Below are 47,597 nucleotides of genomic sequence, written 5' to 3' on the forward strand. Positions count from 1 at the left end.
ACCAAAATTAGCGTTTGTTGTAATTTGAATTTCAATATCAGTGGAGATGAATGAAACCTTTTCTCCAACCTTTTTAAATAAGAGATTTGCCAAAATTGGCAGTGTGTGTCTGCGTTCAACAATTCCACTAACAACCTGAAGTGGTTTTAGTAGGCTATCGCGAGAAGTGTTAACGAGTTGCATTGCTTTTAAATCCTTGTATATATCTTAGTAGTAATAGTAATAAGGGTTCGAAATTCCGTGGATAAGTCAAAAACCTCTTAAAAAACAACAAATTGAAGACTAAAAAACCTGTGGAAAACTCTTGTATAAGCACTGCATAAAAAGGGGATAACTTTTTATCAATACCCTATTTTTGCATGAAGCTGAACCTTTCCACAATTTATCCACATCTAATCCCCAAACTTATTACTAGGGTTGTCCACAACCTTATCCACAAGCAAAAAACTACGCCTTTAAGGTTTGCTCAATAACATGAATCTCATGGTTTAACTGGCCATCATGGGCTCGCTCATCTGCAATCTTGCGAACGGCGTGAAGGACGGTTGTGTGGTCCCTACCGCCAAATAATTCACCAATCTCCGGCAAACTTTTTTGTGTCAATTCTTTAGCCATAAACATTGCAATTTGACGGGGGCGAGCAATATTAGCTGGACGCCTTTTGGAATACATGTCTGCAACCTTGATGCTATAGAAATCAGCAACCGCCTTTTGAATGTTTTCAACAGAAACTTGACGATTTTGGATGGAAAGCAGGTCTTTTAGTGCTGTTCTAGCAACCTCAATCGTGACCTCGCGACCGTGGAAGCGAACAAACGCCAAAATCTTTCTCAAAGCCCCCTCTAGCTCACGAACGTTTGAGCGTAGGTGTTTTGCCACAAAGAATGCAACATCCTCACTCATGGGGATGCCTTCACTAATGGCCTTTTTCATTAAAATAGCGACACGCATTTCTAGTTCCGGCGGCTCAATGGCAACCGTTAGCCCGGAATCAAAACGGGAAATAAGGCGATCATCAATACCCGCCATTTCCTTGGGGTAGGTATCACTAGTAATAATGACTTGGGCTTTGTTGCTTAATAAGGCCTCAAAAGCGTAGAAAAACTCTTCCTGAGTCCTGGATTTGCCGCTAAAAAACTGAATGTCATCAATAAGTAAGAGATCTAAGGAGTGGTAGTAGCGCTTAAAGCGGTCAAACGCCTTTTGTTGGTATGCGCGGACCACATCTGAAACATACTGTTCGGCGTGGATATAGCGAATACGGGCGCTTGGCTTCTCTTTTAAAAGGTGATTACCAATCGCGTGAATTAAATGGGTCTTACCCAGGCCTACTCCACCATATAAGAACATGGGGTTGTAAGAGGTTCCAGGGTTGTGCGCCACCTGAATAGACGCAGCCCTAGCAAGTTGATTGGCTTTACCAGTAACAAACGTTTCAAAAGTAAGATTTGGATTGAGTTTCGAATGATCTTCAATCTCAAAAGCACTCTCTTCTACCGATATGCTTGGTTCCGGGATCTCCACAAAAACATTTTTTTCTGTGGGCTCTTCTATCGATACTGGGGGTGCGGTATTGGTTGCGCCACCCTCGACAGAAAGCGTAAAACTGACATTAATGGGGCGCCCAAAATACTGGGAGGCCAACTCTTGGAATCGGTCGGCAAACGTTTTTTTGGTCCAGTCCAACTTAAATCGGTTGGGAGCTCCAATTGTTAGTGAGTCATCACTTTCAACAAAAGACAATAAGGTAAGAGGCTGAATCCACGTTTTAAACTGTTGGGGCGACAGTTCGCGAGATAAAATGCCGATAGCATCATCCCAGAACCCCAGTGGGCTAATTGAATTCAAGGCGGGGGGATTGTGTAGGTTGCTCATATTTTTGGAGGATCCATTGTAGCGATGCTCCAAAGTTATCCACAAGCAACAAAAACGTGGAAAAGCTGTGGATAACTTGTGAACAATATAAAAATCTCTATTTAAATTAATGATTTAAGAGAAATTTGACTAAAAATAGAGAAAAACACCTACATATTCATTAAGATTGATTGACCTTTTGCTCTGCAACAAGGAAAATACTTGGTTTTCCAGGGATCGAACATGAAAAGAACTTACCAACCCTCAGTAACTCGTCGCAAGCGTACACACGGCTTCCGTATTCGCATGAAAACCAAAAGCGGACGCGCAGTTTTAAATGCTCGTCGTGCAAAAGGCCGCAAGCGTTTGGCTGTGTAACTTAGCCATTGAATAGCGCAAGGATTTCTGAATTACTTAAAGCACGCCCCAAGACAAGTTTGTACTGGGGTATGTATATTGCATCCACTCAAGAGGGCCTCAAGCCTGACTTGGGGGTTGCGGTAGCAAAGAAGTTGGCCAAAAGAGCGGTTGATCGAAACCGCCTAAAGCGGATGATTCGCGAATTGGTTTGGACGGCTCAAGCCAACACATTAAACAAAGATGTTGTGGTCAAGCTCAAAAAACCAATCGGTCGCGAAACCCGGGGCAGACTCAGAAAAAAAGAAAAAGAAATTTTGCGCTCTCAAATTTCGGGGCTGCTTTAGGTGCGCGCCTTAAATAATGCGGCAATTAAGTTGGTAAAAATATATCAATTCGCCTTAAGTCCATATTTAGGTATGCACTGCAAGTATGTACCCAGCTGTTCGCAATATGCATGTGACTGCTTTAGTCATTACGGATTTATTAAAAGCTTTGGCCTAACGGCGTGGCGTCTTTTGCGCTGCAACCCGTTGTCACACGGCGGTTATGATCCTGCTGTAAAAGATACAAAACACCAACTTAAGTGAATGTAAATGGACTTTAAAAAAACAATTCTTTGGGCAGTATTCTCGATGTCGGGTCTCATGCTCTACAACAATTGGCAGGTTCATGAAGGTAAGCCATCCTTGTTTGGTGGCGCCCCAGCGAGCTCCCCGGTTGCGGCTGACAAGACCACAATAGGAGGCAAGGTTGATGTCCCCATGCAAGCTGCAGGCGCGCCGGCTGTTGCCGTAACGCCAGTGCTTAGTGGCGGCACCATAGAAGGCGCAGAAAAGTTCACACTCCAAAATGATGTGCTGGCATTGGAAATTAGTGCCAGCGGAGCGAATGTAATTGATGCTAAGTTATTAAAAGAATTAACTGCTGAGAAAAATCCAGTAGAGCTTTTTCAATACACACCAACACACAAATACTTTGCACGATCTGGTTTAATTTCTTTAAACAACAACGACCTTCCAAATCACACGAGCACCTTTAAATTAGTACAGTCAGGAAAAGATGGTTCAGGCAGGCCGTTTGCAGTGTTAGCCAGCGAACGCAACGGCGTCAAGCTTGAAAAAACATTCATCCTAAATCCTGGTAGCTATGTAGTAGATGTTGGCCATCGCGTCACACAAACAACAAGCAACCCAAACCCTATTGTTTTGTACACAGAAATTGTGCGCGACGCTTCACAAGAGCAAAAAATCGGCCCATTTGGCGGCGCCTTCTCAGCCAGCACATTTACTGGGCCGGCCGCGTACACAGACAAAGAAAAGTTTAATAAGCTGGAGTTCTCGGCAATTGATAAAAACAAAATTACCATTCCAACGCAAGTTGCTGCTGGTGAGCCAGCTTGGATCGCCATGGTTCAGCATTACTTTGCGAGCGCCTGGATTCCAGGCGACAAAGATGCGCGGGATATTTATGTTGGAAGAATAGATAACGGCCTGTACCGAATTGGTATGCAAACACCCCTCGGTGTTGTTGCCCCAGGAACAACCGTAGTAGAAAAAGCCAGATTATTTGTGGGACCTCAAGAAGAAAAGGTTCTGGAGACGATTGCTCCAGGCTTTGAGTTGCTTAAGGACTACGGTTATCTGACCATCATCGCTAAGCCTATTTTCTGGCTGTTAGAAAAAATTCATGGTTATGTTGGTAACTGGGGTTGGTCAATCATTCTGTTGACCATCTTAATTAAGTTGGTGTTCTTCCCCCTGTCTGCTGCAAGTTACAAATCGATGGCTCGCATGAAAGAAGTGCAACCACGCCTGGTAGCGATGAAGGAGCAGTACAAGGGCGAACCACAGAAGCTCAACCAAGCCATGATGGAGATGTATCGCAAGGAAAAGATTAATCCGTTGGGTGGATGTTTGCCGGTTGTCATTCAGATTCCCGTGTTCATTTCTTTGTATTGGGTACTATTGTCATCGGTTGAGATGCGTGGCGCACCATGGGTTTTGTGGATTCATGACCTCTCAGTCCCTGACCCGTACTACATTTTGCCAATCATCATGGCCATCTCGATGTTTGTGCAAACCAAACTGAACCCAACGCCTCCAGATCCAATTCAGGCGAAGGTGATGATGTACATGCCGATCGTCTTTTCAATCATGTTCTTTTTCTTCCCTGCGGGCTTGGTTTTATATTGGGTTACTAATAACCTTCTATCGATTGCTCAACAGTGGCAGATTAACCAGATGTTTGGAAAAAAGCCCGCTAAGTAATTTGAGCGCGGCATAACTCGCTTGCAATAAATAGACAGCAATGATGACGAGAAAAGTGCCCATCATTGCTGTTGCAACAGCGCCGGGCAAGGCGGGTGTCGGGGTTATTCGCATCAGCGGAAAAAATTTGAGCGCTATGTCGAGCGCACTGTTTCAAAAAACCCTTTCTCCAAGACAAGCAAATCTATTAACACTCTGCGATGAGAGTGGCCAAGCCATTGATCAGCTTATTGCAATTCATTTCGTTGGACCAGCTTCTTTTACGGGCGAAGATGTTTTAGAGCTTCAGTGCCATGGTGGCCCACAACTTCTTGAGTTGGTGATGAAACGCTGTTTAGAGTTGGGCAAAGCCGAGGGACTTGTCATTGCAGAGCCGGGCGAATTTACCCTGCGTGCCTATCTCAACAACAAAATTGATTTAACCCAGGCTGAGGCTATTGCAGATTTAATTGACGCGCAAAGCGAGGCTGCTGTTCGCGGCGCAGCTCGTTCTTTGCAGGGTGCTTTTTCTGACGACATCAATAATCTCATTGAAGAAATTACTCAACTCAGGATTTTAGTTGAGTCGACTTTAGATTTCCCAGAGGAAGAAATTGAGTTTCTAGAAAATGCTCAGGCGCGCCAGCGCTTAACCGCCGTTAAAGAAAAGTTAAAAGCTTTACGTGCTGGCGCTAAACAGGGAAAAATCTTGCGTGACGGGATTCAGCTGGTTTTGGCTGGAGCGCCCAATGTGGGGAAAAGCTCTTTGCTTAATCGCTTGGCCGGCGAAGAGGTAGCCATTGTTACCCCCATTGCCGGGACAACCAGAGACCGGGTTAAAGAAAGCATCACCATTGACGGTGTGCCTATGCATATTATTGATACAGCTGGTCTGCGCGAAACAACCGATGTTGTAGAGGCAAAAGGCATTGAAAGATCCTGGGATGCCATTCGTTTGGCAGACATAGTCATTTTTTTGACTGATGCTCAGTCGGGCGCCCAACAGGACGACCTAAAAGCCCAGATTTTGAGGGAATTACCACCTAAATGCGCTGTGCTTGAGTTTGTCAATAAGGCTGATTTGCTCCAAGAATCATCAAAAACTGCGCCCAGTGAAGCTTTGCTGATTTCCGCCAAAACTGGAGAGGGAATTGAGGCGCTAAAACAGAGGATTTTGGAGCTTGTGGGCTGGGCTGGACCCCAGGAGGGTGCCATTTTGGCACGCAGAAGGCATTTAGACTGTATAGAGCGCGCTGCCGAACATATTGAAAAATCAGAAGAATTCGCTGTAAATGGCAATAATTCTCTCGAATTATTTGCAGAAGAGCTCTCTTTGGCCCAAAGACACTTGGGTGAAATTACCGGAAAACTTCTTCCAGACGACCTTTTGGGAAAAATCTTCAGCCAATTCTGTATTGGCAAGTAAAGGGTTTGTGCTGTGTCTAGCCCACAGAGCAAATGTGACCGAAATGTTAAAATCGTCGGATTAAAAAATTTAATTTTCATAGGGAAACATATGACTTCAACTACTAGCGGCCAGATTAATGTGAATGCGCCGGCTTACGTAAAAAACAAGCGTCTAATTGAGTGGGTTGGCGAAGTGGCAGCTCTTACCAAGCCTGACGCCATTCGTTGGTGTGATGGCTCACAAGCTGAATACGACGAATTGTGCGAGTTATTGGTGAGTGCTGGTGTATTTAAGCGCCTTAACCCTGCTAAGCGTAAAAACTCATTTTTAGCTTTGTCTGATCCTGAGGATGTGGCGCGTGTCGAAGATCGCACCTTTATCTGCTCAGCAAAGAAAGAAGATGCTGGTCCAACCAACAATTGGGTAGAGCCAAGCGAAATGCGTGCAACATTGAATCCATTGTTTGATGGTTGTATGCGCGGTAGAACCATGTATGTAGTGCCCTTCTCTATGGGACCAATTGGTTCACCAATCGCACACATTGGTGTCGAGTTATCTGATAGCCCTTATGTTGCGATCAACATGAAGTTGATGACTCGCATGGGTAAAGCGGTAATCGATCAGCTTGGTGCTGACGGCGAGTTTGTTCCTTGTATTCACACTGTGGGCAAGCCTTTGGCTGCTGGTGAAAAAGACGTTGCATGGCCAAACAACAAAAACAAATACATTGTTCATTACCCAGAAACACGTGAGATTTGGTCTTTCGGTTCAGGCTACGGCGGTAATGCATTGTTAGGTAAAAAATGTTTTGCATTGCGCATCGCCTCCAATATGGGTCGCGATCAAGGTTGGTTGGCCGAGCACATGTTGATCTTGGGCGTAACTTCACCTGAGGGTAAGAAATATCACATTGCAGCTGCATTCCCTTCTGCATGTGGCAAAACCAACTTCTCCATGATGATTCCTCCAAAAGGATTTGAGGGTTGGAAAGTAACCACTATTGGTGATGACATTGCTTGGATCAAGCCACGCAAAGATGCTGTTACTGGCAAAACCCGTTTGTTTGCGATTAACCCAGAGTCTGGCTACTTTGGCGTTGCTCCTGGAACAAATCGCCAAACAAACCAAAACTGTATCGACTCCCTCAATCAAGATGTGATCTTCACAAACGTTGGTTTGACTGATGACGGTGATGTTTGGTGGGAAGGTTTGACAGAAACTCCACCAGCACACTTGATCGACTGGCAAGGTAAGGATTGGACCCCGGCTGACGGCGCTGCTGGCCGTAAAGCCGCGCACCCAAACTCACGCTTTACTGTTGCAGCAACTAACAACCCAGCGGTTGATCCAAACTGGGATGATCCTGCAGGCGTTCCTATTGATGCATTCTTGTTTGGCGGCCGCCGTTCAAATACCGTGCCTTTGGTTAGCGAGGCGCGCGATTGGGTTGAAGGCGTTTACATGGCTGCAACATTGGGCTCTGAAACTACCGCAGCAATTACGGGTCAAATCGGCGTTGTACGTCGTGACCCATTCGCAATGATTGCATTTGCCGGTTACAACATGAGCGACTATTTCCAACATTGGCTCAATATTGGCAAAAAGCTTGAAGCCGAAGGCGCAGTATTGCCTAAGATCTACTGCGTGAATTGGTTTCGCAAAGACGAGAATGGCAAGTTTGTATGGCCAGGCTTCGGTGAAAACATGCGCGTTCTTTCTTGGATTTTGGGCCGCGCAGAAGGTAAGGCAAGCGGCAAAGAAACTCCGTTTGGTATTACCCCAGAGTACAGCGATATGCATTGGGGTGGCCTCGACTATTCCGCAGAAAAGTTCACTAAAGCGATCACCGTTGGAATTGATGATTGGAAGAATGAGCTTAAGCTGCACACAGAATTGTTCGAGCATCTTGGCGATCGCTTGCCAAAAGAGATGAAAGAAACTCGCTCCAAGATCGAACAACGCCTGAATGCTTAAGCTTCATAAGCCTTTAGCAATATCAAGCGTTTTATCAAGACTTAATCAATGACCAAACCCCAACACCATGAAATAGTGGTGATTGGGGCAGGCATTTGTGGGGCAACCATTGCAAATGAGTTGCTTGAGCGCGGCCAAGCAGTTTGTATTATTGACGCCGCACCATCCCCAGCCACTGCTTGTTCAAGCCATGCTTACGCCATCGCACATCCGCATATTGGCAAAGGGTCTCCCCGTTTATTGCGTTTAACGCGCCTTGCATTTCTACTAGCAGAAGCGCGCTGGAAAAATGTGTGGCGGCAACACGGGATATTTCAGCCGACCAAAAAAGATAAAACTTTTGATCGAGCTGCAACAGAAGAGCATCTCCATTCATTGAATCTTGATGAAGACATGGCCATTGCAATGGATGCTCAAGAGGCTAAACAGTTTTGTGGAGTTGAACAAAGCGGTATTTGGTTGCCGCGTGGCGCCGGTTTAAATTTGCATGAAACAAGCAAGGAGTTGTTACACGAACAACGGCGATTAACTTGTGTGTGGAACACGCGCATCGCGCGCTTAGAAGAGCTCAGGAATCAGTGGCATTTATTTGATGCCTCAAACAATCTGATTGTGACAGCAAATCAAGTTGTAGTGGCCTGCGCCATGGAAGCAAAAGATCTTATGAATAGTATCGGTATTCGTTTGCCCTTAAGGCCTGTGCGCGGCCAGTTGAGCATTTTCACGGTTCGGAAAGATGACCCTTGGATCAAAAAATTACCTCAGGTTGGCATCTCTGGAGATGGATATTGTTTGCCAGCCAAGCGACTTGATGATGGCAGTTATCAATGGATTGTTGGATCTAGTTTCGATGAGGGAGAGGATGAACTCTCACCAAGAGAAAGCAGTGATGACTTCAATCGTGAGCAGGCTAAGCGCTTAGTGGATTACGAAGAAGGTAATCTTTCTTCGTTAATGAAGTCTGGAGAGTTTGTGGGCATTCGTTGTGTCGCCGGCGATCGTTTACCAATCATCGGCGCACTTCCTCAGCGCCCAGGAATATTTTTAGCTACTGCCTTGGGCTCGAGAGGAATTTTGTGGTCCGCTCTAGCGGCTAAGCTGATTACAGCTCAACTGCTAGAGGATGACTTTGCTTTGCTTGCGCGCTTAGGTTTTGCTGCAGACTTAGTCGCTGCACTTGCGCCCGCTCGTTTCTTTGCGGGAGCGGCGCCTTCAGCCTTAGGCGCTTTAGCCTCAAATTCAAAACCAATTTTGCCGGCAGAATCTAGCGCTAAATAGGCCTTAAAGCCACGGCCAGTGCGGTTTGACTTAAAGTTAGTTAGAAGATCTGTTTTGCCCTCTTTCAGTAACTTCTGAACCTGTTCTGGCGAGACCTCTTGTTGTAGAACTACTTTTCCGGTTTTGAAATCACATGATTTATTGGGGCCAGTATTGTTTTCACAAACGTAACGCATGCCATCTTCATATACTGCGCCCGAACACTTTGGACAAACGCCTAGCGCTAGACGGCCCGTGAAATCGACGGCTTCAGTCTCATCATCTTGCGTGTTGCCAAAATCAAACTCAAGTTTGAAACCCGCATTTGGATAATCTTTGTCATCCTCTGGAATTTCGCTTAATTTAATAATTGCGGCAAATGGACGCCCCATTTTGCTGCGGAAACCTTGCAGAGGTCCGATGATTTTTTCACGCAACAACTCTTCAACTTCAGGATATTCAAATGCGCGCCCACCAGGTGTTTTGCTAATCGTAAAGCCGCACTTTTCACAGGCAAAACGTCGATAGTTTTCCTTTACCGGACCCTTACAGTGTGGGCATGGCGTGGTCATGGTAGCGTAGTCGCCTGGAATGGTATCGCTATCGTATTCTTTAGCACGCTTGACGATGCGCTGAGTCATTTGCGCGATCTCTTGCATGAAAGTATCGCGATTCATCTTGCCCTGCTCGATGAGAGAAAGTTTGTTCTCCCAGCTACCAGTGAGATCAGGGCGAGTTAACTCTTCAACATCTAAGCCGCGCAACAAAGTCATTAGTTGGAAGGCTTTTGCAGTTGGAATCATCTCACGAGCTTCGCGCACCATGTATTTTTCAGCCAGCAGGCCTTCGATGATGGCAGCTCTAGTTGCTGGTGTACCCAATCCCTTTTCAGCCATCGCTTCGCGCATGTCATCATCATCAACCCACTTACCCGCACTTTCCATTGCAGAGAGTAAGGTTGCTTCTGTATAGCGTGCTGGCGGCTTGGTTTTCAATGGCACAGCTGCAATAGACTCAGTTTGTACGGCCTCACCCTCTTGGACGGGAACGAGTTCATCGTCTGCTTGATTAGATTTGCCGTAAACCGTTAGCCAACCAGGGTTTACAAGCACACGACCTTCGGTTTTAAAGTGGTGTCCGGACGCCTCGGAAATGCGTGTGGTCACTCGGAACTCTGCGGCAGGATAAAACACGGCCAAGAAACGACGCACAACCAAGTCGTAGAGCTTGGCTTCGGGCTCGCTTAAAGTTTTAGGCGTTTCTAATGTTGGGATGATCGCAAAGTGATCAGAAATTTTAGAGTTATCAAAAATTCGTTTGTTTGGCTTTACCCAACCATAGCCGGCCTTGGCCTTGGGATCCTTTGGGTCACCCTTCAAAATTTGTTTAGCAAAAGCACGATATTCTTGCGAATGCTCAGCAAGGTTCTCCATGGTTTGTTTAACGGTATCGAGGTAGTCTTCAGGAAGCGCTTTTGCGTCGGTGCGTGGATAGGTTAATACTTTGTGGCGCTCATATAAAGCCTGTGCAAGACCTAATGTATTTTTTGCAGAGAATCCAAAACGCGCGTTTGCTTCACGTTGCAAGCTAGTTAAATCAAATAGCTGAGGAGCAAGCTGTGAAGCAGGCTTGGCTTCTTCAGTCACGCTTGCTTTTTTGCCGCGGCATGCAGCCACAATACTTTGAGCTGCAGCCTCACTCCATAGGCGGTTCTCACGTGCGTCGGGCTCGGCAGCATCCTTTTTGAATTTAGGGTCAAACCAGCGGCCTTCATACACGCCAGCAGCAGCGATAAATTCAGCCTTCACTTCCCAGTAATCTTTAGAGATGAACTTGCGAATGAGCTCTTCGCGCTCCACCACAATAGAAAGCGTTGGAGTTTGCACACGACCTACAGTCGTTAAGAAGAAGCCGCCGCTCTTGCTATTAAAGGCAGTCATTGCGCGCGTGCCATTAATGCCAACCAACCAGTCTGCCTCTGAGCGACAACGAGCCGCATCAGCAAGAGGCTTCATATCTTCATCGCTGCGTAAGTTGGTAAAGCCTTCGCGAATGGCGGCTGGAGTCATCGATTGCAACCATAAGCGCTGAATAGATTGCGATGCCTTTGCGTGTTGCGCAATTAGGCGGAAAATTAACTCGCCCTCGCGTCCCGCGTCACAAGCATTAATGAGGGCAGTAACGTCTTTGCGCTTAATGAGCTTTTGTAAAACCTTGAGGCGTGACTCAGTTTTTGCAATCGGACGTAAATCAAAATATGGCGGCACCACCGGCAAGTTGGCAAATGACCATTTGCCGCGTTTTACGTCAAATTCTTCGGGGGCAGCAATTTCTAATAAATGCCCAACCGCGGAAGAGATTAGGAATTCATCGCTCTCAAAATAATCTTCATACTTTGTAAAGCCGCCCAAGGCCTTAGCAATGTCATTGGCAACAGAAGGCTTCTCTGCAATGATGAGCGCCTTAGGGTGATCCCCGGCGGTAGTCTTTGGGCTGCTTTTTTTGGTAGTTGCTTTAGTTGCCACGCGTTATGCCTAAATTTGAGCTAGAAATGATGTTTTTGGGGTAAAACGGATGGCCAATTTATACCAAAATCGGACTTAGCCAATTGCACACCCCTTTTTTATTATTAACCGATAAATTGGGAAAAGTCCAAAACCCGCTATTTTTGGCCAGTTTTGGGAGGGTCGATACCCCCGGTTTTAAGATAAAAACCCCTTTTTAGGCTGTTTAAATGATATTTTGCTTAAAAACAAAGCTCTTCCAGAACATCATCCGGTCTAAAGGCTAGTTTTGCGCCTTGCTGAATAAGCAAATGACAGCCGGCAGAATTTGTGCTTTGGATGGGCCCAGGGAGGGCAAAAACCTCTCTTCCAAGGTCTGCGGCCAGGCGTGCAGTGATGAGGGAGCCTGACTTTTCCGCCGCCTCTATTACAACGACACCAAGCGCTAAAGCGGCAATAATGCGATTTCTTCTAGGAAAGTGCCATGCTTTCGGTCCCGACCCCAGAGGGAGCTCAGACACCAATACTCCCTGCTGGCTAATGGCTTGAGATAGTCCAATATTTTGCCGGGGGTAGACGACATCTATGCCGGTTCCTAATATTGCCGCAGTGTAATGATTGGGTCCAAGCTCAATGGCGGCTCGGTGGGCGGCACTGTCGACCCCCCTTGCTAGGCCAGAAACGATCAAGGCGCCCGCTTTCGATAATGCTTGAGCAAACAGACATGCATTTTTTAAACCTTCAGGGCTGGCGTTTCTTGAGCCTACGATCGCAATCATGGGTCTTTTCAGAAGATGAATGTTTCCATATATATAAAGACACCCTGGGGGATCATATAAATCACGGAGGCGACTTGGGTAATGATGGCTTTGACGATCGATTTGGAGAACGGCATTAGGTACTGGTGATGTTTGCATAAATCAATTTTGTTCTTTGGGGGAATTGCGGCAATCAGGACAGACTGATAGCTCTGTTGGATAATTCCTATATGGCTTTGTTATCCGTTCTTTGTTACCCAGACCCACGCTTGCACAAGGTTGCTAAACCGGTGGAGCAAGTGGACGCTCGCATTAAAAAAATTGTCGCCGATATGGCAGATACTATGTATGAAGCTCCCGGCGTTGGCTTAGCTGCGACGCAGGTAGATATTCATGAGCGCATCGTGGTGATTGACGTGTCTGATGGACAAAACGAATTAATGGTTTTTATCAACCCAGAAATTGTTTGGGCAAGCTCTGAAACAAAATCTTGGCGTGAGGGTTGTTTATCTGTTCCCGAGTTTTATGACGAAGTTGAAAGACCATCCGAGATTCGAGTGAAGGCTTTAGATGTTGACGGTAAAGAATTCGAACTAGAGGCTGATGGTTTATTGGCAGTTTGTTTGCAGCATGAGTTAGACCATTTGCAAGGCAAGGTGTTTGTTGAGTATTTATCCATACTTAAAAGAACTCGTATCTCACAAAAAATGAAGAAGCGCGCAAAAGAATTAGTAGGTCAGCGCTAAGCGCCCGAATGAAAATCGTCTTTGCTGGAACTCCTGAGTTTGCTGCGCAAGCGATGCGCGCAATTTACGATGCTGGTCATGAAATTGTTTTGGCTTTAACGCAGCCCGATCGCCGTGCCGGCAGGGGCATGCACCTTCAGGCAAGCCCAGTTAAAGAGTTTGCTTTGCAAAAAAATATTCCCGTGCTCCAACCAGAGACGTTGCGGCTCACTAGTGCAGATCCGCAAAAGCGAGCTCAAGCTGCAGCTGCTAATGAGCGCTTATCCTCCATTGATTTTGATGCCATGGTGGTGGTGGCCTATGGCTTGATCTTGCCCCAAGAGATTTTAGATATAAGCGAGAGAGCAGGAAGACACGGCAGCTTTAATATTCATGCCTCTCTGTTACCGCGCTGGCGTGGTGCAGCACCAATTCAGCGAGCAATTGAAGCAGGCGATGCCAAAACGGGCGTTTGCATTATGCAAATGGATGTCGGCTTGGATACCGGAGATACTGTTTTGGTTACTGATCTTGAAATTGCTCGTGATGAAACGAGCGCAAGCTTACATGATCGCTTAGCAGATCTTGGCGCAAAATTGATAGTGGATGTTTTAAATACTTTAGAGCAAGGCAAAGATTTATCTCGAGTACCTCAAGAAAAAGATGGCATTACCTATGCTGAAAAAATACTGAAGAGTGAGGCGGAGATCGATTGGACTCTCACTGCCAAAGAAATTGATCTGCGCATTAGGGCCCTTAATCCCTTCCCAGGGGCAAGTAGCAATCTCAATGGACTGGCTGTGAAGTTTTGGAATTCAAGACTTGCAGACCCAAAATCTGTAAGCGCCATCGGTAGAGCGGGCGAGGTGCTTGGTTTTAGTAATAAGGGCGCATATATACAGTGTGGTGAAGAGGTGCTTGAGGTCTTAGAGATGCAAAAATCGGGCGGTAAAAAAATAGATGCCAAAACGTGCTTGCAGCCGATTGTTGTTGGTGAAAAATTGTTGTGCTTTCAAACAAAGGAGTAGAAATGTTTAATTTTGCAAAGACTGCTGTTTTGATGGCAGCAATTACGGCACTCTTTATTGTGGTTGGCGGTATGTTGGGCGGCGAACAGGGCATGTTGATGGCTTTGGTGCTGGCTGTTGGAATGAATTTTTTCAGCTATTGGTTTTCCGACACCATGGTTCTGAAGATGACTAATGCTCAACAGATTGATGAAAGATCTGCCCCCCAGTTTTACGGACTCGTTAAAGAGTTGTCGGAGAAGGCTGGCTTGCCGATGCCTAAAGTATTTTTAATTAATGAAGATGCTCCTAATGCTTTCGCAACAGGGCGCAATCCAGACCATGCTTCGGTTGCCGCAACAACAGGCATTCTGAAAATTCTCTCAAATCGTGAACTACGGGGTGTGATGGCGCATGAGCTTGCCCACGTTCGCCATCGTGATATTTTGATTTCGACTATTGCCGCCACTATGGCGGGAGCCATTTCTGCATTGGCTAACTTTGCCATGTTCTTTGGTGGGCGCGATTCTGAGGGTAGACCCAATAATCCAATAGCCAGCTTGATGGTGGCAATTTTGGCCCCGATCGCAGCAAGCTTGATTCAAATGAGTATTTCTCGCGCAAGAGAATACGAAGCTGATCGCGGTGGCGCCGAAATAAGTGCTGATCCTGAGGCACTAGCGCAGGCACTAGAAAAAATTCATAACTACGCGCAAGGCATTCCGTTTCAAGCGGTTGAACAGCATCCTGAAACAGCGCAGATGATGATTCTTAACCCCTTGAGTGCTGGCGGTCTTGCGCAACTATTTTCAACCCACCCACCAACTGAAGAGCGGGTGGCACGTTTAATGAGTATGGCTAAAAACGGGGTATATCCCGGAGCAAATTAATTTGACTGATCAAAAAACACCACGCAGTCTCCCGCTCTCTGAAGCAATCACGATTGCTGCACAAGCGGTAAGCGAGGTCATGAGCGGAAGATCGCTTACAGAAGTTCTGGATCAGCTGGAAGCATATGAACGCCCAATCGTTCAGAGTCTGAGCTTTGATGCGCTCCGCAAATGGGTGCGCTCTCATGAATTCATTAAGCAATTTATTCCAAAGACTCCGCCTCCTGAAGTGGATCATTTGCTCAGCGTTGCGATTGCCTTATTTTTACAAGATCCAACGGAGAGCAAGGGCTATCCAGCCCACACGATTGTGGATCAGGCAGTGAAAGCCTCTGGCGAATATGATGAAACCATGTATGCCAAAGGTTTGGTGAATGCGGTATTGCGCAAGGTAAGTCTTGTAGTGCATCCGCCAGAGGGTGAGAAGCATTTTCCGCCTGATCCAATTCCAATGTATGTACCTGCTTGGTGGCGAGCAAACCTCAAGCGCAATTACTCCAAAGCATGGCAATCCATTTTGTTTCAACAGGCCAAGCGCGCACCATTAATTTTGCGTGTAAATCAAAGGCAATATACGCGTGAGCAATATCAATCCTTATTATCTGAGGCCGGAATTTTATCAATACCAATAGATGAATTGGTTGGTGTTAAGTTGCCTTCCGCTCTCTTGTTGCCTGAAGCGGTTCCCGTGTCAGACTTGCCAGGTTTTTATACTGGTGCTGTGTCTGTGCAAGATGCAGGCGCACAACTGGCCGTGATCTTATTAAACCCCCAGGATAGAGAGTTGGTATTAGATGCCTGTGCTGCTCCCGGTGGGAAAACTGCGCATCTATTGGAGCTTGCAGATTGTGAAATGCGCGCCCTAGAGTTAGACGGCGAGCGCATTGGAAAAATTGGCGGCAACCTAGACCGCCTTCGTTTGCAATCTGACAAAGTCTGCGTGTTACGCGGCGATGCTTCCAAGGCGGCTTGGTGGGATGGCGTTCGTTTTGACAAGATTCTGCTTGATGCCCCCTGCTCAGCTTCTGGAATAGTGTCGCGACATCCTGATATTCCATTTTTAAGGCGCGAAGCAGATATCCGGGCGCTGCAAGAAAGACAGCGAGCCATTTTGAATCAAGCGTGGAAGATGCTCCAAGTGGAGGGCATCCTTTTGTACGTCACTTGCTCGATATTTCCTGAGGAGGGCGAGGAGCAGGCTGTTTGGTTTGCTGAGCAGCACTCCAATGCGGTACGATTAGCCGCTCCAGGCCAGATTTTGCCAGGTGAGCTAAACGACGGTTTTTACTATGCTTTGTTTAAGAAAAATGGGCCATGAGCCGAAGAATTAAACAATTACTCTTTTTGTTATTGATGGTGTTGGGTATTTTTTCAACAACCGTTAGCGCCGAAGGAATCAAAATTAAATCCTTTGAGTTGGAGAAGGCGGATAACGACTGGCTTCTCAATGCCACTTTTCAGATTGAGCTATCTCCCGGACTAGAAGACGCAGTGCAAAAAGGCGTTGTTCTCTATTTCCAAACGGAGTTTGATTTAATGCGATCGCGTTGGTATTGGTTTGATGAAAAATCTGTGCTTGTGCAAAGGCAGACCCGTCTTTCTTATCAGCCATTGACGCAGCAGTACCGAATTGCTTCAGAGGGCTTTACCTTTTCTGCCAAAACTATGCCAGAGGCATTGCAGGCAGTGGGGAGTATTGGTGGGTGGCGAGTCATTGAAGGCGCTCAACTAGATACCAGTAAATCTTATACAGCCAGCATGCGAATGAGCTTGGATCTTAGTAAACTACCAAAACCATTTCAAGTAAACGCACTCAATAACCGCGACTGGAATGTGTCAAGCGATTGGTATAGATTCCCATTTTCTCCTAATGGCCCTAATTTAATTAAGCGATGAGATCGATAGCGGCCATGCTAGACCCAGGCTTTTTTACTTCCAAAGCTTGGAGTAAAAAAATCATTCCGATCACGATTGGTGTGATCGGCGCCTTTGCTTTATTACTTTTAGTTTTATTGGCGATTGCCTCATCCAATACAGAATTTTTTGATAACTACTTTATTTGGCTCTATGCAGCCAATGTAGTCATTGGGATTTGCTTAACTCTGGTTATTTTGATTTTGGTGGCTGTTATCGCCGTGCGCTGGTATCGCGGCCACTTTGGCACTCGCTTGATTGCAAAGTTGGCAATGATTTTTGCTTTAGTCGGAATTGTTCCGGGCTTAATTTTGTATGGCGTTTCATTACAGTTTGTGTCCCGCAGCATTGAGACTTGGTTTGACGTCAAAGTGGAGACGGCACTGAACTCCGGTTTAGAGTTGGGACGCGTTACTTTGCGAGTAGCCCAAGAAGAAATTTTGGGTGAGGGTAATTTCATTGCCGAGCAGATCGTTCAAATTCCATCGGGTACCTCCGCTGAGCAGGTGGCTGCAACAGTGATGAAAATTCGTAATCAATTTGGCATTCAAGAGGTCGACCTCTTCAATATGCAACGCAATTTGATTTTCACTAGCGAGCTAAAGCCTAAAAAATACTTTCCTGCGCCTAGTGCCGACGTGGTTGCAGAAGCGTTTAGCAAGAAGGGCATGACCTTTTTAGACCAAATTGAAGTGGAAGGTGGTCAACGTGGCTATCGAATCAGAGCCATTGTTCCTGTCATACGAAAAAAATCGATGCATAACAAATTAGATGCGAGCAAAGACGCGGATGATAAATATTTTTTACAGCTAGTACGCTACATACCAACCCCGTTGGCAAAAAACATTTTTGCTGTGGAGTCTGCATATAGTGAGTATCAAGAGAAAGCGTTGGGGCGCACAGGTCTTCGTAAGATGTTTGTGGGCACATTAACGCTCACCCTTTTCTTTGCAGTTTTCGTGGCCATTACTTTGGCGCTGATGTTGGGCAGGCAGCTTGCACGCCCTCTCCTAATGCTACTAAGGGGCACCCAGGCAGTTGCACAGGGAGATTTGTCACCAAAACCAGAACTTGATACTGGTGATGAGCTTGGCATGCTTACACGGCAATTTAACGTCATGACTAGGCAGCTGGCCGATACCCGCACTTCTTTGCAAGAATCTAAAGCATTCTTAGAGCGAGTATTGGGTAGCCTTACCGCAGGCGTATGCATTTTCGATAAAAACTACAACGTTGTTTCTAGTAATGCTGGTGCAGATCGTATTTTTGGGCAGGACCTTACTCTGCTAGATGGAAGGCCCCTTGGCAGCAGCCCGGCCCTATTGGAGTTTGAGGGAGCCATCAAAGAAGGCTTTTCTACTATGAAGCTCGCAGTCCTGGGCGAGGGAGACGCAGAACAAAAGACCGCGCCGACTAATGCGCCGGTGTGGCAAAAACAAATTCAACTACACACTACAAATGAATTTGAAAATGAATTAGGTGTGACCCTATTCGTGCGTGGGACAGAGCTAACTGGCGATTTGCGCATGGTTGTTTTTGATGACATTACTGATGTGGTGAGCGCACAAAGATCTATCGCTTGGAGTGAAGTCGCTAGACGCCTTGCTCACGAAATTAAAAACCCTCTTACGCCTATTCAGCTTTCTGCGGAAAGATTGCAGCATAAGCTTGCAGGCAAGTTGAGTCCAGAGCAAGAAGAAATGATCAATCGCAGCACTGAAACCATCATTGGCCAGGTGCAAGCCATGAAAGAAATGGTGAATGATTTTAGGGATTTTGCGAAGACGCCAACTCCACAACTCAAACCAGTTTCCATCAATACGCTCACCTCAGAAATTTTGGGGCTTTATGAGGGCAGCCCACTGCGTACCCAGTTAGATCCTAATTGTCCAGACATCATGGGGGATCCCACACAACTAAGACAGGTAATCCATAACTTGCTACAAAATGCGCAAGACGCCACCCTTGAAGGGCCCCATCCCGCCAGCCCGGTAGAGGTTAAGACAGAGTTGGTCCCTTATGGTGAGCATAATGGCATAGCTCAAAATGCTGTGCGATTAACAATAAGTGATTGTGGTGTTGGATTTCCAGCTAAGATATTGGCAAGAGCCTTTGAACCTTACGTCACAACAAAGAGCAAAGGCACGGGTCTGGGTTTGGCGGTAGTGAAGAAAATCATTGATGATCACTCGGCCAAAATTGAAATTCGGAACCGTATGCAGGGTGAAGAAGTAGTTGGTGCGAAAGTATCAATACTGTTTATGAATCTAGCAAAAGAGGCAGCATAAGCATGGCTAGTATTTTGGTTGTTGATGACGAGATGGGAATTCGTGAGCTTCTCAATGAGATTCTCACAGATGAAGGCCATACTGTGTACGCTGCAGAAAGTGCGGTACAGGCACGCACTATTCGCGAACAAATGCGCCCTGACTTAGTCTTGTTAGATATTTGGATGCCTGATACCGATGGCATTACATTATTAAAAGAATGGTCCAATACTGGTCAGCTCACGATGCCGGTAGTGATGATGTCGGGACATGCAACCATTGACACCGCTGTTGAAGCGACTCGTATTGGCGCGCTCAACTTTTTAGAAAAACCGATTGCTCTGCAAAAGCTTTTAAAGACAGTCAGTAAGGCACTGGAGAGCTCTCCTAAATATGTAGAGCCAGAACAGGTTAGGGCTGTTCAGTCGAGCGCTAATTCTGTTGCCACACCAAAGCAGGTGGTTGCCGAGTCGGTTGCCTCAGCGGCCGAGGGAGAATACATCAGTGGAATTGCAAAAACCTACTTTGATCTTCCTTTGAGGGAGGCAAGAGATTTATTTGAGAAGGCGTATTTTGAACATCAAATGCAAATCATGGGCGGCAGCATGACCAAGATTTCAGAGTACACAGGTCTAGAGCGAACCCATTTGTATCGCAAACTGAAAGCATTGGGAATAGATACCTCCCGCAATAAGGGCGAGAGCTAGGCGCTCACCCAATAAGGCCAAGCACACAAAACCCAGAAATCACGGGGTACTAAGCAAATTTGCGGATACCCCAAGCCAATTCGTTATAATTCAAAGTCTTGGCCTGGTAGCTCAGTCGGTAGAGCAGAGGATTGAAAATCCTTGTGTCGGTGGTTCGATTCCGCCCCGGGCCACCAAGAATTCTCCTAACATTAGAAGTGGTCCATAGAGTCTCTAGTGTTAGCCGCGGTCTGGCACCATTTCTCCTAGATATCCCCATCATGAACTGTCCTTTAAAAGGACGCTTTATTTATTGGGGATTTGTCATCCCTGCGTTGGTTAACCGTCGATTTAAGCGACGCTTACCTGGGGTCTGTACTTGCTATGTCGTTTAAAACGACAAATTTGGCAATCAGGTATAGAATTTGAGCCATGTTGCCCCGTAGAAAAACACTGGTTTTATTTATATGCCTCGTCTTGATTGCGTTTAAGGCGGCCGCTGGAAGTATTTTTATTCAATCCGCAATTGAGCGGGCAGAACTTGCTGGTAGCTACAGCAATGCTTCAATGTCACAGCAAGCACATAATAGCTCTGACTCAGCTGACGACAAAGAGCAGGTTCATACCATGTACCTCATGAGCCATGTAACAGCTAATATTAGCGAAATTGAAATTACCGTTTTCTCTCCATCGATTGCAGTGGCTTCGTTCTCTAACGTTAATGAAGTCTTGTTTTCGCAAAACTTCCCCGACTCAGCATTTAAACCACCCAAAGCTAACGCCTAATTTACTTGGTCGGGATTGGTCTAAATAAGATCAATCCTATTGATAGCATGGCTGAGCCTATTCAGCCGTATTTGGGAAATTTCACCATGTTTAAGTTTGTAAAAATATTGCCATTGGCATTATTGGTTTTATTTGTTTCCGCTTGTAGTAGCGTTAAGTTAGATGATGCTAATAGTGTTGCTACTGTCAACGCTGGCGGCTCAATGTCGTACGATCCAATCAGCGATTCTAAGTCTAGCGTTTATGGCAAGCGTTCTATCTATTTTGAGTTTGATAGCTATACATTAGATCCAAAATATGCCTCTACTATCTCTGCCCATGCTTCGTACTTGAAAGCATTTCAAAGGCAAAAGGCATCCGTCATTATTCAAGGTAATACCGATGATCGTGGAACCGCTGAGTACAACTTAGCCTTGGGCCAAAAGCGATCCGAAGCTGTTAAGAAAGCGCTTGTTTCTCAAGGTGTTAGTGAGTCTCAACTAGAGGCAGTGAGCTTTGGCAAAGAAAAGCCAGCTGACCCAGCGCAAACTGAAGCGGCATTTAAAGAAAACCGCCGTGCTGATTTTGTGTATCGCTAAACTTCAAAGGCTATTCAATGAAAAACATATTCAAGCTAAGTTTGATAGGCATTGCTTTCTTAAGTGGATGTGCGACAAATATTGCGCCCAATAACCCAGTACAAGTTGCTAAAGCGCCGGCACCAATGACTGCAATAGCCCCAGTTCATACAGGTGCTGTGGCTAAGCGTCTTAATGACTGTATTGTTAACAGTAATCAAAGTGCAGATGCATTGTTGGTGGATAGTCAGATCATCGTTGTTACAAGGAACAATCCGCATGCACAAGCCCTCTTTAATTCAGCCGATAAATTAACTGATCAACAGGCTAAGGCATTAGCCAATTACTTGCTTGAAGCTAATTCTTGTCGTCCTATTGCGCTAGAGGAATTAAGTCCCGAGATGATTTCGGTGTATCGGGAGTTCTTTAAAAAAATCGATGGCGTTTATGCAGATCTCATAGCCAAAAAGATCACTATTGGCGTTGCTAATCAAGAAAGGCAATTACTGATTCAAGATACTCGCATGAAGCGTCTAGATATTCAATCTAAAAAGAATTAGTGGTATAGATTTATGGCTAGATATAAATTTGTTTGTAGTTCCTGCAGGTTTGAATGCATTAGTGGCATAGGCAAAGAGGTTGGACTTCAATCATCTAAGGTAGTCATGGTCTGTAAATCTTGCGCCACTATCGATGCATATACAGTTGCTCATCCGGGCAGTATTAATACTGAAATTAGCATTTCGCCTGCTTGTACAAGTTGTCTTTCTAGTCAGCATTTGGCAGAGTGGGATGGGCTGACTTGCCCGCATTGTCAGATGAAGATGCGAGCTATAGGTGGGGATGTTGATGTTGAGAGATCCCGTTTCAAATACTGGTGAAGGAGAATTCTGATGAGCATGAACAATAGAACTTTGGAAGAGCTTTTTGAGCAGTTAGGATTGTCATCCCAAAAGATTCATATGGAGAGATACATCGAAAGACATCAACTTAAGCCTGGGTCTAATCTGCCCGATGCCATTTACTGGGCGCCAGATCAAAAAGCATTTTTGATTGAAGCTAAGGCCGACGACTCAGAGTGGTCAGAAGTTGTAGATCAATTGGCTAATTTATTAATACAAAAATAAAATTTTGATCAATTAACTACCCAAGAGAATTTAATGGAATCTTTAGGTAAGAAACACCATTCGCCTCTTTGGGAGGAAACTCACCTGCACGAATATTTACTTGGACTGACGGCAAAATTAATACGGGCATCTCTAAGGTAGAGTCTCTTGCTGTTCTCATCGCCACAAAGTCTTGTTCTGAAATGCCATCGTGGATATGAATGTTATGTTGACGCTCTTCGCCAACTGTTGTTACATAGACTACTTCCCGATCATTTGGCGGGTAGTCATGACACATATATAGCCTAGTCTCATCAGGAAAACTTAATATTCTCTTTACCGATTTATATAAAGCATGTGCATCACCACCAGGAAAGTCACATCTAGCTGTACCAACATCAGCCATAAACATTGTGTCACCCACAAAAATAGCATCGCCTATTACATAAGCCATACAAGCTGGAGTATGTCCCGGTACAAACATAGATTTAATTTTTAGATTATCTAAAGGCAATTCCTCATTTGCTTCAATCAGATGGTCAAATTGAGATCCGTTGGCTTGAAATGCATCTTCTAAATGAAAAATGTTTTTGAAAACAGCTTGGACCTCTTGAATGTGCTTGCCGATTGCCAGTTTGCCGCCAAGATGCTTCTTAATGTAAGACCCTGCTGTTAGATGGTCTGCATGGGCATGAGTTTCTAAAATCCATTCAACCTTCAGACTTTGCTCTTGGATAAATTTAATTACCTCATCTGCTGAATGAGTGCTGGTTCGTCCTGACTTGGGATCATAATTGAGCACCGAGTCAATAACTGCACAATGACCACCTGGCTTTTCATAAACTACATGAGTAAAAGTCCAAGTGGGCGCATCAAAAAAGGTTTTAACGATTGGGGCATATTGATTTTCCATGATTCATTGTAGGATCAGTAAACCCCGAATGCCAATGAATATTAACTTGTACTTGAAGGCCAACTAATGGATTCCCATACACTAATCATTCCAGCTTTAGGTGTGTTTGTTGGGATCTTAATGGGGCTTACAGGGGCTGGCGGCGGCATACTCTCCGTGCCAATATTGGTTTTCTTTGTTCACTTACCAATGGCTGAAGCAAGCCCAATTGCACTATGCGCTATTGCACTATCGGCCACAGCAGGTGCAATTATTGGACTAAAAGAAAAAGTACTACGCTATAAAGCGGCGATCTTCATGTCTATCTTTGGCTTAATCATGTCTCCTATTGGTCTATGGGTTGCTAACAAAGTGCCCAATATGCCATTGCTACTTCTATTCAGTGTTATTTTGATTTTTGTGTCTGTACGGCTATACATACAAGCACATAAGACTATTCATGGCACTTTGCCGCCTTCACCAACCCCTCCACCTTGTCAGCTTGATTTGTCTATTAGCAAATTGATTTGGACTATGCCATGTGCGAGGTCTTTAATGTATGCAGGCCTAACTGCTGGTTTCTTATCGGGCTTATTGGGAGTTGGCGGTGGATTTGTCATAGTGCCATCGCTAAAGAAATTTACAGACCTTCCAATGAAATCCATTGTTGCAACTTCTTTGGGTGTTCTGGCAATCGTTTCTACTGGTGGGGCTCTTGTATCTCTGGCTTCCGGCAATTTAAATGTAGAGATTGCCAGCCTATTTGCTTTGGGATCACTCGTGGGGCTTGTATTTGGAAAGCTAATGGAGAGAAAGATCAGCGGCACTAGAGTGCAACAAATCTTTGCTATTTTTGCTTTCTTAGTTGCGCTGAGCCTAATATATAAGGCGGTATAAAACTTTTATTGCAGTAACCGTTGCTTTAATAGACGCTCGCTGAGATGTCCTTTAAAAGGACATCTTATATATGCGTATATACGAATATAAGGAATCTATCATCCACCTCCAATATTAATGCGACGTCGTTTTAAACGACAAAACTGTAAAATAGGCCCTTAATATTCGAGTCTAAATGCCCACTTAATAAAGCCAATGAAGACCATAGAAATCAAAAGTGCATGGAAGGGCAATAGTAATTGTGAGGCATGCTCTATTAGGAGTTCTGCATTATTTGCTGAACTCAATGAAGAAGACTTTTCAAAGATTCATAGTCCGATAGATGATTTGAGCTTTGAAGCTTACTCCAGCATTTATGCACAAGGAGATACTGCACAAGATCTTTATACCCTTCGAGAGGGTTATATCAAATTACTGCATGTCAACCCAGATGGCTCTAGCAGAATTATTAGGGTGGTAATGCCAGGAAATCTATTTGGCATGGAGGCTTTATTGGGCGAGCGTTATGAGCATTCTGCAGTTGCCCTTACAAATGTTCATTTATGCAAAATCCCTAAATCAATTATTTCTTCTTTAGGCGAGGAGTCTCCAAGACTTCATCGTCAAATTGTTAAGAAATGGGGCGAAGCATTATCCCAATCAGAATCATGGTTCTCGGAGATTAATACCGGAAGAATCGAGGTGCGTCTTGCCCGCTTCCTTTTAAAGTTAGCTAAACAATCGGGATCCTTTGCCATTGCGCCGCTGTTTAAGCGCGAAGACATGGGTTTGATGATGGATGTCAAATTTGAGACGATTAGCAGGGCTTTGGCATCCATGGCTGATCAAGGCTTAATTAGCAAAATTACCCGTCTTTCCGTACAAATTCCCAATATCGACACATTGCGTAACTTCTCTGAAAAGGGAATTTAGTCTTTCTATCGCATTTAATGATCTAGATCAAAAGCCTCCCCCCAGATAGGCATAGACTCAATCAGTATCAACAAATCTTATCTATGTGGGGGTTATATGAAATGTAATGTTGGCCGTATCGATCGCGTACTACGCATCTCTGTTGGACTGGTCTTAGTTGGTTTAGCCGCAAGCAATGTGGTTGGTGCATGGGGCTGGATTGGCATTGTTCCGCTGACCACTGGCTTATTTAAGTTCTGCCCACTGTATCCAATCTTGGGAATCAATTCTTGCGGCGCTGGCTGTGGCAATGGCAGTTGTTCTAAGTAATCTTTTGCCAACAGCTAACAAGCAAATCACTGATAAGGATCCAAGATGATCAATCCAGAACAAACTAGAGCATCTAGCTCTAAAGGTTGGAGTCCCTATTTGGCAGGTGCCTTAGTTGGAGTGCTGGCTATCGTTTCTGTCTATCTGACTACCGTTTATATGGGCAAGTCCACCTACTTAGGAGCATCAACTACTTTTGTTCGCGCGGCAGGTCTAGCAGTTCAAGTGGTAGACCCTAGCTATGTTGCACAAAATGTTTATTACGCAAAAGAAAAGGTTGTCATTGATTGGCAATTTCTCATGGTGATTGGCATCTTCTTTGGCGCATTGCTTTCCTCAAAAATGGATGGCAGTTTTAAGTTAGAAAGCTTGCCACCATTATGGGAAAAACGTTTTGGCTCTTCAGTTCCAAAGCGTGCTGTATTTGCTTTTGTTGGTGGCATCGTGGCAATGATTGGCGCTCGCTTAGCCGATGGCTGTCCTAGTGGACATGGACTGAGCGGCATGATGCAGTTATCAGTAAGTTCTTTTGTCGCATTAGCCATGTTCTTTGGTTTTGGCGTCATCGTCGCAAACTTCATGTACAGAAAGGCAAGCTAATCATGTCTATAGATCAACTATTAGGATTAGCAACTGGCGTTATCTTTGGTTTCTTATTACAAAAAGGGCGTGTCTTGCGCTATGACAAGCAAGTTGCCGCATTGCTATTAAAAGACATGACAATATTTAAGTTCATGCTCTCAGCCATTGTTGTGGGTATGTTTGGTGTTTTAGCTTTGCATGAGATGGGGCTTATTACATTGAGCCTTAAAGCAATGAATGTCGGTGGCATTTTGGTGGGCGGCGCATTGTTTGGTGTGGGTTGGGCAGTCTTGGGCTATTGTCCCGGTACCTCAGTAGGTGCAGTGGGTGAAGGTCGCTGGACTGCAATCTTTGGCGTGATTGGTATGGTTGTAGGCGCAGGAATTTATGCCCAAATGTATCCATTCTTTAAATCAACGGTGCTTGCTTGGGCCGACTTAGGAAAGATTGGCTTACCTGAGACTATTGGTGTTAATCAATGGGTTGTTGCCGGAGTATTCGCGTTGATTACCCTTGGTATGTTTCGCTGGTTTGAGAAAAAAGGACTTTGAAGGTATGCGAGAGCTTTGTAGTTGGCTCTCGCCATCCCTTAACCTAAGCGTCGATTTAAGGGATAACTGGTCAACCCATAGTTGAGCAATCTAATCAAGCAATGTTTTTTAATGCTTCTAAGGCGCATAATAAAAGGGTAAATTAAAAAAAGGGTAGCCATGATTGATACGCTCATTCTTAGCAGAATTCAATTTGCTTCGAATATGACCTTTCATATTCTTTTCCCAACGATATCCATTGCATTGGGGTGGGTACTCTTCTATTTCAAAGTTAAATTTAATAAAACAGGCGATTCGATATGGAGTGAGGCTTATCAATTCTGGGTCAAGATATTTGCCTTAACTTTTGCTCTGGGTGTTGTTAGTGGCATTACGATGAGCTTTCAGTTTGGAACCAATTGGCCTGGATATATGGAGACTGTAGGCAATATCGCAGGGCCATTACTGGGTTATGAGGTTTTATCCGCATTCTTTCTTGAGGCAACTTTTTTAGGAATCATGTTGTTTGGCTCTAAGCGAGTCTCTCAAAGGGCTCATACTGTCGCCACATTTCTAGTTGCTTTCGGTACTTCGCTTTCAGCATTTTGGATCATTGCATTAGATTCATGGATGCAAACTCCGCAAGGGTTTGTGATGATCAATGGACAAGCACATGCGACCAGTTGGATTGAGATTGTCTTTAATCCTTCGATGCCCTATCGCTTGTTCCATATGATGACAGCCTCATTTTTGACGGCAACATTTTTAATTGCAGGCATTTCTGCTTATCGATGTTTAAAGGGTATTAATCTTTCTGGCAACCGAGCCCTGATTAAGTTAGCAATGTCTGTAGCGGTTGTATTGACACCATTTCAAATTGTGCTTGGTGATTTGCATGGCCTAAATACATTGGAGTATCAACCTGTAAAAGTGGCGGCAATGGAGGGAATTTGGGAAACAACAAAAGGCGCCCCTGCGGTTTTGTTTGCCATACCCGATGAAAGACTTAAAGCTAATCAATATGAAATAGCCATTCCAAAGCTGGCATCTTTATATTTGACCCACTCATTAGATGGAGAGGTGAAAGGTTTAGATGCCTTCCCTGGCGCTACTCCACCAGTTAAGCCCGTGTTTTTTGCTTTTCGCATTATGGTGGGAATTGGTATGTTGATGCTCTTTACTGCGGGCGTTGGTTTCTATCTGACTAGAAAAAGTAAAGAGCTACCAAAGTGGTTTTTAAAGATTCTTAATGGTATGACTTTTTCTGGCTGGTTGGGGGTCATTGCTGGTTGGTATGTCACCGAAATAGGCAGACAACCCTACCTTGTTAATGGGGTGCTTAAGACTGCTGATGCGGTTACTAAAGTACCTGCCAATATGGTTTTAGGCACCCTGGTAATGTACGTAGCACTTTATTTGGGGCTCATTGTTTCTTACATTTGGGTGGTTTTTTATTTGGCAAGACAAACTAATCCTGTGCATATTATTGATGGGCAAAAATCAGGCTTGACCAACAGCATTGCCGGAGCATAAACATGATTCCTAATTTATCTGAACCATCTGGCTGGTTGCCCCTTTTCTTTTTGGTTGCAATGGGCATTGCAATGGTTGCTTATGTTGTTCTGGACGGATACGACCTTGGTGTAGGTATCTTGCTGAATCAGGCAAGTGAGCCCGAAAAAGACACTATGATTTCATCAATCGGCCCTTTTTGGGATGCGAATGAAACGTGGTTAGTGCTTGGAGTTGGCGTACTCTTGATTGCCTTTCCAATGGCGCATGGAATCATTCTGACCGAGCTTTATTTGCCTGTGGGCATCATGTTGGCCGGCTTAATATTGCGAGGCGTATCTTTTGACTTTCGCGCAAAAGCACATTTGAGCCAGAAGGCAGTCTGGAATTTTTTATTCTTTTTTGGTAGTTTCTTGGCGGCGGCATCCCAAGGAGTGATGGTTGGTAGAGAGGTGATTGGTTTTGATTCCGGCTACTTAGGTTGGATATTTTCTTTCATCGTGGCGCTTTGTCTACCTGCCGGATATGCTCTATTAGGGGCCAGCTGGCTGATTATGAAGACGTCTGGCGAGTTACAACTTAAGGCTGTTGGCTGGGCAAGAAAATGCCTCTTATTAACGGCGCTAGGTGTTGGGATTATTTCTGTAGCGACACCATTCTTTAGTTCAGCGATTGCGGCTAAGTGGTTTAACCTCCCTAACATCTTTTTCTTGCTTCCTTTTCCAGTTCTGACTCTGGCGTGTTTTGTCTTAATTGATTTGAACTTGCTAAAAATGCAAAGAGATAAGCCGGCGCCAGTTTGGATTCCCTTTGCCCTAAGCGTAGCCATCTTTGTTCTAGCTTTTTTAGGAATCGCTTACAGCATGTTTCCTTACATCGTCGTGGACAAAATGACAATCTGGGAAGCGGCTTCTGCTACAGAGTCATTATGGGTAATATTTTGGGGTGCTGTAATTGTGCTACCAACTATTATTGGATACACCATTTATTCCTACAAAATCTTCTGGGGCAAAACCGAGCCGCTCAGTTATTACTAAAACAGCAATGTAAGCGTCGATAAAATCGGCGCTTGCTGAAGCGTCCTTTAAAAGGACATCTTATATATGCATATATACGTATATATGGCTATCAAAGTAAAAGTCGCCGTGATAATTAACGATAAATGTCGTTTTAAACGACATTTATAGACACTATGGTGATTGATTGGAGTGGTATGGCGACGCAATCTGTACACACAGAAAAATTGCCCCTCGCAAGATTCTGATTTCATTACCAAATTTGACCGACACAAGGACACACAATTTTTTGACAAGTCCAGACTGGTGACTCAAGCCCTTGAAATCCTAGCGAAAGCGGTCTATCGGAGGATATTTGAAAATCCTTGTGTCGGTGGTTCGATTCCGCCCCGGGCCACCAAGAATTCTCCGAACACGAGAAGTGGTCCATAGAATACCTAGTCTTAGCCGCGGTCAGGCACCATTTCCCCTAGGTCTTCCAGATTTCCCCTTGACTAGAAGCGTCCTTTAAAAGGACAGTTATGAACGAGGGGATTAGCCATCCTTGTGTCAGTCAAGTGTCGCTTAAATCGACACTCATCTAGGGTGGTTACTTGCCATGTCGTTTTAAACGACTTTAATCAGAAAAGTGTCAAAATAGTACTAATAATTGAAGCGATAAATTAAATGAGGCGGGTTAATGGATTTATATCAAATTACAAAGTCTGGCTTAAAAGCAGTTGAGAAATCAGCGTTTGATTTAGAGAAAGACATTCAAGCATTGGTCGAGGCTAATTTAAATAACTTATTTGATCTTCAATTTGTTTCTTCTGAATTTACAGTCGGCGAATTCCGCATAGACACTCTGGGTTTTGATGAGGAAGCATCAGCATTTGTTATCGTTGAATACAAGAAGGGCAGCAGCTATTCAGTGGTTGATCAAGGCTACTCCTACTTGTCCACAATGTTAGAAAGTAAGGCCGAGTTCATTCTTGAGTTTCAAGAAAGGACTGGTAAGGCATTAAAGCGCGATGAGGTTGATTGGACGCAATCAAGAGTAATCTTTGTATCGCCAGCTTTCAATACCTATCAAAAAAATAGTGTAAATTTTCGTGATATGCCTTTTGAGCTATGGGAGATTAGGCGCTATAGCAATGACTTGATTGGCCTAGAGCAACATAAGCCAACTTCAAAAGAGAGTGTTGAGAAGATAAGTAAATCAAGCTCTGTGATTTCTAGTGTTAGCTCCGAGATTGAGGTTGTAGAAGAAAGTGATCATCTATCGAAGTCTAGTGAGACCTGTATAGAGTTATGGGATCAAATAAAAGAGCACTTTTTGGGCCTTGGTGATACTGGGCTATCAACCAAGAAGCACTATGTAAGCATTAAAAGAAATACAACAAACATTTGTTATGTTCATTTTCGAAAAAATAACTTGGTAATAGAGATCAATAGGGGAATAGAGTATCCAGACGGCACAAAGTCAAAGGACTTTTTTACATTAGACGACCCAAAAAATTATTGTCGCGAAAGAGATTTTAATTGGGCAAGCGGCAACAAGGGCGCAAATTATTCATTTGATGTTAAATCAAAAGATGATTTGGAGTATGCCTTATGGTTAATTAAACAAAAATATGATTCGATGCAGTGATCATGAAATGTCCTTTTAAAGGACAGTTACAGTAAGGTAAAGATGCCATTTTTAGATTGGATAAACAAGAACGAAGCAATTCAAGTTGCTAGAAATGTTCCATATCATTTAATTAAAAAAGAAAAAAAATATGGCGAGGAAACTGAAAATCTTTTAATTCAAGGCGATAACCTGCTTGCTCTAAAAGCATTAAAACCTTTTTTTGCAAACAAAATAAAGTGCGTTTTTATTGATCCGCCATACAACACTCAGTCAGCCTTTACTCACTATGACGATAAGTTAGAGCATTCTCAGTGGCTATCAATGATGTATCCAAGAGTGGTGCTGTTGAGGGATTTGTTGGCTGAGGATGGCAGTATTTGGGTGTCACTTGATGATAACGAAGCCCATTACTTCAAAGTTTTAATGGATGAAATTTTTGGAAGAGCAAATTTTGTTGCAAACGTTGTTTGGGAAAAATCAGATAGTCCAAAAATGGATTCCCACTTCTTCTCTTCCCGTCACGATCATATTTTGGTCTATTCAAAGTCTATTGATAATTTTTCATTAAAACGTCTCAAGCAAGAGACTCAAGAACATTACAACCGAGTCGATGAAAGTGGAAGGCAATATTACACAAAGCCACTTCGCGCAATGGGGGGGCAGGGCGATTCAAGGGAATCTAGACCTAACTTGTATTACGGTTTAACAGCGCCTGATGGCTCAGTCATTTTTCCAGTTAGGACAGATGGCAAAGATGGAGCATGGCGTTGGAGTAAAGATAAGGTTAATGAGGAGTTAGGTCGAATTGACTGGGTAAATGGAAGAAATGGTTGGAGTCCATATTTCCGCATTTATGCCGATACAACTACTGGAAGGCCTGCAGAAACAATTTGGACTCATGCGGATGTTGGGAGCAATAGAACTTCAAAAGCAGAGATCAAGGCTTTATTCCCAGATACTCAGGCTTTTACAACTCCAAAGCCTGAATTTTTAATACGGCGAATACTAGAAATTGCTACCAATGAAGGCGATTTTGTTTTGGATTCTTTTCTTGGCTCTGGAACAACTGCGGCTGTTGCACATAAGATGCTTCGTAAATATATCGGGATTGAATTTGGCGAACATGCAAAAACGCATTGTGTACCGAGGCTAACGCAAGTGATTAAAGGTGAGAGAGGTGGGGTTTCTGATGTTGCGAATTGGATAGAAGGGGGTGGATTTAATTTTTGCACTCTTTCATCGCCAGCATTTTTAGAGACGGGATTGATAAATCCTGAGATTAACTTTAAAGAATTGGCCAGTTTTATTTGGCACTTTGAAACTAATTTACCTTCAAGCGGCGATTTTAAAAACCCATTGTTAGGAATTTATGAGGGCACCGCATACTATCTTTTGTATAACGGAATACTTGGGGATCGAAAGCCTAGTAGTGGTAATGTTTTAACAAAAGATGTTGTCAAGGCTATAAATGAAATTTTCCCTCACGATGGGCCTAAGGTAATTTATGGTGAAACCACTAGATTAGGTTCCAGTCGCCTAGATGCTGAAAAGATTACTTTTAAGCAGATTCCATATGACATTAATGTAATCTAGAGATAAATGATTAAATTAAAAAACTATCAAATAAATGCTTTGGATGTACTGAAAGATTTTTTATTGTTATCCCGAAGCATGACATATCAGGAGGCATTTAATAAATCTTTAGAGAGGCAGGATAGATTTAATGAGCCCTTTAATCAAATTTTTAGGAGTGCACCTTCAGTATGTTTGAGGGTGCCAACAGGTGGCGGAAAGACCTTACTTGCGGCCTATAGCATTGATATTGCCGCGAAATCAATGCTGATATCCGAGTCTCCAGTAGTTTTATGGTTGACACCTTCAGATGTTATTAGAAGCCAAACAGTAGAGGCTTTGTCAGATCCAAGTCATCCATATAGACAGGCAATCGCTAAATCATATGGCGATCGAGTTCGGGTGGCTGATCTGGAGGGTTTACAAACAATAAATCCACAAGATGTAGGTAGCACCTGCATTATTGTTGTAGCTACTATTCAATCTTTTAATGTTACTAATACTGCAAAAAGAAATGTTTATTCTTTTTTTGAAGAATTGGCACCACATTTTTCTGGTCTACAAAAGAATCAAACGGATCTTTTGGAAAAGGTTACTAACGAAGATTTAGAAGTGCAGAAATACTTAACTGAAAAGGACTTGGGAAGAGTCAAATATTCAGTTGCAAATTGGCTCAACTTACAAAATCCAATAATTATTGTTGATGAAGCACACAATAATCGAACGGATACATTTTTTACAACCCTGGATAGGCTCAATCCTTCCTGTGTAATCGAACTTACAGCTACTCCCGTAAGGGGGAATAACGTTCTTTATCATGTCTCCGCCCAAGAATTAAAAGCTGAGCAAATGATAAAGCTACCAATCGTATTGGCTGAGCACCCAACAGGATGGAAAGACTGTTTGAGGGATGCAATTTTAACAAGAAAAAAGTTAGCCACTCTTGCCGAAAATGAAGCCGAATATATACGGCCCATAGTTTTAATTCAGGCGGCTCCTCGTGGGAATGAGGCGGTAGTTGAGGTAGTAAAAGACTATCTTATTAATGACGAGCATATTCCCGAGGAAGATATTGCAGTTGCCACTGGTTCGGAGAGGGGCTTAGAAAACATTAATCTTTTTGACAAAGATTGCCCCATTAAATATGTGATAACTGTAGAGGCGCTAAAAGAAGGTTGGGACTGTTCTTTTGCGTACGTATTGGCTTCCTTGCAATCGGTCAACTCCTCGAAAGATGTAGAGCAATTATTGGGCAGGGTGCTTCGCATGCCTTATGCAAAAAACCGTTCACAAGAGCCGCTCAATAAAGCATACGCACATATAGTTGCAGAAAATTTTGCTGAAGCGGCGGCAGGATTAAAAGACCGAATGGTTCAAAATATGGGCTTTGAGAGACTTGAACTCGCATCGGTCCTTTTACCTGCAGACAACCAAGGCTCTGGTGGAGATGGATCAAAACAAGCTATCAAGATACCCGAGTGCCTAATTCAAGTCTCAGCCGCTCCAGATACTAAAAATTGGCCTGAACAAATAAAACAGCTTGTTGAGGTACGGATGAATTCTCAAGGCGCTGTTTTAGTGGTTAATTATCAAAACTCGGAAGAGCTTAAGCAGGCCCAGCTTTTTGTAACGGAATCTGTAAAGGCTAGAGATAAAGAAAGCGTAAGAAGTCAATTTGATGATCATCATGCTATTCGACAAGCAATTAAGTCCCCAGCTCTACTCGGATATGAATTCAGTCCGATTCCTCAGCTTTGTATTGAGTTAGATGGTTCGTTAGATTTGGTTGAGCAGGAAACTTTATCTTCATTGGGAAGTTGGAGCTTAAGCTCCAGCCCACCACAATTGGCGGGGTTCAATTTAAATGAAGATACAAAGGAATTTGAAATAGATATATCTGGCCAGCGGGTTACTTGGAAGATGTCCACCAACCATCAGATAGATTTAAATAGCTTAGAAAGCGATGTCACAGAAAATGATCTCATTAGATGGTTGGATCAACAGGTAATGGATCGTTATTGGGGAATCACCCAAAATGACCTACAAGTGTATTTAAAAAAATTAATCACCCATTTAATTGTTGATAGGGGTTTTACAAAAACATCACTGGTTCGTGGAAAAAATCCCTTATCTACTGCTATAAGGCAAGAAATTAATAGATTGAGAAATTTAGCAATAGAAAAAGGATTTCAATCCAGTCTGCCCAAGATGCAAATTGCAGGTCAAGACGAGATTAAGTTTTTTAGTTTTCAATATAAGTCAGGCGAGTACGCCGCAAGAAGTTTATATAGGGGAAGTTATGAGTTCCAAAAACATTACTACCCAGTAATACATGATTTGAAAGAAAAAACTGCATCAGGCAGAACCGCAGAGGAATTTACTTGTGCCTTAATGTTGGATTCAAATCCCAGCGTGAAATATTGGGTAAGAAATATAGAGAGGCAAAGTAAGCAATCATTTTGGTTGCCAACTTCCACAGACTACTTTTATCCAGATTTTGTTGCTGAATTAATGGATGGTCGAATACTTGCGGTTGAGTACAAGGGTGACCCTTACGCAACTAATGATGATTCAAGAGAAAAAATTTCAGTTGGCGAGCAATGGGAAAAAGCCAGCAATGGGCAATGTTTATTTTTATTTGCTGTGGCTCATGATGACAAAGGACGGTCGGTAGAGAAGCAGATACAAGATAAGCTAATATGAACGTCCTTTTAAAGGACGTTTCATACGAAGGTTGTCCAACTAAAAGTCTGAAAATAAAATAGCTGTATGACAACAGTAATCCGCCTACAAAGTGACTAAGGTAATCAAAGTACCTGAAAGTCACCTAGAAGTAATCTCCTCACCACTACAAGAATCCCAACCCACAGCCTTAAGCCAGCTCAAATACGCAGAGCCCACCGAGCTTTACTTGCGTGATGGCGAGGTAGTAATCCACCGCAGACCCGGAAGCCCACTTTGGCATTGCCGCTTTAGATTGCAAGATGGCTCATGGCATCGTCAGACTACCCGCCAAGCAAGTATTGAGCACGCAGTACGAATGGCTTGTGATCTTTACGATGAAACCAGATATCGCCAAAGACTAGGGCTTGCACAAAAGTCGCCCACGTTTGCAGAAATTGCACACGCCACTCTCTACTCAATGCGGCAAGACTTGGATGTGGGTATAGGCAAGAGTGTGTACGGTAGCTACATCACCTGCATTGAGAAATACTTTCTGCCTTACTTTGGTGACAAAAGACTAGAAGAAATAACCTATACCGATGTGCATGAGTTTGAAGTTTGGCGTAATAGACAAATGAACAAGGTGCCCAGAGCCAGCACCCTAATGAACTTTGCCAGTGCTTGGGCAAAGCTACAACAGACAGCAGTTAATAAAGGCTGGATTAGTGAGCGAGTGGCAATACCCAAATTAACTACTCGTGGGCATAAAGGTAAAACCCGTCCAGCTTTTAGTCGCGAAGAGATTACTAAGTTATTTGACTATATGGAGAAGTGGGCTAAGGAAGGACGTCTAGAGGTAGAGCGAGAGATTCGCCCATTAGTTCGCGACTATGTAGAGATGCTTTTATTGACGGGTATGCGTCATGGCACTGAGGCACTGAATATCTGCTGGAACAATATTGAATGGCACACCAATGATGGAAAGAAATATCTCCGTATATGGGTAGATGGTAAAACTGGAGGACGCTGGCTCATAGCCAAGCATAGAGCTGTTGATGTTCTCAAGAGATTACATAGCCGCCAAAAAGCCGTATATGACATTCCATTCGATAGACTGTTTGAAGTTCGCGCGCCACAGAGGCTATTTGTCATGGCAGACGGGCATCAACCTTTGCGTATAGATGGCACATTCAAAAAGCTCATGCGCGATAGTGGGCTAGCAATGAGCCAAGATGGTCAAATGCGAACCTTATATTCACTACGTCATACCTATGCTACTTTAGAGTTATTAGAAAATAAGACTGATATTCATACGCTGGCAAAACAAATGGGCAATAGTGCGGCCATGATTGAGCGGCACTATTCAAAGCTAACTCCTACTATGGCAGCTGAGCAATTAGCCTAATACTCGGGATGTCGTTTAAAACGACAAATAAAATAGCCCGCTAATAAGCGGGCTTTAGGGTGGTGTGTACATGTTGCCTAATTGTTAATCGTCGTAATCTTCCCAATCATCTGGTTTGATAAATTCTGATTCGACATCAACCGAATAGCATTTATGAATCCAGCCGCGATAATAATCGGCGCAATCCTTTGCGGCCGCTTCATTGTCATAAGCATCTACGACATATGTTTCGTCTTTCGATTGAACGAGCCATACTTGTTTCATAAATCCCCCTTATTGCGTCTAGCAAGTCTCTCAACGTTATGTATGAGATTTCTTAATGAGCCATTGGCGGCAGAGATAGTTGGCAATAAGTCGATATCGCTAATGACAACACCCATATCGCTTATTAAACTCTTAGCTAATGGCAGGTAAGAGCTAACTGGCGCCGCATTCATTTCAACTAACACGCACCTGTCCTTTAAGCCTTTATCAAGCTCAGAGATATTGTTAGTTGTGAGAATGAATATGCCCCTGTCAGTATTAAGTGCAGACTTCAGACTTTGTTGGGCTAGCTTGGTAAGGTTATCCACCTCATCCAAGATAAAGTAATGTAAGCCGCTAGTATTAAGTGAATTTCTACTTAATATCTTTTCAATAAGCACCATGACTTGTGGGCCATTAAAGCCTTGCTGGCAACCAATAAAGTCAGCCTCCCAGCCTAGCCCATCACCTGTTCTGCCTTTTTCAATTGCGTTAGGTAGCATTTTGGCCAGCGTGGTTTTACCTGTACCAAAGACTCCGTAAAGAAGAACGGCTGATTTGCCGCAGTGAGGTAACGCCTCGGCACCGCTGACAATATCTTCGATTCGCAAACGACTCTCAGCATTGCCCCAGATGATGTCGCTAATTTGGTTGGGCTCATATTTAAAATCCTTTCTGATAAACATTTTTATTCCTTTCATGTATTTGTTTATATGAGGGTGCTCATAACACCCTCATGTTTCTAATTACGCTTGTTTAGCAATAGCGCCATCAGCATCATTAGCCGCATTTACTTCTTTCTTGGCGGCAATCTCTTGCGATTTGATATCGCCATACAAGGCCGTGAAAGCCGCATTGACTGCGCCTTCTTTACGGACTAATGCACGAATGGCAAACCCACCATCAGCTAGTTGCTCAGCAATTAGCACGCAATCCTCACCCACATAGCCTGCATCAGCTAGTTGACTAAGTTGCTCCGACTTGGCGATGGCTAGTACTGGCAAGTTCTCAAAGTCTGCTTTGGCAATAGAGGCCTTACCTGTAGGGCTGATAAAAGTGGCGCTTCGGGCAAGTTTGATTTCTTGAATGCCACCACCATCTTCAATCCACTGCGCTAACTGCGTTGCTTCAACTTTAGACTTTTGAGCTTGGCGTAGTACTAAGACATATGTACTAATGCGGCGGCGGTCAATGTTGCCAAATACAGCGCGAACCACACGAGCAATGATGTGCGAGTCCTTTTTGTACTTATAGCCACGCTCTGTGAAGAATGCTTCTAATGCGGTATTACGCTGTTTAGACTCGGCTACTGTTAGTTCGCCTGCAAATAGTAGGCAATCTGCCAAAACTTTATAGAGCTCTAAATTACTAGTTCTATATGCGCCTTGTTCCCATGTAATGCGCTTTGCTTCCATGCTGGCAAGCAATTTAGTCGCATTAACTACTACATTGGAATTTCCAACAGCCTGTGCTGGTTTGTCGTTTAAAACGACATTGCTAGTTACTGTTGTTTCTACTGCGTTCATAAGTGTATTCATGATTTACTGCCTTTCTATGTGTGTATAAAAGTATGACTGATTGTTAAGAAATTTAACCTCTTGGCCATGTATCCATTATGCTGATTTAGGCTGTTTTTTAGATGTACAATCAATTAGTGTTAATTAGAAAGTTAAGAAATGTTAAGAAGATTTCTCGCACCTCACCCTACTTTTGGTACCAAGAACAAGCCGCGTACTTTGTCTTACCAACAGCAAAGTCCGTATTACTGGTGGTGGGTGTATCTACGCCGAAATGAAGACTATTTGGCTTGTTGTGAAAAGGGCGGCAAAGGTAAGTTATCCAAGCTATATAAAGACTTTGGCGATGTGCGTGAAGATAACTTTAAGAGGTGGTGGGTGGAAGGTGAGCGTGGTGGAAATCTATTTTCTGAAACTATCCCCGAATTAACACTTAGGGAGATTGAAGATAAAGCCGAATGGGATGAGGCATGGACAAGGGATGAGGTACTTGTAGTGGCTATTCCACTAACGTCTAGCCGAAGATATATTCAAAGCCGACTTATAAGATTGCTAGACAAGCGCCATCATGCAGATAAGCCTGGGCGAAAGAAAAGTAACTTAGATAAAAGTACAGCAAACTATCCGCTAGAACGTAGTTATACGATTGAAAACCTACAAAAGACATTGCAGGTTTATGACAACTATCTAAAAGTTAAATACGAAAAGCCCAAAGTTCCCCTTTGGAAGATTGGCGAGCAAATGCGATTAGTGCCCTCTGCTATGACTACAGACGATATGAGTATGAATGAACGGCAAGTATTTAGAAATGTCATGGGCGCTAGTGTGAAGCGTTATATAACCAATGCAGAAAAGATGATTGCTAATGCCGCATTGGGTAGATTCCCCTTGACTAGTGACGTCGTTTAAAAATCATCACACTAGCTCGACTGCGGCTTTAAGTTGGGTTGGGCTTGAGTATAGGTAGCTGGCGGTGGTGCTAATGTTGCGGTGCCCCGCGAGGGATTTGAGAATATGTATAGCAGTCCCCTTGTTTGCGAGGCTTGTCAAAAACGACCTTCTTCCCGAATGTGAGCTACAGCCATCTAGTGAACAAGAGCGATAGAGATAGAAGAAGTACTGAGCTAGTGAATTAGCAGAGAACCCAGCCTGTTTTTGGGTATAGAACAAAGGCTTGCTGGCATCTTTAATACGAAGTACACGCAAGTACTGGCTAATCTCCTTACGCATACGTTCATTTAGGTAAACAGTACGAGCATGCTTTCCTTTGGTTTGCTCGGGCATTAAGCGCACTTCATCCTTAATTGTGTTGTCGCTGTTTAAAACGTCGTTTATGCGTAGGGCGGCAACTTCACCTACTCGCATACCCGCGTAGTGCGTTAGTAGCAACATAGCGCGATTACGTGCGCTGTGCCTACGTGTAGCAACATGGTCTAGAACTCTACGCAGTTCTTGTGGATTTAAAACTCTTGCTTGTGACATACGTTCTCCTCAAAATATATTAAATACAGAGCTACAGTATGTTTTCGTATGTTTGGTTTGAGCAACCGAAAATGGCTAAGAAAGAACCTTCCAAAATTCAAAGACTTAGCTGATTTCATAATCTTTTACACATTAGATTATGATTTCGTGGCATTTTCGCCACGATATTTCATGAAGTATTTATAAGCCCTACAAGCTGTTTGATTTCGGGCTCAGCTACCCAAGTAAGCGATAACTCCTAATCACTGCTTATACGACGGATTTACCCTGAATGGGTTTACAGCTATTAAATTTGTGCGCTACGAAAAATTAAGGTGAAGTACTTAAACTTTCAGGGTGGTGATTTTCTACCTATACCCCTTAGTAGTAAGCGAGCTAACACTCGCTTGTGATTTCGCTTGTCGCTCATCACATTTCTTTCTTCTTAAATTGTTTGTATTGGCTTTCTCCAGATTCAACCTACACTGAGCCTTAAGCAACAGGCTCAGTTGTAGAGAAGAAATAAGGGAAAAGACTTTCTCCGAGTTCTTTACTACACCACTTAGGGCACAACCCGATTGGGTAAGGGCGGTTTCGCTATCTCCTTTTATGTGCGGCCGTAAAACGCAACATGTACAAAAGCAATAAGTGGCTACCTTTGTACCGTTCGCAAGAATGCTGTGTGGGCAGAGCTTGCTCGTGATCTTTTAATCTTTGTGCTGAAATATTCTTGTATCAATTAGTAAGCAACTCTAATGGCGTCCGGTAAAGGATAGTGATACGAAGTCTCTGCTACTGCCCAGAATTTCCATGACTGCGACTCTAAGTCCAGCTTTAGGGTGACATAACGACTGAGTGCCACTGCTCTTGTTTCAGTAGTAATTTATAAAGTTATTTAGCGAAACCTAATAAAAGAAGAGTAGAAATGAATGTGATTATTAGGTATATGTGGCTTTTGGCATAAAGAGGTTGCTCTTTCGAAAAGGCCGACAATAAATTAACTGTGCCCATTAACTTATAGGAGAAAAAGATGAGCACACTTAATAGTTTGAAATTAGTCAATTCTAAAAAACCAACAGCAATTCCACCCATCCTTCATCGCCGCAATAAGCTAGGCTCCAAGGTATGGGAACAAATTCAACTAGCTAAAGCCCAAAAGGAGGGTGGCACTTTTACTGTTAAGAAATTTAAAACAGTTAAAGACTACGATGGCTCACGTAAGAATATTGAAATTGAAAAGCGTGTACGCCAGTGGTGGTATGTGGCGGCCGATGGAAAAGTTTGCTTAAACATTCGCTATGGCGCAAAGATTATTGAATTTGCCAAAGGTAAGACTGCTGTAGAGGTAGGCTCGGGTGAAGAGCTTATTAAAGCGCTGGAGATTATTAAAGGCGCTGTAGAAGCAGGCGAACTCGATACCCAAATTGAACAGGCCAGTGGCGCTGTTCGTGCTGGGTTTGGGCGTTAACTTCGAATGTCGTTTTAAACGACAAATTATGAATACAGAACTAATGCTATTGCTAATGGTGTTAGTTCTGCTCTTTTTGGAGGATTAAATGAAAACATTTGAAGCCTACGTTCGGGCTAATGGTTACGTAGTTAAAACAAGGATAGTTGCCGACAATAGCCAAGATGCTTACTTCTTGCTACAGGGGCAATATGGTGCTGACAACATAGTTCACTTGCCAACAGAAGTTTAACTAGGGGTGCCATGCATGGCACCCGATAGTCGGGGCGAGCTAGCCCCGACGAACTAGCGAAGCACAAGACGTCTACACCAGCCCTAGCTAGGGCGTTTTGGTGTAACGGCGTCAATGAAATTTCTCGCCAGCTGGCGGGATTAGAAATGAGTTGGGTGCTGAAGCCCACATCGTAGAGGCGAGCCACATGGCGAAGAGCCGAATACGACATGATTCCAATATATCTAAGGCACTACTCGCTAAATATAATAAAAGGAGAGTGCCATGAAAATTAAAGAAGTTACCAACCCAGAAGAGCAATTAGGATTATTAAGAGTCATTATTGACAACACTTGGAGTGCTATTAAACAGCAGGCTGATTCGCAAGCTAGGCATAAGGCGGCGCAACCTACACTCAAGTCAAAGGCCAAGGCGACTAAGGCACAAAAGCCAGCACCATATGCCGCAATGCCAAAGCCCTTACCAAAACCAAAGCCGCTATATCCGACTAATCCACAAACTAAAGCACAGCCCATGGCAACGCAGGCACACAAGTTTGCGCATAAGCAAATGCCGCCTAATACTGGAGCCCCAAAGCCATTGAACAACAAAGCACTCAGCCCAGCAGATGCGTTGAAGGCAAACAAAGAAAAAGATGAATTAATAAATCTGTCATATGGAACGTTGCCAAGAAAAACGCTCTAATGGTTCAAAAGCGCGGTATTTTTAGACAATCTATATATAAATTTATTGACAGAAAATCTGACTGACTGGCATAGTGAAAATAATTACTATTAACTTAATTTAACTTGGAGTGGCAATGGCTAAGGCACCAGCAAAGAAGGCAAAGAAAAAAGTAGCTATAAAGAAGGCGGCAACTAAGAAAGTAGCTAAAAAGCCAGTAGTAAAAAAGATAGTTAAAAAGAAAGTAACCGCTAAAAAAGTTGTTGCCAAGAAGGCGTCAAAGAAGATTGCGCCTAAAAAGGTAGCTAAGAAGGCGGCCATCAAAAAGACTGCAAAGAAAGTTGTTGCTAAAAAAGCAGTTAAAAAGGTTGCAACTAAAAAGACCCCCGCCAAGAAAGTCGTTGTTAAAAAAGTCCAAGCTAATAAAGCTACTAAGCCCAATTATTTGAAGCTACCTTTCGAAGTCTATTACGAGAGGTTGGGGATAAAAATTTATGAGTTTATGTCGGATATAACGCCTACTAAGTTTTCCGATATCAAAGCCGTAAAAATGAACATGGGAGATGCTTTCGGACTAAGATTTTTGTGCGACAAAAATAATGGCGGTGAGTTATGTTGCGCAATGGAAAATGACCATGGGATGGCAGTTCCTAATTGGCTTTCTTTGCAAAATGAAGAAAATGCCGACTTTAATTGGGGCGAAACATACAAAGTTGAAATAAGAAATAAAAAGATAATTTTTACAGAGCCGTCTGAAGAAGAGTCCGATGAATGGCTGGAGGAGGCTGAAAACTATGACTACATAGGAGAAGCCTTTGGTGCATATCTATTTGATGACAACCAAGAGCCTGACTACTTGATATTGGATGCAAGCGGTTCAAGAATTAAAATCAATGTTGATGGATATCAAATCGACGAGCAAGGCAATCAAGTCGGGTCTAAGAAGGCGCTTGATTTAGATAAGATTGTGGAGCGAGGGGATTATGAAATCACCGACTTTGATACGCTTAGAGCTGAATGGATTGCTGGATACGTGAAAAATTTTCCAAATGACTTAGGGCTCTCCTTTGATATGTCATCAGAATAGGTGTCGTTTTAAACGACGTTGCGAGTAACCATGGTGGATGACCGACACATATTGGCTTTACTGTTTGCGCACAGTTTCAACACGCTATCGTAACTTTCTGATTACGCTCAGGATTTTGACCGACGCATTTTGTAAATTTTGCGCACGAAATGTCAGGGGTGGCGTAACCAGTTGATTTCATAGACGAAGCGGTCTATCGGAGGATATTTGAAAATCCTTGTGTCGGTGGTTCGATTCCGCCCCGGGCCACCAAGAAATCTCCGAACATTAGATGTGGTCCATAGAATCCCTAGTCTTAGCCGCGTTCTGGCACCATTTCCCTAAGTCTTCCAGATTTCCTCTTGACTCGGAATGTCGTTTAAAACGACAAACCAATTTCTCATCCCTGTGGTGCTCAAGCGTCGATTTAAGCGACGCTTATCTAGGGTCAGTTAGCTTGTTTGCTATTCTGGTGCATCTTAATTATTTCTGTCATCAAGACTCTGTACAGTCAAAAGCTTGATATTGATGAATCCGAATAACTGTTGATAGGTATGGTTGAATGAAAAAAAAGATTTTCAATGTACTGATGGAGGCGAAAGTAAAAGTCATCCAGTGGATTCGGCCTTCTAATCATTATTTCACCGCAACTGTTGCCCAAGTTGTTCAAGAAGCTGCCGCCTTAAAGGCCCCACAATCTATGCCTTTGGAAAGCAATCTAGAGGCATCTCCCGTTACATCAATAAGAGTGGTTAGCATTGCACCTGAAACCCGATATTTTCAGATTCGAGATGAACAGCATCCTCGAAAAATAGCCTATACCGTTTCAGGAGACATGAATGCAGAAAACATTTTAATTTGTCTGCCAGGATTACTTGAGACAAAGACATCCTTTTCGATAATTCATGATTATTTTTTAAAGTTTGAAAATTACAAAGTCATTAGCGTTGATTTTTCAGGCAGAGGCGAGTCTGACTATATTGATGAATATGGGGCCTACAAGATGTCCCTGTACCTCTCAGATGTTAGCGAGTTAATTCAAGGCGCTATATTGGTTGGAGGTAAGACGCATCAAAGACTCACCATTCTGGGCACCAGTATGGGCGGAGTCTTAGCAATGTATCTTACAAAGATTTTTGATAAAAAGATTAACGCTATCGTTCTAAACGATATCGCTTTAACGGTGAATTGGACTGCTTTGTATACCCTCTATAAGTCTATGAAAAATGAGCTAGGCTTCAAAGAAGTTCGAGAGCTTGCCAAAGAATTGAGTGTTGATGTAAAAGCAATCGCTGATGTACAGCTTCCTGGGCATTTTGACCTCTCATATCGTGCCGATGTGTGGGGCATGAATTTTCATGAAGCACTAGAGGGCTTTAAAGGCAAGGTTGGATTGGTCTATGGCGGGGAATCTAAGATATGCACTGAGCAACGTGTTCAGGAGATCAAGGCGTTTATCCCTCGCTTGAATACCTTTGAGGTTTTAAATGCAGGCCATCCAGTACCATTTGACAATCTAGTATGTGATTTTATACATTCACAAATGAGTCTAAGACCTATTACTCGCCCAAAAGATCTGGTGAACTAAAGCGTCGATTTAAGCGACGCTTACTCACTGTCCTTCGTCTCTTACAGCAATTCGTCCGTGTGCATCAAGATCAGACTCATCTACTTCCAAATGATCATCTTCAATCACGGTTGCGCCTTCTAGGTGCTCGATATATTCTCGAATGGCATAGTAAGGCGCAACGTGAACATGATCATCATCTTGATGATCCCAGACTTTGTAACGAAAGACGGTTAACTTCATTTGGTATTTTCCTAAATTAAGCTCATGAACCTAGGCGGTGATTAATATAGCGACTGGCGTAGGCTTTACGAGCTTCAACCCAAGCCAAAGCCGCTTTAATGAACAGGCGTTTTAGTTTTTTCATGATTTATAGCCCCCTAGAATTTGTGTAGTGATGCAGGTAGTCACGAGTAAGTTGCTCTACCTGCTGATGGCTATTAGGGTTGCGGCTATTGATGTACTGCTCTAAATCATTGCTTTTGGTCTGGTTGCCAAAGACTTGATTTAAGAGACTCAATAATTGTGTCATTTAAGGCTCCTTTGGTTAAAAATACTAGGGTTAATACTTAGTTAGTATGGGCCTTATTGATGAATATTGCATGACAGCAAAATAACTTTTTAGACTAAAAGAGCTTAAGTTCATTATTAAAAGAACTATTTGTCGTCATTTGGTCATAAAACTCCAAAATGCCTCAAAATAGATTAAACCTGCATTAATCTCGTAAAAAATGACCTAAATTAGAGTCAAAAAATCAATTTCAACAAGAAAAGGCTTCAAGATGAGCGCATTAAAAGAGGCTATAGAAAAACTAAGAGTGACTGGAACTATTGGGCTTGAAGACTTTAAGAATTTGAAGATGAAGGATGTTGAACATCTCACTGAGGAAATCAAACAGTGGTGTCTTTATGGAAATGGTAAACCCGAGAAGTTGGGTAAGAAACATAAAGAGCATTAAAGCCTAATCTTCCAAATCCTCACTGCTGTCATCTACTCGGTATTCCAACTGTATTTTCTTTAATACCGGATGTAAAAGTGGGTTCGCATCCTTTGGCGATGGATCGGTTAAGTGGTAGTAGCCATAAAAGGGAATAGGCTCTTTTTCAACGAGTTCGCGATCTTCAGTAGTAAAGGTAGTCATCAATACTCTCCCTAAATTAATCCCATGGTTACCTATGGGCTGTTAGAGCAAACTGAGGAGACCAGAAAGGAGCAGGACTGCTCTTCATCTCCCATAAGTAGCATTTATTCTTGATGAATAAATGTGACAAATCTATCGTTCACTGAAATATTTTCTAGAAAATTTTAAGTGGTGAAATTGTCATAATTGAGCTTGATTTATAGGATTCAAATGTGACAAAGACAGTTAGAAAGTTCATAAAGATGTCATATGAAAGGTAGAGCATCACAGTCAAGTTCAATTACAAATTGAAGGAGATAGAAAATGCAAGATCAAAACCAAAGTGACAAAGTTATCGACTTAAGAAGAATGTCTGCCGAGTATTATCAAAAGGCGGCATGGAATCAATTGTTAGCCTTAGATAACTACAGAGAAAAGAATTTTGAAGTGGCAGAGCGTTTTGCACAACTGTCATTTGACGACCAGATGGCGGCGATGGAGTACGCAGAGTTGGCCGATGCTGAATCTAGTTTGTATCTTGAGTTAGAGCTAGAAGAATAGTGTGGGGCGCAATCATTAGAGCATTTTGGCCAAAGGTTGCTTTAGCGTTAATAGTTTCCATAGGCGTCTCATCACAAGCCTTTGCCATTACTGTTGCTAGGGACGACATCTTGTTGCACATTGTTTCTCAGTGTGTCGACCCATCAAAAGCTAATTACTGTAGCCAGTGTATGTTGCCTAGACGTGACGCTAATTGTGGGGTTTCTGAGTGCAAGAAAACAAATGAAGTTTGGGCGCTCAATACGCAATACGCCGCAATCAGAGACATTAAGATGTGCGGATGTCCTGCAGAGTTTGTTCATGGGCTTGCTATGCCACGAGAGGTTATTACTGGTGTAGAAGATTTAAATCGACAAGAGGGTATTTGGCAATTTGCTTGGGATGTTGCTACTGAACGAATTGAGCTCGATTTAATTGCTTTAGTTGTAAACCCTAAATCACAGAGAACACAGAATCAATTACATATTCACTTGGTCAGGTTAGATAAAAATGCCCGATCTAATTTTTCTCAATATGCACCTAGCTACGTTAATAGCCTAGAGAATATTTGGGCAACAGCTGAGAAAGATGCAAGGTCTAAGGAGCTGATTGATTATGGTGTATTGGTAGCCCAGCAGTCACCTGGCAAATATATAGTTGTAGTTACGCCCAACAGTCCTGAGGCCGCATTTACTCAATGGTCCTGTAATTAGCGAGTTGATATGAAATTTTCAAAAACAAATCCTCCAAAAGAATTAAAAATATTAAAAGAAGCAATAGTACAAGCGCGGCAAGAAAAAGGGCTAACGCAAGAAGAATTAGCAAACGCTGTTTGTCTTAGCAAATGGCAGATTAAAGAAATGGAAGAAAGTGATTCATATCTCATTTTCTATTCAATGCAGATTAAGATTCATGCCGCTAGAAGGATTGGGAATTATTTAGGCCTCAAAGAGGCTGACTACTTAAAAGAGTTAGAGGGTTGCAGTTAAGTGTCACATTGACATGCAAAATTTACTTCCCACCTATAACTGGAATTCAAGAAATGAATAAAACAGAATTAGTAGAAATGATTGCCGCTGGTGCGGACATTACCAAAGCATCAGCAGAGCGTGCCTTAAGTTCAGCAATTGAAAATATTATCAAAGCCTTTACTAAAGGCGATGATGTTCAGTTAATCGGTTTTGGTACGTTCAAGTCTGGCAAGCGTTCTGCTCGTATTGGACGTAATCCACAAACCGGTGCGGAGATCAAGATCCCAGCCGCAAAGACAGTTAAATTCACTGCAGGCAAAGCATTTAAAGATGCTGTTAATAAGCGCAAGTAATTAAATTATCAATCTTTAGTCGCCTCGAATTAGTCTCAAGAGTATGAAATGAAAAAAACCACCCTCTGAACTGACCCCCAGTAGTTGGACAGTTTAGTTAGGTTAGCACGAGGGATTGAGTTCGGTAATCAACCGGACTTAATCCCTTTAGCTTTTCTTTGATTCGGTCATGGTTGTAGTAGTGGATATATTC

52 protein-coding genes, 1 tRNA gene and 1 pseudogene (1 of these 54 running past the window's edge) are annotated in these 47,597 nt (G+C 43.4%); 41 read left to right on the plus strand and 13 right to left on the minus strand.

Annotation, left to right across the window (positions count from 1 at the left end; translation table 11 throughout):
• Positions 1-183, minus strand: the 5' end (the start) of a protein-coding gene (gene dnaN, locus ICE89_RS08245) for a DNA polymerase III subunit beta (RefSeq protein WP_216265494.1). The gene continues 933 nt to the left of window position 1, outside the view; the window shows 183 of its 1,116 coding nt (coding positions 1-183); the start codon lies at positions 181-183; its stop codon lies beyond the left edge, outside the window.
• 264 nt (positions 184-447) lie between these two features.
• Positions 448-1,875 (minus strand): chromosomal replication initiator protein DnaA, encoded by a 1,428-nt coding sequence (gene dnaA / locus ICE89_RS08250; protein WP_255558760.1) that lies wholly within the window; start codon positions 1,873-1,875, stop codon positions 448-450.
• 222 nt (positions 1,876-2,097) lie between these two features.
• Between dnaA and rpmH the strand changes: the two genes are divergently transcribed.
• From rpmH to mnmC, 7 genes and pseudogenes are all read left to right on the plus strand, one after another.
• Positions 2,098-2,232, plus strand: a complete 135-nt coding sequence (gene rpmH / locus ICE89_RS08255; protein ID WP_011903922.1) for a 50S ribosomal protein L34 — start codon at positions 2,098-2,100, stop codon at positions 2,230-2,232.
• A gap of 8 nt (positions 2,233-2,240) precedes the next feature.
• Positions 2,241-2,558 carry a ribonuclease P protein component gene (gene rnpA / locus ICE89_RS08260; protein WP_255537474.1) on the plus strand — a complete coding sequence of 106 codons (318 nt, stop codon included), beginning with the start codon at positions 2,241-2,243 and terminating at the stop codon, positions 2,556-2,558.
• Complete coding sequence (gene yidD, locus ICE89_RS08265; RefSeq protein WP_216263256.1) at positions 2,559-2,801, plus strand: membrane protein insertion efficiency factor YidD; 243 nt, start codon at positions 2,559-2,561, stop codon at positions 2,799-2,801. It begins immediately after the preceding gene.
• A 6-nt stretch (positions 2,802-2,807) separates the two neighbouring features.
• Positions 2,808-4,481 carry a membrane protein insertase YidC gene (yidC, locus tag ICE89_RS08270; protein ID WP_216265495.1) on the plus strand — a complete coding sequence of 558 codons (1,674 nt, stop codon included), beginning with the start codon at positions 2,808-2,810 and terminating at the stop codon, positions 4,479-4,481.
• Positions 4,482-4,524: 43 nt separating this feature from the next.
• Positions 4,525-5,886, plus strand: coding sequence for a tRNA uridine-5-carboxymethylaminomethyl(34) synthesis GTPase MnmE (gene mnmE, locus ICE89_RS08275; protein ID WP_216265575.1), 1,362 nt, complete (start codon positions 4,525-4,527; stop codon positions 5,884-5,886).
• A 90-nt stretch (positions 5,887-5,976) separates the two neighbouring features.
• Positions 5,977-7,842 carry a phosphoenolpyruvate carboxykinase (GTP) gene (locus tag ICE89_RS08280; RefSeq protein WP_216263254.1) on the plus strand — a complete coding sequence of 622 codons (1,866 nt, stop codon included), beginning with the start codon at positions 5,977-5,979 and terminating at the stop codon, positions 7,840-7,842.
• Positions 7,843-7,890: 48 nt separating this feature from the next.
• A pseudogene (gene mnmC / locus ICE89_RS11740) lies at positions 7,891-8,892 on the plus strand (FAD-dependent 5-carboxymethylaminomethyl-2-thiouridine(34) oxidoreductase MnmC); the annotation flags it as partial.
• A 59-nt stretch (positions 8,893-8,951) separates the two neighbouring features.
• On the opposite strand, the gene ICE89_RS08285 reads toward mnmC, so the two are convergent.
• Both ICE89_RS08285 and dprA read right to left on the minus strand, forming a co-directional pair.
• Positions 8,952-11,624 carry a DNA topoisomerase III gene (locus ICE89_RS08285; RefSeq protein ID WP_216265496.1) on the minus strand — a complete coding sequence of 891 codons (2,673 nt, stop codon included), beginning with the start codon at positions 11,622-11,624 and terminating at the stop codon, positions 8,952-8,954.
• A 221-nt stretch (positions 11,625-11,845) separates the two neighbouring features.
• Entirely contained in the window at positions 11,846-12,520 is a 675-nt protein-coding gene (gene dprA / locus ICE89_RS08290; RefSeq protein ID WP_216263252.1) for a DNA-processing protein DprA, read from the minus strand.
• 71 nt (positions 12,521-12,591) lie between these two features.
• On the opposite strand from dprA, the gene def reads away from it, so the two are divergent.
• From def to ICE89_RS08350, 12 genes are all read left to right on the plus strand, one after another.
• Positions 12,592-13,107 carry a peptide deformylase gene (gene def / locus ICE89_RS08295; RefSeq protein WP_216263251.1) on the plus strand — a complete coding sequence of 172 codons (516 nt, stop codon included), beginning with the start codon at positions 12,592-12,594 and terminating at the stop codon, positions 13,105-13,107.
• Between the two features lie 8 nt (positions 13,108-13,115).
• Entirely contained in the window at positions 13,116-14,114 is a 999-nt protein-coding gene (gene fmt, locus ICE89_RS08300; protein ID WP_216265497.1) for a methionyl-tRNA formyltransferase, read from the plus strand.
• A 2-nt stretch (positions 14,115-14,116) separates the two neighbouring features.
• A complete protein-coding gene (htpX, locus tag ICE89_RS08305; protein ID WP_216263249.1) occupies positions 14,117-14,983 on the plus strand; it encodes a zinc metalloprotease HtpX in 867 nt (288 codons plus the stop codon).
• Position 14,984: 1 nt separating this feature from the next.
• On the plus strand, positions 14,985-16,301 hold the full coding sequence (rsmB, locus tag ICE89_RS08310; RefSeq protein ID WP_216265498.1) for a 16S rRNA (cytosine(967)-C(5))-methyltransferase RsmB: 1,317 nt from the start codon (positions 14,985-14,987) through the stop codon (positions 16,299-16,301).
• Positions 16,298-16,879, plus strand: a complete 582-nt coding sequence (locus ICE89_RS08315) for a DUF4390 domain-containing protein (RefSeq protein ID WP_255537473.1) — start codon at positions 16,298-16,300, stop codon at positions 16,877-16,879. Before rsmB ends, ICE89_RS08315 begins: the two co-directional genes overlap by 4 nt.
• On the plus strand, positions 16,876-19,185 hold the full coding sequence (locus ICE89_RS08320) for an ATP-binding protein (RefSeq protein ID WP_216265499.1): 2,310 nt from the start codon (positions 16,876-16,878) through the stop codon (positions 19,183-19,185). The genes ICE89_RS08315 and ICE89_RS08320 overlap by 4 nt, the downstream gene beginning before the upstream one ends.
• A gap of 2 nt (positions 19,186-19,187) precedes the next feature.
• Positions 19,188-19,871, plus strand: coding sequence for a response regulator (locus ICE89_RS08325; RefSeq protein WP_216265500.1), 684 nt, complete (start codon positions 19,188-19,190; stop codon positions 19,869-19,871).
• A 100-nt stretch (positions 19,872-19,971) separates the two neighbouring features.
• A tRNA-Phe gene (locus tag ICE89_RS08330) sits at positions 19,972-20,047 on the plus strand.
• 235 nt (positions 20,048-20,282) lie between these two features.
• Entirely contained in the window at positions 20,283-20,636 is a 354-nt protein-coding gene (locus ICE89_RS08335; RefSeq protein ID WP_215272806.1) for a hypothetical protein, read from the plus strand.
• Between the two features lie 47 nt (positions 20,637-20,683).
• Complete coding sequence (gene pal / locus ICE89_RS08340; protein WP_370625347.1) at positions 20,684-21,214, plus strand: peptidoglycan-associated lipoprotein Pal; 531 nt, start codon at positions 20,684-20,686, stop codon at positions 21,212-21,214.
• Between the two features lie 17 nt (positions 21,215-21,231).
• A complete protein-coding gene (locus tag ICE89_RS08345; RefSeq protein ID WP_216265501.1) occupies positions 21,232-21,753 on the plus strand; it encodes a hypothetical protein in 522 nt (173 codons plus the stop codon).
• A gap of 333 nt (positions 21,754-22,086) precedes the next feature.
• Positions 22,087-22,320, plus strand: coding sequence for a DUF2789 family protein (locus ICE89_RS08350; RefSeq protein ID WP_112205697.1), 234 nt, complete (start codon positions 22,087-22,089; stop codon positions 22,318-22,320).
• A 16-nt stretch (positions 22,321-22,336) separates the two neighbouring features.
• Here ICE89_RS08350 and ICE89_RS08355 read toward each other — a convergent pair whose 3' ends face one another.
• Positions 22,337-23,212, minus strand: a complete 876-nt coding sequence (locus ICE89_RS08355; protein WP_216265502.1) for an MBL fold metallo-hydrolase — start codon at positions 23,210-23,212, stop codon at positions 22,337-22,339.
• Positions 23,213-23,278: 66 nt separating this feature from the next.
• On the opposite strand from ICE89_RS08355, the gene ICE89_RS08360 reads away from it, so the two are divergent.
• The 11 genes from ICE89_RS08360 (at position 23,279) to ICE89_RS11800 (ending at position 36,202) form a co-directional block, all read left to right on the plus strand.
• The gene (locus ICE89_RS08360; RefSeq protein WP_216265503.1) at positions 23,279-24,088 is read left to right on the plus strand and encodes a sulfite exporter TauE/SafE family protein; all 810 of its coding nucleotides are present in this window, start codon (positions 23,279-23,281) and stop codon (positions 24,086-24,088) included.
• Positions 24,089-24,283: 195 nt separating this feature from the next.
• Entirely contained in the window at positions 24,284-25,000 is a 717-nt protein-coding gene (locus ICE89_RS08365) for a Crp/Fnr family transcriptional regulator (RefSeq protein WP_215279283.1), read from the plus strand.
• 96 nt (positions 25,001-25,096) lie between these two features.
• Positions 25,097-25,309, plus strand: coding sequence for a DUF2892 domain-containing protein (locus ICE89_RS08370; RefSeq protein WP_216265504.1), 213 nt, complete (start codon positions 25,097-25,099; stop codon positions 25,307-25,309).
• Positions 25,310-25,354: 45 nt separating this feature from the next.
• Complete coding sequence (locus ICE89_RS08375) at positions 25,355-25,909, plus strand: YeeE/YedE thiosulfate transporter family protein (RefSeq protein WP_112318536.1); 555 nt, start codon at positions 25,355-25,357, stop codon at positions 25,907-25,909.
• Positions 25,910-25,911: 2 nt separating this feature from the next.
• On the plus strand, positions 25,912-26,442 hold the full coding sequence (locus ICE89_RS08380) for a YeeE/YedE thiosulfate transporter family protein (protein ID WP_215273603.1): 531 nt from the start codon (positions 25,912-25,914) through the stop codon (positions 26,440-26,442).
• A 159-nt stretch (positions 26,443-26,601) separates the two neighbouring features.
• Positions 26,602-27,954, plus strand: a complete 1,353-nt coding sequence (locus tag ICE89_RS08385; protein WP_216265505.1) for a cytochrome ubiquinol oxidase subunit I — start codon at positions 26,602-26,604, stop codon at positions 27,952-27,954.
• A 2-nt stretch (positions 27,955-27,956) separates the two neighbouring features.
• Positions 27,957-28,970, plus strand: a complete 1,014-nt coding sequence (gene cydB, locus ICE89_RS08390; RefSeq protein WP_216265506.1) for a cytochrome d ubiquinol oxidase subunit II — start codon at positions 27,957-27,959, stop codon at positions 28,968-28,970.
• 658 nt (positions 28,971-29,628) lie between these two features.
• Positions 29,629-30,579 (plus strand): DUF5655 domain-containing protein, encoded by a 951-nt coding sequence (locus ICE89_RS08395; RefSeq protein WP_216265507.1) that lies wholly within the window; start codon positions 29,629-29,631, stop codon positions 30,577-30,579.
• 42 nt (positions 30,580-30,621) lie between these two features.
• On the plus strand, positions 30,622-32,154 hold the full coding sequence (locus ICE89_RS08400) for a site-specific DNA-methyltransferase (protein ID WP_215275104.1): 1,533 nt from the start codon (positions 30,622-30,624) through the stop codon (positions 32,152-32,154).
• A gap of 6 nt (positions 32,155-32,160) precedes the next feature.
• Positions 32,161-34,836 carry a DEAD/DEAH box helicase gene (locus ICE89_RS08405; protein ID WP_215275103.1) on the plus strand — a complete coding sequence of 892 codons (2,676 nt, stop codon included), beginning with the start codon at positions 32,161-32,163 and terminating at the stop codon, positions 34,834-34,836.
• A 91-nt stretch (positions 34,837-34,927) separates the two neighbouring features.
• Positions 34,928-36,202 (plus strand): tyrosine-type recombinase/integrase, encoded by a 1,275-nt coding sequence (locus ICE89_RS11800; RefSeq protein WP_216265508.1) that lies wholly within the window; start codon positions 34,928-34,930, stop codon positions 36,200-36,202.
• Between the two features lie 84 nt (positions 36,203-36,286).
• On the opposite strand, the gene ICE89_RS08415 is transcribed toward ICE89_RS11800, so the two are convergent.
• From ICE89_RS08415 to ICE89_RS08425, 3 genes are read right to left on the minus strand one after another with little or no spacing between them, the layout of a single operon-like run.
• Positions 36,287-36,466 carry a hypothetical protein gene (locus ICE89_RS08415; RefSeq protein WP_216265509.1) on the minus strand — a complete coding sequence of 60 codons (180 nt, stop codon included), beginning with the start codon at positions 36,464-36,466 and terminating at the stop codon, positions 36,287-36,289.
• Positions 36,463-37,131 carry an AAA family ATPase gene (locus ICE89_RS08420; RefSeq protein WP_216265510.1) on the minus strand — a complete coding sequence of 223 codons (669 nt, stop codon included), beginning with the start codon at positions 37,129-37,131 and terminating at the stop codon, positions 36,463-36,465. The genes ICE89_RS08415 and ICE89_RS08420 overlap by 4 nt, the downstream gene beginning before the upstream one ends.
• A 60-nt stretch (positions 37,132-37,191) precedes the next feature.
• Positions 37,192-37,983: a hypothetical protein gene (locus ICE89_RS08425; RefSeq protein WP_216265511.1), complete on the minus strand. Its 792-nt coding sequence runs from the start codon at positions 37,981-37,983 to the stop codon at positions 37,192-37,194.
• 138 nt (positions 37,984-38,121) lie between these two features.
• Between ICE89_RS08425 and ICE89_RS08430 the strand changes: the two genes are divergently transcribed.
• Positions 38,122-38,871, plus strand: coding sequence for a hypothetical protein (locus ICE89_RS08430; RefSeq protein ID WP_216265512.1), 750 nt, complete (start codon positions 38,122-38,124; stop codon positions 38,869-38,871).
• A 6-nt stretch (positions 38,872-38,877) separates the two neighbouring features.
• Here the strand turns inward: ICE89_RS08430 and ICE89_RS08435 are convergent, their stop codons facing one another.
• On the minus strand, positions 38,878-39,444 hold the full coding sequence (locus tag ICE89_RS08435) for a site-specific integrase (RefSeq protein WP_216265513.1): 567 nt from the start codon (positions 39,442-39,444) through the stop codon (positions 38,878-38,880).
• 1,009 nt (positions 39,445-40,453) lie between these two features.
• Here ICE89_RS08435 and ICE89_RS08440 point away from each other — a divergent pair.
• The 5 genes from ICE89_RS08440 (at position 40,454) to ICE89_RS08460 (ending at position 44,440) form a co-directional block, all read left to right on the plus strand.
• Positions 40,454-40,891: a DUF6641 family protein gene (locus tag ICE89_RS08440; RefSeq protein WP_216265514.1), complete on the plus strand. Its 438-nt coding sequence runs from the start codon at positions 40,454-40,456 to the stop codon at positions 40,889-40,891.
• Positions 40,892-40,979: 88 nt separating this feature from the next.
• Positions 40,980-41,123 carry a hypothetical protein gene (locus tag ICE89_RS08445; RefSeq protein WP_216265515.1) on the plus strand — a complete coding sequence of 48 codons (144 nt, stop codon included), beginning with the start codon at positions 40,980-40,982 and terminating at the stop codon, positions 41,121-41,123.
• A 264-nt stretch (positions 41,124-41,387) separates the two neighbouring features.
• Complete coding sequence (locus ICE89_RS08450; protein WP_216265516.1) at positions 41,388-41,807, plus strand: hypothetical protein; 420 nt, start codon at positions 41,388-41,390, stop codon at positions 41,805-41,807.
• 115 nt (positions 41,808-41,922) lie between these two features.
• Complete coding sequence (locus ICE89_RS08455) at positions 41,923-42,873, plus strand: hypothetical protein (protein WP_216265517.1); 951 nt, start codon at positions 41,923-41,925, stop codon at positions 42,871-42,873.
• 541 nt (positions 42,874-43,414) lie between these two features.
• Positions 43,415-44,440 carry an alpha/beta fold hydrolase gene (locus ICE89_RS08460; protein ID WP_216265518.1) on the plus strand — a complete coding sequence of 342 codons (1,026 nt, stop codon included), beginning with the start codon at positions 43,415-43,417 and terminating at the stop codon, positions 44,438-44,440.
• Positions 44,441-44,464: 24 nt separating this feature from the next.
• Here the strand turns inward: ICE89_RS08460 and ICE89_RS08465 are convergent, their stop codons facing one another.
• Positions 44,465-44,662 carry a hypothetical protein gene (locus tag ICE89_RS08465; protein ID WP_216265519.1) on the minus strand — a complete coding sequence of 66 codons (198 nt, stop codon included), beginning with the start codon at positions 44,660-44,662 and terminating at the stop codon, positions 44,465-44,467.
• 127 nt (positions 44,663-44,789) lie between these two features.
• Entirely contained in the window at positions 44,790-44,951 is a 162-nt protein-coding gene (locus ICE89_RS08470; RefSeq protein WP_216265520.1) for a hypothetical protein, read from the minus strand.
• Between the two features lie 250 nt (positions 44,952-45,201).
• On the opposite strand from ICE89_RS08470, the gene ICE89_RS08475 reads away from it, so the two are divergent.
• Positions 45,202-45,378 carry a hypothetical protein gene (locus ICE89_RS08475; RefSeq protein WP_161491188.1) on the plus strand — a complete coding sequence of 59 codons (177 nt, stop codon included), beginning with the start codon at positions 45,202-45,204 and terminating at the stop codon, positions 45,376-45,378.
• A gap of 3 nt (positions 45,379-45,381) precedes the next feature.
• On the opposite strand, the gene ICE89_RS08480 is transcribed toward ICE89_RS08475, so the two are convergent.
• Positions 45,382-45,561: a hypothetical protein gene (locus ICE89_RS08480; RefSeq protein ID WP_216265521.1), complete on the minus strand. Its 180-nt coding sequence runs from the start codon at positions 45,559-45,561 to the stop codon at positions 45,382-45,384.
• 303 nt (positions 45,562-45,864) lie between these two features.
• On the opposite strand from ICE89_RS08480, the gene ICE89_RS08485 reads away from it, so the two are divergent.
• From ICE89_RS08485 to ICE89_RS08500, 4 genes are all read left to right on the plus strand, one after another.
• A complete protein-coding gene (locus ICE89_RS08485; protein WP_216265522.1) occupies positions 45,865-46,101 on the plus strand; it encodes a hypothetical protein in 237 nt (78 codons plus the stop codon).
• 170 nt (positions 46,102-46,271) lie between these two features.
• A complete protein-coding gene (locus tag ICE89_RS08490; RefSeq protein ID WP_216265523.1) occupies positions 46,272-46,793 on the plus strand; it encodes a CDP-diacylglycerol diphosphatase in 522 nt (173 codons plus the stop codon).
• Between the two features lie 9 nt (positions 46,794-46,802).
• Positions 46,803-47,069: a RodZ family helix-turn-helix domain-containing protein gene (locus tag ICE89_RS08495; protein WP_216265524.1), complete on the plus strand. Its 267-nt coding sequence runs from the start codon at positions 46,803-46,805 to the stop codon at positions 47,067-47,069.
• Between the two features lie 53 nt (positions 47,070-47,122).
• On the plus strand, positions 47,123-47,404 hold the full coding sequence (locus ICE89_RS08500; protein WP_216265525.1) for an HU family DNA-binding protein: 282 nt from the start codon (positions 47,123-47,125) through the stop codon (positions 47,402-47,404).
• A gap of 97 nt (positions 47,405-47,501) precedes the next feature.
• Here ICE89_RS08500 and ICE89_RS08505 read toward each other — a convergent pair.
• Positions 47,502-47,597 (minus strand): IS3 family transposase (locus ICE89_RS08505; protein WP_216264981.1); only part of this gene is annotated, 96 nt, incomplete at its 5' end.

Origin of the sequence: Polynucleobacter sp. AP-Kaivos-20-H2 (assembly GCF_018882215.1) — a bacterium.
Lineage (GTDB): Bacteria > Pseudomonadota > Gammaproteobacteria > Burkholderiales > Burkholderiaceae > Polynucleobacter.

Coding starts and splice junctions, on each gene's coding strand:
- ICE89_RS08420 (WP_216265510.1), bottom strand. CDS start 37,131: ATGTTTATCAGAAAGGATTTTAAATATGAGCCCAACCAAATTAGCGAC.
- ICE89_RS08320 (WP_216265499.1), top strand. CDS start 16,876: ATGAGATCGATAGCGGCCATGCTAGACCCAGGCTTTTTTACTTCCAAA.
- ICE89_RS08355 (WP_216265502.1), bottom strand. CDS start 23,212: ATGGAAAATCAATATGCCCCAATCGTTAAAACCTTTTTTGATGCGCCC.
- ICE89_RS08465 (WP_216265519.1), bottom strand. CDS start 44,662: ATGAAGTTAACCGTCTTTCGTTACAAAGTCTGGGATCATCAAGATGAT.
- ICE89_RS08395 (WP_216265507.1), top strand. CDS start 29,629: ATGGATTTATATCAAATTACAAAGTCTGGCTTAAAAGCAGTTGAGAAA.
- dprA (WP_216263252.1), bottom strand. CDS start 12,520: ATGCAAACATCACCAGTACCTAATGCCGTTCTCCAAATCGATCGTCAA.
- ICE89_RS08350 (WP_112205697.1), top strand. CDS start 22,087: ATGAGCATGAACAATAGAACTTTGGAAGAGCTTTTTGAGCAGTTAGGA.
- ICE89_RS08360 (WP_216265503.1), top strand. CDS start 23,279: ATGGATTCCCATACACTAATCATTCCAGCTTTAGGTGTGTTTGTTGGG.
- ICE89_RS08385 (WP_216265505.1), top strand. CDS start 26,602: ATGATTGATACGCTCATTCTTAGCAGAATTCAATTTGCTTCGAATATG.
- rpmH (WP_011903922.1), top strand. CDS start 2,098: ATGAAAAGAACTTACCAACCCTCAGTAACTCGTCGCAAGCGTACACAC.
- pal (WP_370625347.1), top strand. CDS start 20,684: ATGGCTGAGCCTATTCAGCCGTATTTGGGAAATTTCACCATGTTTAAG.
- htpX (WP_216263249.1), top strand. CDS start 14,117: ATGTTTAATTTTGCAAAGACTGCTGTTTTGATGGCAGCAATTACGGCA.
- ICE89_RS08450 (WP_216265516.1), top strand. CDS start 41,388: ATGAAAATTAAAGAAGTTACCAACCCAGAAGAGCAATTAGGATTATTA.
- ICE89_RS08440 (WP_216265514.1), top strand. CDS start 40,454: ATGAGCACACTTAATAGTTTGAAATTAGTCAATTCTAAAAAACCAACA.
- ICE89_RS08500 (WP_216265525.1), top strand. CDS start 47,123: ATGAATAAAACAGAATTAGTAGAAATGATTGCCGCTGGTGCGGACATT.
- ICE89_RS08325 (WP_216265500.1), top strand. CDS start 19,188: ATGGCTAGTATTTTGGTTGTTGATGACGAGATGGGAATTCGTGAGCTT.
- ICE89_RS08415 (WP_216265509.1), bottom strand. CDS start 36,466: ATGAAACAAGTATGGCTCGTTCAATCGAAAGACGAAACATATGTCGTA.
- ICE89_RS08485 (WP_216265522.1), top strand. CDS start 45,865: ATGCAAGATCAAAACCAAAGTGACAAAGTTATCGACTTAAGAAGAATG.
- ICE89_RS08425 (WP_216265511.1), bottom strand. CDS start 37,983: ATGAATACACTTATGAACGCAGTAGAAACAACAGTAACTAGCAATGTC.
- ICE89_RS08445 (WP_216265515.1), top strand. CDS start 40,980: ATGAAAACATTTGAAGCCTACGTTCGGGCTAATGGTTACGTAGTTAAA.
- ICE89_RS08435 (WP_216265513.1), bottom strand. CDS start 39,444: ATGTCACAAGCAAGAGTTTTAAATCCACAAGAACTGCGTAGAGTTCTA.
- ICE89_RS08335 (WP_215272806.1), top strand. CDS start 20,283: ATGTTGCCCCGTAGAAAAACACTGGTTTTATTTATATGCCTCGTCTTG.
- ICE89_RS08460 (WP_216265518.1), top strand. CDS start 43,415: ATGAAAAAAAAGATTTTCAATGTACTGATGGAGGCGAAAGTAAAAGTC.
- ICE89_RS08345 (WP_216265501.1), top strand. CDS start 21,232: ATGAAAAACATATTCAAGCTAAGTTTGATAGGCATTGCTTTCTTAAGT.
- ICE89_RS08365 (WP_215279283.1), top strand. CDS start 24,284: ATGAAGACCATAGAAATCAAAAGTGCATGGAAGGGCAATAGTAATTGT.
- ICE89_RS08370 (WP_216265504.1), top strand. CDS start 25,097: ATGAAATGTAATGTTGGCCGTATCGATCGCGTACTACGCATCTCTGTT.
- ICE89_RS08400 (WP_215275104.1), top strand. CDS start 30,622: ATGCCATTTTTAGATTGGATAAACAAGAACGAAGCAATTCAAGTTGCT.
- ICE89_RS08380 (WP_215273603.1), top strand. CDS start 25,912: ATGTCTATAGATCAACTATTAGGATTAGCAACTGGCGTTATCTTTGGT.
- ICE89_RS08280 (WP_216263254.1), top strand. CDS start 5,977: ATGACTTCAACTACTAGCGGCCAGATTAATGTGAATGCGCCGGCTTAC.
- mnmE (WP_216265575.1), top strand. CDS start 4,525: ATGACGAGAAAAGTGCCCATCATTGCTGTTGCAACAGCGCCGGGCAAG.
- fmt (WP_216265497.1), top strand. CDS start 13,116: ATGAAAATCGTCTTTGCTGGAACTCCTGAGTTTGCTGCGCAAGCGATG.
- ICE89_RS08470 (WP_216265520.1), bottom strand. CDS start 44,951: ATGACACAATTATTGAGTCTCTTAAATCAAGTCTTTGGCAACCAGACC.
- ICE89_RS08430 (WP_216265512.1), top strand. CDS start 38,122: ATGTTAAGAAGATTTCTCGCACCTCACCCTACTTTTGGTACCAAGAAC.
- def (WP_216263251.1), top strand. CDS start 12,592: ATGGCTTTGTTATCCGTTCTTTGTTACCCAGACCCACGCTTGCACAAG.
- ICE89_RS08405 (WP_215275103.1), top strand. CDS start 32,161: ATGATTAAATTAAAAAACTATCAAATAAATGCTTTGGATGTACTGAAA.
- ICE89_RS08490 (WP_216265523.1), top strand. CDS start 46,272: ATGTTGCCTAGACGTGACGCTAATTGTGGGGTTTCTGAGTGCAAGAAA.
- dnaA (WP_255558760.1), bottom strand. CDS start 1,875: ATGAGCAACCTACACAATCCCCCCGCCTTGAATTCAATTAGCCCACTG.
- ICE89_RS08475 (WP_161491188.1), top strand. CDS start 45,202: ATGAGCGCATTAAAAGAGGCTATAGAAAAACTAAGAGTGACTGGAACT.
- ICE89_RS08315 (WP_255537473.1), top strand. CDS start 16,298: ATGAGCCGAAGAATTAAACAATTACTCTTTTTGTTATTGATGGTGTTG.
- ICE89_RS08495 (WP_216265524.1), top strand. CDS start 46,803: ATGAAATTTTCAAAAACAAATCCTCCAAAAGAATTAAAAATATTAAAA.
- ICE89_RS08480 (WP_216265521.1), bottom strand. CDS start 45,561: ATGACTACCTTTACTACTGAAGATCGCGAACTCGTTGAAAAAGAGCCT.
- ICE89_RS08375 (WP_112318536.1), top strand. CDS start 25,355: ATGATCAATCCAGAACAAACTAGAGCATCTAGCTCTAAAGGTTGGAGT.
- yidC (WP_216265495.1), top strand. CDS start 2,808: ATGGACTTTAAAAAAACAATTCTTTGGGCAGTATTCTCGATGTCGGGT.
- ICE89_RS08455 (WP_216265517.1), top strand. CDS start 41,923: ATGGCTAAGGCACCAGCAAAGAAGGCAAAGAAAAAAGTAGCTATAAAG.
- cydB (WP_216265506.1), top strand. CDS start 27,957: ATGATTCCTAATTTATCTGAACCATCTGGCTGGTTGCCCCTTTTCTTT.